This window comes from Pseudoalteromonas sp. XMcav11-Q (genome assembly GCF_040104525.1).
Taxonomy (GTDB): domain Bacteria; phylum Pseudomonadota; class Gammaproteobacteria; order Enterobacterales; family Alteromonadaceae; genus Pseudoalteromonas.
Genome location: NZ_JBECOX010000010.1, coordinates 115,344 through 173,014 on the forward strand (window position 1 = coordinate 115,344; position 57,671 = coordinate 173,014).

Consider the following 57,671-nt stretch of genomic DNA (forward strand, 5'->3'; position numbering starts at 1 on the left):
TGTGAGTGCTGATTACAACTATGCAGAAGCCTTTGCAAAGTTTAATTATGGCCAGACAAATTTAGACTTTTGGTATGCATGGGATTACTTTGGAACAGGGGCTGCTCACGGGATAGTGATGCTCACGCATAGTATCCCAATTACAGATCGGTGGTTACTGACGCTCGGGGTTGATCATTCAATGAGCTTTGATAGTGATAAATACGAATGGGAGTCGGGTGATGATGACTATACCCACTGGCATCTAACTGGAACTTACTCGATTAGTACTTGGTCTTTTTCATTGGGTTATGAAAGCAATGACATTGATTCTTATGCAGATTCTACATTTGTGGCGTCAATTTCAAAAACATTTAACTTCTAAATTTACCTTTTATTAACTTTTGTGTTGATTTTAGTTGCGAATTGTACTTTTATATAGCTATATGATTGATGCTCCATAACTTTTTATAGGAGTAAGCAATTGATGAGGTAAATAGTGATAAAAGCTATGGAGTCGCAATGATGAAGGATACGATAAAACTAACAGCACTCTCTTTGGCGGTATTTTCTCGGTTTAGCTTTTCAAGCCCGCTAGAATTTGCCGGTGGTGCAGACATGTCTAAGTTAGTCGAGGCAGAGCACATATTGCCAAATCTTAATGACTACACAACAAACCTTGTGACCGTAAAAGGGGTGGTCACTCATGTTTGCAGAAAATTAGGTTGCTGGATGACGCTACGAGTAGCAAATGGCCTAGACGTAAATATCGAAGTTGAGCAAGGCGATATGGTGTTTCCGCTTGCTGCGATTGGCCGTGAAGCCCATGTGACGGGGCGCTTCGAAGCGCTAAACCAGCGCGCATTGGTTTGCGTGAGTAAAGCAGGCGATGAAACGGCACTTATGCGCTTGGGATTTAATCCAACGGCTGTAACCATTTCGCATTTAGTACAGCAGATAAAACACAGCTAGACTCCCAAACGTGGTGACATAGAGGTTTTTAAAGCGAAACGCCAGTATTACCGCAACCGTTGCGGCGACCAAATAGGGGTTGCTTGGCGTGATGGCAAGTTGCTTGTTCTGAATGAATACAATGGGTACCCAAATGGCAGTCAGTACGCAAGGGGCGCTAAAACTTAAAAAGCGTTGTAGTTTAGGGCCGATAGTAAAAGGCAGTTGTTTTGCCAAAAATAAATACCGAGTTGCAAACGTGACGCAAGCCATGGCTAAAATAGTGGTGATCATACACGCTCCTTTTTACTTTGTAGCACATATCCTACCGACATTCCGAGCAGCGCTGAGGCGATTAAACCAAATTCAAAATGGATCAGTTTGAACACTAAGATAGTTACGGCCGACGTTAAACAGGCGCATAACACGGGTAATGCGTTAATACTCGGGACCACTAAAGCAATAAATATTGCCGCAATCGCGAAGTCTAAGCCAAGGTTGGTCAAGTCAGGTAAAAACTGACCTGCGACAATACCAATGAGCGTCCACAGATTCCATGCAACATAAAAGCTACCACCAGCGATGAGCGCATACACGAGCCGAAGTTTGCCTTGATAGGCACGGTGGTGATGGGAAAACGCAAATAATTCGTCAGTGAGAAAAAACGCAATGGGGCCACGCCATTTAAGGGGCTTATCTATCATTTTATTGCGGATAGCAAGGCCATAGAGTAAATGTCTCGCGCTAATAATAAAGGTAGTCGCAAGCAAGGTGATAAGCGCGGTGTCTTTGGCAATAAGCTCTATTGCCACTAACTGCGCCGAGCCTGCAAAAACTAATAACGACATTAACTGTGCTTCGAGCGGCGTAAAGCCATTTTGCACGGCAAGGGAGCCACACAATATTCCCCAAGGAAGCACGGCGAGATTTAATGGCAACATATCCCAAAAGCCTTTGCATACTGCGACTTTCATATTAACAAGCCTTGCTATATTGACTGGGAGTGATCCCCATATTCTTTTTAAAATGACGGTTGAAATGGCTTTGGTCATAAAAGCCTACACTTAATGCTGCATGGGAAACACTTTTGCCACTGCGCAGTAATGCCTTGGCATGATTAAGCCGGTGTTGTATTTGAAAGGCATGGGGAGTGAGGCCGGTGTGGGCCTTAAACACACGAATAAAGTAAAAGGGACTCATGCCGACAAGGCTCGCTAAGGAGTCGAGTGATACATCTTCAAATAAATTATCCAAAAGAAAATGGCGTGCAGTGGTAATTCGTTGCTTAACCGAAGGGGTTTTTGTATCGAATGTGACTTTGCCTTGCTTATTGCTTAAATAAGATAGCAGAGTAATAAGCTGAGACTGCTTTTCAAGCACGCTGGTATCACATTCTAAGACGTTAAAAGTGGTGTCCATGAGTGCCGCAAGCGCTCGGTCGTGTACCACTGCATCATGGAAAAAAGGAGCTATTGCCTTGCCATCACCAAGAAACTGATTAAATAGTTCAGGCGTTGGGTAGAGTGAACGGTACGAAGACTTATCTTTTGACGCCTTTCTGCAATCGTGCACCTGCTCTGCATTAATCAAAATGACACTATGCTGACTAGCTAAGTGTTCACCGCCACTGCGGTAGAATCGCTGTGCACCACTATCCACTAAGGCAAGCGTATAGCCGCTGTGGCTATGTCTACCAAAGTCTTCCTGCTTATCAATGTTGTGTAGTACTTCTAGGCCACCGAGTTCACGATGAAAACTAAACTTTGAGTGTTGCATAATTCTCTCCCCCATTGATGAAAAGCGTATCTGTCTTCACTCAAAAAGTCTTGTACAAAATTGCACAATGCCACAAACAATAACCGGGTTAACAACGCCTAATGCCAAGTTTCTTTTTTAAGCACGTTAACAAGGCGGTGATTGATTAAGCATTGGCCATCGATTACTTTAAGCTCGTCTTCATACACACCGTTAAATACGGTGATTGGGGTATCTGATTGAGATTTTGGCTGCTGATAAAGAACAAAGTAGCTTTTAGCACTAAACTTATTTGCCTCGATAGGTTGAATATCGGCACTGGTTATCATGTGCATACTTTTTGTTGTTTTTATGGCTTGTTGCTGCCTTATTGTTATTTCTTCAGCACCAGTAATATTGATATTGAGTGCTGGAATACTAAATGTTGCATCCTGTGTAAAAACACTTTGGTATGCTTGTGCTGAACCCGAATCTCGATATTTTATGTAATTGTGTAGTGTCGCTTCACAGAGGCGCTGGTTACTGCTTAGGTTGGTGGTCATGCAACCACTCATAACACCTGCCGCTGCAACTAAAAGGAAATATGATTTCATAACGTGCCCCTAATTTTTTGCTAATAATCTCAGTGAATTTAACCGTATTGTCAACCAAGCTAAAGCGTATGATTTATCTTGACGTAACGATTGCGTAAACATGTAAAGCCCCTTTACAGCTTTTTCTGCTGCGGTTTTATTAGATGCTACTGATCTGTTAAGTGTGTATTTATACCATGCAGATTTTCACCTTATGACAATTTAATATTGACGAATAAATTAACTTAGTTTACTTTTGTGAAAGCGCTTACATTTTGCGTGTGTTTTTTTAACTCCATTTGTAAGCGCTTACATTTGTTGCTAGGAACGCGCTGAGTAGTCTTCCAGCGTATAGCTAAATAATCTGCTCTGAGAAACGATGAGTTAATCGACGGCTTATCTAAGCCTCAGGTTAAATAATAAAGTTCTTAGCATTCAACCATTTGACAACGACGTTTTGCATCGGGGTAACTGATGAAAATTGCAGCAAGAAAATTAACAAGGCTATGTACCGCAATCTCTGTGGCTATCATAGCGGGATGTGGCGGAAGCGCCGAGACAGAAACTAATTATAAATCCGTTGATACCACAGCGCCGGTTTCAGACTGGACGCTAGTGTGGAGCGATGAATTTGATAGCGATGCGATAGACACATCTAAGTGGACGCACGAGGTAAATTGCGACGGCGGTGGCAACAATGAAAAACAGTGTTACACCGACAGTGAACAGAACGCGTTTATTGCCGATGGCATGCTGAATATTGTCGCTACCCCTGCGCAAGCAGGCGCACAACTGCCGTATACCTCGGCAAGATTGAACACCAAATATAAAGCTGACTTTAAGTATGGCAGATTCGAAATGCGGGCCAAGCTACCAAGCGGGCAAGGCAGTTGGCCCGCGTTTTGGATGTTGCCTACGGATGAGGTTTACGGTGGCTGGCCCAAGTCTGGTGAAATAGACATTATGGAAGCGGTAAATCTCAAGGTCGCTAGTGAAGATGGCTCGGTTGAATCTAACGTGCATGGCACGCTTCATTACGGCCGTGATTGGCCTAATAATGTTCACACCGGTAAAGCATACGCCATACCTGATGGTGTAAATCCAGCCGATGACTTCCATACCTATGCTGTGGAGTGGCAAGAGGGTGAGATCCGTTGGTACGTTGATGGTTATCTCTATGCCACGCAACGTCAATCGGAGGTTCGTTACAACTCAAAGCAAGAAGCGGTTGGTTTAAAACACCGTGGATGGTTTGCTGAATACTACGAGCAAGGCTCAGGCGAGCTGGTTACTCATTGGGATAGTGCGCCTTTTGATCAACAGTTTCACCTTATCTTAAACCTTGCCGTTGGCGGTGATTGGCCTGAAAACGTTAATAATAAAGGTATCGACTCGGACGCCTTTGTGAACGGACAATCGTTTGTGGTTGACTATGTCAGAGTGTATGAATGCGGCTTTAACCCTGAAACGGGCAAAGGATGTGAAACGGTGCGTTCAGGCTACGACGACCTTGAGGATGCGTTAGTCGAAGGCGAAGCACCTATTCCGTCGCCACCTTCTTCGGGTACCGCTAAAAACCTAACCATCTTTGATGATAATTTTAATGTTAATTGGCCAGCTTGGGATTGTTGTGGTGGCTCTACGCCTGCATTGGTTGCAGACGAAAGCCGTGGCAATGTTGTTGAGTTTGTGGTCGGTGAGACGCCAACCGTAAATGGTTTTACCAGCCGTGCCGAATTTATCACAGATCCAAGCGGTAAAGCCTCGCCATTTGATGCAACGAGTATGCTAGAAGCGGGCTATATTCGGTTCGATATGCAAGTGACGCAAATGCCTTCAGACCCAAGCGCAGCATGGAAATTTAAAGTTGAAAGCCAAGGTGCTTCTAGCGCTGCTGAACTCGATCTTTTTGCAAGCGTTGAAGGACAATCACCAGCCGCAGGCTCGTGGCAAACTTATACCTTCCCACTACAGCAGTTGGCTGATGCAGGACTTGATGTATCAGCTATTGATGTCGTGATGATCTTCCCAGCATGGGGTGCCGGAAACGGTGCTATCTATCGTGTTGATAAGGTTGAGATTGCACAGGATACAAACTTACCTTCGTTGACCTTATTTGAAAATGCCATTAACGCTGAGTGGCCGCTTTGGGATTGTTGTGGTGGCTCGACACCGACTGAAGTCTCTGACGATGCGACGCATGGTATTGTTGCTGAATTTACGATTGGTGACACACCAACGGTAATGGGGTTTTCGTCTCGAACAGAAGTGGGCGGAGCTGGAAAGCCGTTTGATGCAACTGCAATTTTAGCAGGTGGCGTAGTACAGTTTGAGATGAAAGTCATGAGCTTACCGTCAACGCCTGATGCCCCTTGGCTACTTAAAATTGAGTCTGACAATGCCGCGAGTGCGGTTGAGCTACCACTATCTGAATCACAAGAAGGTGCAGCGCCACAGGCCGGTGAATGGCAAACCTATACTTTCTCAATTGAAGCTTTGGCTCAGGCTGGTCTTGATCCAAGTGCAATTGATGTGGTGATGATTTTCCCAGCTTGGGGCTCAGGTAGCGGTGCGGTTTATCGTGTTGATAACGCAAAAATCTTTCATCCTGACGGTGACAAGGCGAGTGGCGGTCTAAGCTTATTCAAAGATCAAGCTGCTGAGCAGTGGTCAATTTGGGATTGCTGTGGTGGCTCTACACCCACAATAGAAGTAGACGAAGATGCAGCCCATGGTCAAGTTGCGCAATTTGTTATTGGTGCAACCCCAACCGTGATGGGGTTCTTAGCGGATGACGATGTCTATTATGATGCTTCCCATTTACTAGAAACTGGCGTAGTTAAGTTTGATATGAAGGTGACTTCAGCACCTGCAAATATTGACGCTCAATGGCTGTTTAAAATTGAGTCAAATGATGCTAGTGCGGCGGTAGAGCTTGCTCTAAACCAAAGCGCTGAAGGTCAAGCTCCAGAAGTTGGCAAATGGCAAACGTATACGTTTCCACTTCAAGCTTTGTACGATGCAGGACTCGATATTAGTGCCATTGATGTCTTGATGGTATTCCCCAGCTGGGGAATGGGTGAAGGCGCCGTTTACCGCATAGACAATGTTGAAATCATCAGTCAATAAGCCAGTGTGGATCGCCAATAGTGCTTTGAACTCGGTGATCCAGCAGCAAGAATAGAATCGCAGGGCAGTCATGAATAACAAACAATTCAATAAAAGTAAGCTTGCCGTTCAGTTGTCGCTAGCAATAGCGATGAATGCGGGTATGGTCAGCATAGCTCAAGCAGAAGAGCAACAAACAGCCGAAAAAGTCGAAGTGATCGAAGTGAAAGGGATCCGCGGAAGTTTGATCCGTTCTATGGATTTAAAGCGCTCCGCATCGGGGGTTATGGATGCCATTTCGGCAGAGGAAATGGGGAAATTTCCAGATACCAACTTAGCCGAGTCTTTACAGCGGATCACCGGTGTTTCGGTCAGCCGCGCCAACGGTGAAGGCAGCCAAATTACCGTACGTGGTTTTGGGCCTGATTTTAACTTGGTGACATTAAATGGTCGTCAAATGCCGGGCACAGGTAATACTCGTTCGTATAACTTGGAAAACCTAGCCGCAGAAGGCGTGAGTGCGCTTGAGGTATATAAAACCGGACGTGCTGATGTACCAAGTGGCGGTTTAGGGGCTTTGGTCAACATTGTCACGGGTAAGCCACTACAACGCCCAGGGCAACACTTTAGCGCAACAGCAAAGGCGATTGTTGATACCTCTAACGAAGCGGGAGATGATGTTACACCTGAGGTTTCCGCGGTTTATAGTAATACCTTTGCCGATGAAACCTTTGGTTTTGGATTTTCCTTCTCCCATCAGCAACGTGATTTTCAAAAGCAGCAAGCCAATATTCAAGGCTGGCAGGCCAATGTTGATCTACCTGATTTAGACCCATCTAAAATCATTGATGGCCGTGCTGAAGATGCCGAGGGTAATAAAGTCGGAAATTACTTTTTTCCAAAAGACATGAACTACGGCATCGAAGATCTAGAGCGAGAAAGAACGAACGGTCAAGTTACCTTTCAATATGCACCAACTAACGGTTTTGTTGCCACCTTAGATTATACGGCAAGCCTTGCCGTAACTGGCTCTAATACGGTGGGGTGGGGTATTTGGAATGAGTTTGGCGGTAATATTAACGCCTATGAGTTAGATGCAAATGGCACCGCGGTTTATGCCGATATTGGTGGTAATGATGCGTCGTTTACTGCTAATAGGAATACGACGGAAGTCGAGGCGCGTTCACTTGGCTTAAATCTGGACTGGCAAATTAACGATAATTGGCATGTAGAGCTTGATTATCACGACTCGAAAAACGAAACCGATAATGGCGCAGATAAAGGCTTGGGTAGTGATGGTCAAATCATCTTAGGCTCAGATCAGTTACTCACTAAGATTTATGACTATCGGCAGGGCGAAGTGCCACATGCAAATGTGCTTTGGAAAAATGGCACGAATGAACTCATGGCAAGTGAAATTGATTCTAACTTTAGCCAATTTATCCATTCTCCCGGAGAGGCGACAGTCGAGCAGTTACAACTTGATGCCACTTGGTTTAACGACAGTTTTGATATTGGCCTAGTCAGTGTGCAGTTTGGTGCAGCTCGCACTGAACAGTCAACTGGGGGATATGAAGCGTGGAGTGGTTTGCGAGGAGGACCGGGTTTTAACCCTTCGTTTAAAGAAATTTTCCCAGATAGCATGTTTACGCGCCATGAAACTGGCGATTTGCTAGACCAATTCGCTGGTGGTGGCAGTGACCTACAGCCGGGGTATTACTATACCTATGACTTTGATGAAGCTATTGCAAGGCAGCTTGCGTATCTTACAGAAGATGTGATCGGTGCTGACTACTACTCGGCGGATGCCTATTTTGATGGCATAGATAGCCAAAGTCGAGTTGATGAAACCACTGACAGCATCTACTTGCAATCCAAATGGGAGTTTGAATTTTCTGACTACTTTGTGCAGATCAACGCAGGCCTACGCTATGAACAAACGGATGTGACAAGTGTGGTGCGTCAGCGTGTGGAAACGCAAGTGAATTGGGACAGTCCATCTGAGTGGATTATGCAATACGCTGCAGGCGGTGATGACAATTTCTTAACGCAGGAAGGGGATTACGACATTCTATTACCGATGATCGATGTGCGTTTTGATATCACCGAAGATTTAATTGCACGAGCGTCTTGGGGCAAAACAATGTCGCGTGCGCCGCTTAGTAATCTTGCGGGTGGCAGAAGTTTGTCAGGCAGCCCAAAACCAGGAGCGAGAACTGGCTCTCGAGGCAATACAAATCTATTACCGTTTGAGTCGACAAACCTAGATTTTTCACTTGAATATTATTACAACGAAGGAAGTTACGCGTCACTTGGCTACTTCAAAAAAGAGGTCGATAACTTTATTCAAACCACAATCACGCAAACCACCATTGAAGGTCTTTACGATATTTACAATGGTCCAAGGTATAAACAAGCGATTGCAGACATTGAAGCCCGTGGAGAGCAGGCAACCAGTGATGCCATTTTTGCGCAAATGATCGCCAATGGTCACGGTAATGCCGATGGCAAAATTGAACCAAGCAGTGACGATCCATTGATGGTATGGAACATCAGTCAGCCACAAAATACCGATAGCAAATCGGTTGATGGTTTTGAAGTGGCGGTACAGCACCTATTTGGTGAAACGGGTTTTGGCCTTGGTGTTAACGCAACTTTTGTTGATGGCGATGTTGAGTTTGATAGTGAAAGCCTAGTGCAGCAAGCACCGCTGACGGGGTTGAGTGACTCGGCTAACTTCCAAGCATTTTACGAAAAAGACGGGTTATCTGTGAAGTTAACCTACGCATGGCGTGACGCTTATCTTATCGGGGTAGGTCAAGCGCAAGGCTCGGCAGATGCACCACCGCAATATGCCAAGTCTTACGGTCAATGGGACGTTAGTGTGAATTACGATATTGATGAGCAGTTTACGGTGTTCTTTGAAGGTATAAACTTAAACAATGAAACCGAGCAAGGATATGGTCGTTATGAAGAGCAATTCTTATTTGCTCGTCAATACGGTCCAAGATACTCGGTTGGTGTGAGGTATACTTTTGAGTGATCTTTTTCGCATCAGTTCACTAGGGCCTGTTGACCTTTGCTGTTTGATTTTTGTTCTCCTGAGTGTGTTTTGATCGCGACGCTCGACTTGCCGCCTAGTAATCTAAGCAAAAGTTGAGCAACAATGAACAAAGCGCACTCAGGGGAACCCAAAGGGCAGCGCTTGATTGGCATTTCTACTGTGTTATCGCCTAACTTACATAGAATAACTATGCTACGCAGGCTCTGCCTTGTATAAATACCAATCAAACTGCTGCAAAAACAAACTTGAAAGATCAACAGGCCCTAATACCAATTTCACTTAATTAAGCAAATTGGCATAAAAATGCAGACCGATGAGTCTGCATTTTTTTGGCCCTAAACTACTTACTTCAGTAGGGGCGACTTTATGTCGCGCTCATTCAAGCGCATATTGCATAGGGAAATGATAAGGCTGAGTTCGAAGATGAATATCATTGATAAACTCAGTACGTAGCTCCCACCTATCGCATATTACTTTGTAAATTCATGATTTAGTGTGATGATGCAGTGAGTGTGAATCGGACATGTTTGCGGGGTTGATGTTTTGGACAATTATTTTCTGTTTGTAGGTGTCGCTTTGGCGACAATTCTATTACCAGGGCCTGCGGTGATGCTGACTATCAATAACTCAATTCAAAGAGGCTTTGCCAAGTCTTTAGCTGGTATTTGTGGTGTCGCGCTCGGGATTTTGATTGTCGCCGCGGTATCGGCATCAAGTTTAGGTGTGATCTTAGCCAGTTCCGTGTTGGCATTTACGGTCGTTAAATTTATTGGCGCTGCATATCTTTTCTATTTAGGCTACAAAATGTGGCGAACTAAAGGTGAGAGTAAATTAGGCAAGTCTATTGCTGCAAGTACGATGAAAAAGTGCTTTTTAGAAGGCTTTTTTGTTTCGATCACCAATCCTAAGGCTGTTATTTTCTTTATGTCTATCTTTCCGCAATTTATCAATGTGGAAAATGCCTTTATGCCGCAATTTATGTTGCTGGTTTTTACCTTTAGCCTGCTGGTGTTTATGGTGCATATTTCTTATGCGGTGTTTTCTGGCCTTGCTAAGACTAAATTGTCGTCACCGAAGAGCATGACGATGATGAACAAAGTGAGCGGTGGCGTGTTTTTTGGGTTTGGCGCCGGTTTAGTTGCCGCCGGTAAGTAGTTTGAGTGGCTTAAAAATGTAAGCATACTCCCTTTTCCCGCGAGTAGTTAAAGGGAGCAAAGCTTGAATTCGGCATCGCTTAGCTCCGCACTGCAGCAGGCTTACTCGCCTTAGTGCGACTGGTTGGGCTACTTAGATTTGAATAAGCGCTTGAAGCACTCATTAAGCCAAAACAACCCAAAGTTGTTAATATGCCAATGACGACGTAAATAATAAAATCGATTACCATGATGTTGCTCATATCTAGTTCCTCTCCGTTGGTACAATGTGCATTAAATTCTGTGGGTTTCTATGTGTGATTCGACGACACGGAAACTCTGTGGGACCTCAAACTGAGGCATTAAGTTAAAAACAATCGCTGGGTACTTAAACTTTCTGTTTCTCGATGCGCTTGTAGGGCTTAAACAAGTGATATAAAGCGGCTCGCCATCCAAATTAAAATGAAAATTATTGCTGCAATCTGACGATTGAGAATGCGGCCCTCTCGGAGTGCTCTGCGAAACTAGGTTTTGCAATTCCTGCAGTTTACGCCAAACAGACTTATTAAAGTCGCTGTCATCTAAGTGTTGGCTCTGCTCAAAAACCGCCACAAACGCGGCACTTTTCATGTTGTCAAAATCTACCTTTTCGACAAAAGAATAGAGGCTCGTTATCAAACTAAAGTTGTTGTGTCTTGAGGTGAGATCGCCAAAACCTAAAACCTCAACATGGTTAAATGCTAATTCGGCTCTATTACCACCACAAATGCATGGAAATTGCTGCTTGTTCACGAAATCAATAAAACTATCTTGCAGCTCGGGTTGTGGTGTCATGTTTTATGCTCCTAATGTTGTTATTTGCGCTAGTTGGTTTTGGTGGTTTCCAATGCTGAATGGCGAAATGCATCTACATTGTTTATCTATCACTATGTAAGCAAGGCTCGAACCACAAATTTAAATGTTTAACTTATTGAATTTAATTGATTTTTAATCTTCGTGTTTTAATGGGGTAAATTTTTCACGTTTTATTCAGGTAAGAAGTACACGGTTGTAAAAATTGGTAACGGTGGGTTTTTCGCTCCGGGCAAGGTTTACCCAGATTGGTTGTTATTGTCCGAGTAAAGGTAAGTTTTTGAGGTTTTTATAGTCCATTGCAATGGCGATACAGCGGTAGAGTAGCGCGGCTGGCATGTCTTCTTCCAGTTTAAGGACTATCGCTCGGTTTCCTTCAAACTGTAACTCGTCGGAAAATAGTACTCTAAATGTATCAACTAGCTTCGTTTGACAGTGAAAATAAAGGTGATAGTTAGTAGGTGTTTTGGCTTTCCAAGCCATACGGAAAGGACTACCCGATTTAACATTAAAGCTTAACTCTCCCCACTTTATTGCCTCAATCACTGCGCCAAAGTTTTGCTCACTGGCAACCTGCATAACGAGGCTTCGCAGTGCCCTGATTTTTGCTTGTGCAGCAGGTGGATAGGTACTAATCACTTGTTCGGCTATGTTTGACACTCTGGCTCTTCCTTGGTGTTAGCTCATTTAGCTCATAAAGTAGAGTATTAAATTGAGCTGGTGAGGGCAAGTGTGCTCTTGGTGTGACTTTTTAAATCGCTTGTTTGTGCCCTGTAAAAAGAATAAACGAGCGCATCAGACAATTGGCTTACCTTAGATCTCTTAAATTCTAGTCCACATTAAAGTTGCTTCATTAGACACTAAAAAACGATGTGAACACAGCCTCGTGCCCACATCGTGTTAAGGGGACTAATTGCAGCTTAGTGTTGGTGATGCTTCTGAAGAGATCTGTATCTCAGACAGCGTTACCTCTAGTATTCCAGCGGTTGAAAGCTCGAAAGGGACAACGGTTTTAGTGAAGTCCATGCCTTGGGTTGTAAAGCAATTGAGGTCAATGCTTAGTGATTGCCATTTGGCTAAAGGCATAGCTTGAAGTTGCTTAGCAATATCGACTTTTGCGGTGCATGAGCCGTTTGCGTCCGCTTCGCCTTCACAGCTCATCGCTACCCAAACCGGTTTATCTGGCGCTGCATCAACTTGTACTTTAAAGGTAAGAGCGCTGTCGGTTGGAATACTTGGGCTTATGTCTTCTCTAAAGTAGCTTTCACTAGCGAGTCTAAAGCCGCTGCGTCGACTACCGTCAAAAAGTAGCTGAATGGCATCTTCTTGTACTTCTCTGTCCGTTGTGCGGTAGCTAATACCACCAAGCGTATGGGTGTTGGCATTTATCAGTTGATTTTCGGCACTGCTGTATAAATGGCCTTGCCAAGGTTTATTGATTGATCTTACCAGCAAGTCTACACCGCTGGCGAGATTTGCCTGAGTTTGTATTTGCTCTGGTAAATTATCTGCTAGTACACTTTGGTCTGAATAACGTAAGCCAAAACCATAAGGTAAAAGCGGGTCGTAATTTTCATCTTGGTAATTTACGATTTGTGTCGGCGTTTTTGGCCAAGAGTAACTAAGCTTGCCAGTAAAATCATACTTAACTTGGCCATTTTTGTCGGCCAATAATACATCGCTTATCCCAATTCCCTCAGATCCCGGTAACCATGCCGCCACAAATGCATCGGATGCGTTGAGTTCGGGGTTTACCCACATTGGGCGACCACTGATAAACACCGCCACTGTAGGAATTCCAGCTTGTTTAAAGCGTTTGAGTAATGCGAGATCAGATTTATCAGACGGCTTGTATTCAAGTGTTGCTCTATCACCGTGGCCTTCTGCATAGGGATCTTCGCCAAATACCACAATGGCAACGTCAGGCTTATCTTCGAAATCACCGCGAGTATTTAATGTGACGGTGCCACCAGCCGCTTCTGCTTGCTGCTTTATACCATCATAAATAGAAGTAGCGCCCGGGAAGTCGGCATTGGTGTTGTTGGTACCTTGCCAGGTAATGCTCCATCCGCCCGATTGTTTGCCGATATTGTCGGCACCATCGCCTGCTAACAAAATATGTTGGTTCGGTTTAAGTGGTAATAGTTGATCTTTGTTTTTGAGTAAAACCAGTGACTCACGTACGGCTTGGCGCGCGACTTTACGGTGCGACTCTGCGCCAATGATTTCTGAGTTGCCAGCCAATGGACGATTTGCAGGACTTGGTTTTTCAAAAAGTCCCGCACGGAGTTTAACTCTTAAAATACGACTTACTGCATCATCAATGCGAGACTGCGCGATAGCGCCGCTTTTTGCTTGCGCTAGCGTATTGTTGTACAAGGCTTTCCAGTCGTTCGGGGCCATGACAATATCAATGCCGGCATTAATGGCCTCTGCACAGCTGTCGTTCGTACAGCCTTTTATTTGGCCGTGACCATTCCAATCGCTCACCACAAAACCATCAAAATTCATTCGCTCTTTGAGCACTTGGGTAAGCAAATAATGGCTGCCATGCACTTTTTCGCCATGCCAACTGTTAAACGATGCCATCACCGATTGTGCTCCGGCTTCAAGTCCGCCTACGTAGCCTTGAGCGTGAAGTGCAATTAATGCTTTTTCAGAGGCGATGTTGTCGCCTTGGTCGTCACCATCAACTGTGCCACCATCGCCGACAAAATGCTTTACCGTGCTGATCACGCGGTTCTTACCAAGAAAGTCCGCCTTAGGATCGCCCTGTAAGCCTTTAACAATAGCGCTGGAATACGCTTTTACGATGTCGGGATGCTCCGAGTATCCTTCATAGGTGCGTCCCCAGCGATCATCACGTACCACCGCGACCGTCGGGGCAAAGATCCAATCAATCCCGGTGGCTAACACTTCTTTTGCGGTAATGTGGGCGATTTTCTCGATGAGATCTGGGTTATTTGCCGCGCCAAGGCCAATGTTATGTGGAAATAGCGTAGCGCCAATGACGTTATTGTGGCCATGAACCGCATCCGTTCCCCACATGGTAGGAATAGTGCTGCCATCTAGGCTATCGTCAATCGATGCTTGGTAAAGCGCTTCGGCAAGTTTGACCCAATCAGCAGGCGTTGCATGTTTGTTGTTGTAAGGAAATGCGCCACCACCATTGAGATATGAGCCGAATCCGTATTCTCGCATTTCTGCGACGGTAATATTTCGAATCTCAGGCTGGATCATCTGCGCAATTTTTTGCTCCAGAGTCATCTTAGCGAGTATCGACCGAACTCTTTCTTCTAGATTGTTATCGGTTTGGATAGCAGGCGTCAGCGCTGGCCAATTTTTCACTTGGCGAGCTGCATCAACACTGGTTTTATTTGGGCTTTCGCTACATCCGGTTAAGGTTGCGACAGCCATTGCAAGACTTAGCATGGTTATTTTCGTTTTCATGTCTTAATTACTCTTGAAACGCTGGGGAGTTGCGCCTGTTAATCCAAAGTAGGCGATGTAGATATAGCATAAAGCTGGCAGTAAGAATGATAGCTGCAGATTGATTCCGTCTGCTAGCATCCCTTGAAATAGCGGGATAACTGCACCGCCAACAATAGCAAGACAGAGAATACCAGAGCCTTGTGCCGTTTGTTTTCCAAGCCCATTCAACGATAAGCTAAAGATAGTCGGGAACATCACGGAGTTACAAAGCCCGACCGCCAAAATGCTCCAAAGGGCGAGCTGACCGCTGCTAAATACTGCGATAAGTACTAATGCAAATGCACAGGCTGCATTAAAAGCAAGCACGGTTCGACCCGATATTTTCTGCATGACTAACGCGCCAATAAAGCGTCCGACCATGGCTCCACCCCAATAATATGCGATGAGCTTTGCGGCTTGGGCTTCGGTCATGTTGCCAATGTCCGGTTGATGTAAGAAGCTAACGAGTGTTGAGCCAATCGCCACTTCCGCCCCAACATAAACGAAAATACCGATTGCACCAAGCACCAAATGTTTATGCTGCCATGCTTTGATTTCACCTGTGGTGACTTCCTCAGTAGTACTACTTAGCTGGGGAAGTTTGATAAAGGCAAAGATCAAAGCCAATGACGCCAGCATGGCTGCCAACATTAAGTAAGGCAGTTGGGTTGCGCTGGCATTGCCCACCTCAACTGTGCTTCCCTCACTGAAGATGAGCATGGCGCCAAAAAATGGGGCGACAGTCGTACCAAGAGAGTTAAAGGCTTGGGTCATGGTGAGTCGTGCAGGGGCAGTTTCGGGAGAGCCAAGTACACTAACAAACGGGTTAGCAGCAACTTGTAGCACTGTGATCCCTGCCGCTAGTACAAATAGCGCGAATAAAAACACGCCGTAGATACCACTTTCAGCCGCAGGGTAAAAAAGCACACAACCAACGCCTGCGGTAAGTAATCCAGTTACAATGCCTTTTTGATAGCCGATTTTTCCAACCAATTTGCCAGCTGGCACCGAAACAACAAAATAGGCACTAAAAAAGCAAAATTGGATCAGCATCGCTTGAGTGTAATTAAGCTCAAACGCGCCTTTGAGGTACGGAATTAAAATATCATTCAAGCAAGTAATGAAACCCCACATAAAAAATAGTGAGGTGAGGGCCCCCAAAGCAAATCGGTACTGACCAGTATGGCCCGTGGCGATTGCTGCTGAAACCTGTGGTTGAGACGGTACGCTCACGACAAACTCCTAGTTGATTTTTTTTGGTAAAGCGCTTACATTTATAAAAATGAAAGCGCTTACATTTTTAATGATGATTGCAGAAAGCGAACACGAATTCAAATAAAAAATGTTTTTGCCTTGCACTGTGACTAACACAACACGCTCGTACCTTGGCGTGAACACATAACTTGGAACGATTAACCATGAATAAAATTATCCTGCCAGCACACTCGGCCATGTTGAAGGCAGACTATATTTTCGGCGTTGCGACTTCGTCATTTCAAATCGAAGGTGAGCGGCGTGGGCGTTGTGAGTCAATTTGGGATAGGTTTTGTGAACATGATGGCGCGATAAAGGATAGTAGTAACGGTGATATTGCCTGTGAGCATATATCTAGGTGGCAGCAAGATGTTGAACTCATAACCAGTTTGGGGGTTGACGCTTATCGCCTTTCTATTTCTTGGCCAAGAGTAATGAATGATGATGGCACGGTTAACGATGCTGGACTTTCATTTTACCAACAATTGGTCGATGCGTTGGTTGCTAAAGGCTTAAAAGTGTTTGTCACGCTATATCACTGGGACTTACCACAAGCGCTTGAGGATAAGGGCGGGTGGCTGAATCGAGAAACGGCTGTGGCGTTTGCACGGTATACCGAGGTGGTATGTAAAGCGCTTGGCGATAAAGTGTATGCGTACACCACGTTAAATGAACCATTTTGTAGTGCACATTTGGGGTATGAATTAGGTATTCATGCACCGGGCTTGCGCTCCCAAGCGGCGGGACGACAAGCAGCTCATCACCTGCTTCTTGCCCATGGTTTAGCGATGCAAGTGTTAAGTGCGCATTGCCCAAATAGCCTCCATGGAGTCGTGTTGAATTTTGCCAATGCGGATCCTGTGTCTACAGCGCATTGTGACGTGGAAGCGGCAAAAATCGCGGATGATTACTGTAATCACTGGTATATCAAGCCAATTCTTGAAGGGCAGTACCCAGATTTACTTGCCCAGCTCCCCAAAGACGTACAACCAGATATGCTAGCTGGAGATTTAGAGATTATTGCTGCCCCCATTGATTATCTTGGCGTGAACTATTACACCCGAAATATTTATCAATCTGATGGTAATGGATGGTATGAACAAGTTGAGCCTAGTGCCGAAACGCTCACTACAATGGGCTGGGAAGTCGTGCCAGACTCATTTTGTGCATTGCTTCGGGAGTTACATGCTGAGTACCAGTTGCCACCACTTTATATCACAGAAAATGGTGCTGCCTTTGACGACAAAATGGAAAATGGCGAAGTATTAGACGTGCAAAGGCTGGCTTACTTCCAATCTCACCTGCTCGCGGTTAATCAAGCAATGGAGCAGGGCGTTGATATTCGTGGCTACTTTGCATGGAGTTTAATGGATAATTTCGAATGGGCAGAGGGGTATACGCAACGCTTTGGTATTGTGCACGTTGATTATCATACTCAGCAAAGAACTTTAAAGGCGAGTGCAAAAGCCTACCAAACGATGCTGTTTGAGCGTAAATCAAGTGTCTAAAACTATGCGCATTTTTAGCCAAAATTGGTATAGTGCGCAGATACAACTGATGGAATAAAAGTAATAGATATGGCAACGATTTACGAAGTCTCAAAAGCTGCAGGGGTATCATTAGCCACGGTGTCACGGGTGATGAATGGCAATGCAAAGGTGAGTGACAAAACCAAAGAGAAGGTGCTCGCGGCAATGTCAGAGTTAGGTTATAAACCTAACGCCATCGCGCAATCTTTGGCTTCTAACCGCAGTAACAGTGTGGGGCTTATGGTATCTGAGCTACACGGCTCTTTCTTTGGTGACATGATGAGCACCATAGAGAGTACGCTAAGAACTGCGGGTAAACATGCCATTATTGCTGCGGGCCACAGTGATGAAGAAAAGGAACAACAAGCCATCGAATTTTTATTGGATAGGCGCTGCGATGCCTTAATTGTGCATGCAGAAGCAGTCAGTGATGAATATCTCATTGAGCTTGCGGGACGAGATGTAGAACTGGTGCTAGTGAACCGCCACATTCCAGAGTTGGCAGAGCGCTGCTTTTATACTGACAACGAACTGGGTGGATACTTAGCGACTGAGGCGCTATTGCAGCGCGGACATCGAGATATAGCGTATATCAGTGGACCGTTATTTAAGCTTGACGCCAAAGCGCGTCTGGCTGGTCATCAAAAAGCCTTAGCTGAATACAATGTGTCATTTGATCCTAAGCTCTCATTTGAAGGCGGTTATCATGAAACCGATGGCATCGCGGGATTTAATCATTTAATGCAAACAGGGCAGCGCTTTAGTGCCTTGGTTTGCGCAAACGATGAGATGGCATCAGGTGCGATGACTGCGGCCAGAGAAGCTGGACTTGATGTCCCATCAGCGCTTTCCGTTGTAGGCTTTGACGATGTGTTATTTACCAAATATCTTTATCCAAAACTCACCACCATAGATAACCCCATTCGTAAAATGGGCAATGCGGCGGCGCGTTGGGTACTTAAGTATGTGTATAAAGAGAAGCACCAACCCGATGTAGAAAATCTCTACCCACCAACTTTAATCTTGCGCGATTCTATCGCCGTAAAAGCAGAGTAATAAGCGATGACCAGCTTGTCGATATCCAATGCATTAAAGTACACCTTAATTGTATCGTTAGGCGGGTTTATTTTTGGCTTTGATGCGTCGGTGATTTCGGGTGCAATTGGCTTTATCAGTGAGGCCTTTAAGCTCACCCCATGGCAGCAAGGGACAGTCGTGAGTGCACCTACCTTAGGAGGGTTGGTCGCAACACTTATTGCAGGACCGGTGGCAGACGCTATTGGCCGTAAGCAAACATTGCTGATGACCGCGTGTTTGTATTTTGTCTCCGCGATTGGCTCGGCTTTCGCAACTTCGTTTGAAGCATTGGTGATTGCGCGTTTCATTGGTGGAATGGCATTTTGTTCTTTGATGGTGGCGCCCATGTATATTGCTGAGATCAGCTTAGCGGATCAGCGCGGGCGTTTAGTATCGGTTAATCAGCTCAATATAGTCGTTGGCCTATTTATCTCCTATTTCACTAACTATTTCTTACTTCAGCTCAGTCATAGCGAAGCAATGTGGGTGTCTGGTTGGCAAATAGATACTCAAACATGGCGTTGGATGCTTGGTGTTGAGGCGCTGCCAGCACTGGCGTGGATTTTGTTGTTACTGTTATTGCCACGAAGCCCTCGGTGGTTATTGATGAAAGATCAGCAGCTAGAGGCTAAACGCACATTAACGCGATTATTTGGTAGCAACAATGCACAACAGCAACTTGATGCTATTCAAGCGGCGTTACCTAAACTGCAACTGAGTAGTTTGTCGCTTGCGCGCAAAATGGGCAGTTTGTTTAGTAAGCGACTTCGTGTCCCTCTGATGGTAGGGGTTGTGCTTGCCATCGCGCAGCAAGTCACCGGGATTAATGTGGTGTTTTTTTATGCCCCGACCATTTTTGAGCAAAGCGGTATTGGTACTGATGCTGCATTTATGCAAGCGATTTGGATTGGTCTGATCAATGTGGTTTTTACCATCGTTGCGCTATTGACCATAGATAAACTCGGACGGCGGCCATTGTTACTCATCGGGTTAACGGGCATTTGCTTTAGTATGGCGTTGTGTAGCTGGGGTTTTAAACAAGCAACTTATCAGCTAAATACAGCACATATTGCTGAAATTAAGACAGAAGTAGCCGATTTTCCTGCGCATGCATTAGCACCAATATTAGGCCAGACTTTCACCTCCGACGTTGCATTTAATGACGCGATAAAACAGCGTTTAACTGCAGATGAGTACCGGCAATACAAGTCAGTGATTTTCGCACACTGTATTAATATGCCAGCAAAACTGGTTCTGCTTGGGATTTCCCTTTTTGTCGCGTCGTTCGCGATGTCGCTGGGGCCAGTCATGTGGGTAATGTTTTCGGAGATATTTCCAAATGCAATTCGAGCCGTTGCGATTTCCGTTGTCGGTGTGATTAATAATGCCGCCAGTTTTACTGTACAACTAGTGTTTCCGTGGGAGCTTGAATATTTAGGGGCAAGCACCACCTTTTTATTGTACAGTCTGTTTTCATTGCTTTCGTTTGCGCTGGTATTTTTGTTTGTGGAAGAAACCAAAGGTAAGAGCTTGGAGCAGCTAAGCGAAAGTTTGGAAGCAAGAGCAGGTTAGCAAAACCCGCGATAAAATATTTTTTCATGTAATTTTTTTGTAAACGATTTTTCATGTTTGGGATTTATTATCTTTCTTGGACTAGTCCAGGAATTCACATTTAAAGGAAAGATAATGAAATTACCCGTGCTTAGCAGTGCATTACTTGCACTTTCATTTACCGCAAGTGCAGATGCACTTGAAAACAAAGTATTGCTTATTGGTATCGATGGCCTGCAATACGAAAAAATTGGTGCCAATAATACACCGAACTTTGATCGCCTATATCTAACTCAAGCTTACACTGGCGGGATCGCAAAAACACAAACACAGCAAAAAACCAAAAGTGGCCCAGGTTGGGCGACAATTTTAACTGGGGTTTGGGTGAATAAGCATCAAGTGCCGAGCAACGACTCAGGCCTAGCAAACAAAGCCTATCCCAGTCTTTATCGTTACATCGCAGAACATGATGCTAACGCCGATATCTCAAGTTTTAGTACTTGGGGACCTATTCATACGCAATTCTTCAGTGACGATGTTGCCTTGATGGACAGAAGATCGGAGGGAGGCAGCGACGACGATAATTTAAATAAAGCGCTGGCTACCTTAAACAGCGGCTCACCAGATTTTGTCTTTTTACATTTAGATGAACCGGACGCTGTGGGCCACAGCTTATGCTTTGGTTCTGCCTACAATAAATCGGTAGAAGATGCGGACAAGCGACTGGGTAAACTGCTCGACGCGGTTGAAGCAAGAGAGCAAAGCGGTGAGAACTGGTTGGTGATGGTCACCACTGATCATGGCCGTACACCGGTTGTTGGCTGTCATCACGGTGAGCAAACCGAGCCGGAAAAAACCATCTTTATGGCCACTAACAAAGTGTTGAATAAAGAATTTAGCTCAAAAGATGTTAATCCTGCTAATACCGACTTTTCTGGTTTATATGGCTATCCAGCACAAACAGCGATTGTACCGACGATTTTATCTTACATGGGCATTGAAACAAATGTGCAAGCGGGTTTTGAAAGCACGCCGATGTACGGTGACTTAGGGGTTCGTAAACTCAATTATGGTAATAAACTATTTACGTGGCTAAATGGTGCGAATGTACAAACGCGTGTTTATCGAAATGATCAACTGATTGAAACTTTGCCTGCGGGTGTTGCCCAGTGGCAAGACCCGCAGCCCGTATCTGGCATCAATAACTATAGCTTTGAGCAACAGGGTGTGCATGTTGGTTATCGAGTTACCGAGCTGAAACTCAGTGCGGCGCATCAGTGGCACAATACTAAAAGCTACTTTTTCTCTGAAGATGCACGCTACTGGCGTTACGATACTGTGTTAGATAAAACGGATGATGGCTATCCGGTATCGGTGACTAATGGCAACTGGCCGGGACTTGGGGATTATGCAGAACAAATTCGTGCAAGTTTTTATAAAGACAGTGGTACGGTGTACTACTTCCTATCGGATGGTCAATACCTAAGCTATGACGTACAGAGCGATAAGGTACGAGCAGGTTACCCTAAAACAATTGATAACAATACTTGGCCGGGACTTGCTGCCTACGCAAATAAAATAACCGCAACCCTTCGTTGGACGTCCGATAAGGTGTATTTCTTCCTAGATGATGGTCAATACTTACGCTATGACTTGGGAGATGACCGAGTGGACAGTGGGTATCCCAAAGCTGTCAACGATAATACTTGGCCGGGACTTGGTGCCTATGCGACAAAGATAAGTGCAGCATTAAAGTGGAACGACACGCGTGCCTATTTCTTCTTAGCTGACGGTCGCTATCTAAGATATAGCATTACTTTTGACAAAGTCGATGCGGGTTATCCTAAAGCCATTGATAACGGTACTTGGCCCGGGTTGCAGTAAACACTGCAAAAGTAACGGATCTTGAAGGGAGTGAACAACTCCCTTTTTCATCTTGCTTTTTACTTCAATCCGCGTTTTTCAGTTATACCAGTTGTATTAAGTAAATGATCTATCTTGAAGCGGGGAAATAGCTTTAGTAGCACCGCTCTCGCGTCCTGCTACCGCTAAGGTACCTATATCCATATAGGCAAGGCAAAAATTTTGATATTTAGTTGTTCTAAATGAGAAATTTTTAACGAAGCTAATATGCTATTTCACCCTTCAAATTGATTAGAGAATTAATTCAATTGGTATTATGCTGTGTGCTCCTCTTTTGACAAGGATAAGATTGATGGATTTTAGATCTGATACGGTTACGCAACCGACCCCCGCCATGAAACAAAGCATGTTTGACGCGCCGCTTGGTGACGATGTTTATGGTGATGATCCGACAGTGAATGCACTTGAACAGTTTGCGGCTGAGCGTCATGGTTTTGAAGCTGCACTGTTTACCTGCTCAGGCACGCAAGCAAACCTGCTTGCACTGATGAGCCATTGTGAAAGAGGGGATGAATATCTTTGTGGCCAACAGGCGCATAATTATAAATTTGAGGCGGGTGGAGCGGCTGTGCTTGGCTCTATTCAGCCGCAACCATTGGAAAACGAGGCCGATGGCAGTATTTGCTTAGAAAGAATTAAGCAAGCGATTAAACCTGATGATTTTCATTTTGCGAAAACTAAGCTGCTTAGTTTAGAAAACACCATTGGTGGCAAGGTGTTAAGTCTAGAATATATCGCACAAGCCAGAGCGCTGTGTGACGAACATGGCTTAAAGCTCCACCTTGACGGTGCAAGAGTCTATAACGCTGCAGTCGCGTTAAAGGTTGATATCACAGAAATCGTAAAGCATTTTGATTCATTTACTATTTGCTTATCTAAAGGACTTGGCGCGCCGATTGGCTCTTTATTGCTTGGTGATAAAGCATTGATAGAAAAGGCGAGAAGGCTTAGAAAAATGCTTGGAGGTGGTATGCGTCAGGCGGGCATGCTCGCGGCGGCTGGTCTTTATGCTTTGCAACATAATGTAGAGCGTCTCGAGGAAGATCATCAAAACGCGCAATATTTAGCTGATAAACTTGAGCAATTGCCTGGGTTTAAGCCATGCAAGCACTTAGTACAGACGAACATTATCTTCGCTGAAGTGGAAGCTGGCATTGATCTTTTTACTATAGCAAAGCAGTTAAAGGCAAAGGGCATCAATATCACTCCAGGATATCAAGGCATGCGATTTGTGACGCATATGGGAGTGAGCCGCGCCGATGTGGATGAGCTAATAACAGAACTCACCAATTTGTTGATGTGATAGGTATTATATTTCGTTACATTTAACGTATTCTATTTGGGAACGTTTACTGCTAGTTTTGTGCGAAAGTTATATAAGGAAAATTCAATGCTCTCTTCGTTGATAAAGGCGACGTTTGGTATTTCTGCTTTGCTAATCAGCACCGTAAGCATTGCCAATTCGGTCGATTTTTCTGTTGGTACTGGCTATCCATTTTTTGGTCAAATCGAACTTTCTCTTCCACAAGCCGATAGTAATAGTCGGTGGTACGGAAATTACCTTATCGGTTTAGATGATGGGTTTTCTATAGGCTATGAGAAAGCGGTGTCTGATAATAACAAACATGCAATAGGCGTGGTGTTAGGGGCTTTGGGGGCACGAGATGCTGGGCCAGCATGTGAAGATGATGATGATATTACATGTGGTATTTTTGAGCCAATTATCGATTTACTTGATGATGAAACCACCAATGGTGCAGGTTTAAGTTATAGCTATCACTTCTCGGGTATAAATCAGTCTGGATGGAGTGTGAAGCTGGTGGCTGGTTATGGCGAAAGCGGCGAGTCTCATAAAAAGCGTGCTGATGGCAGCTTTTTAGTTAGTTACCAATTTTAGCGCTCTCTTGTGATGGCTCTTATAGAATATTTCACCACGGATTTAGATTAGACAGGAGCTGACTTACCACTTTTATACCAATCAGCTACATTGAATAGTCTATTTTGGACTCAGAAAGTCTCGCTGATAATACCAATTTGCTTAATTAAAAGATTGATTAAGCGCTATGAAGAATAAAAGCCAAGTGCCTAAAGAAACTTGGCTTGTTAACGAGTAGTACAATATTTAGCACTACTGCTTAACTACTGACGATACTTTTAGCTGGCGTGTTGCTCTTGTTGGGTACAGGTGTTTTCGCGTTAGATGTTAAAGGCATTACCGCTGGGAAAGTAGCGATTTGAGCGAAGCTATAGGGATAATAAAGATTAAGGTTTTTACTTAACTTAAAGTCTATGTGCTCGATAGAACCTCTTTCGTGGCAGGTGATTGCAGCTTCAAGTCGAGAAATAGTTTTGTTCATCGTTATCTTCTTTTCTCTATTACCCTGACTATTTATCAATTCATCAATTTGCAATATATATTTTATCGGATAGTAGTTATATAACGAGTAACTTACAGGGTTGTATCGTGTGAGTTCAAATGGTTGATCGCCATTGTTATCAAATTGAATTTCAAATCGATTTTTCAGCGTGTGGTCCACGATTAACGCCACGCAACGCTCTTCATTCAAAAATAAGAGAATATAAGCAAGTAAAACATCGACCCAGCTGCCACGGTTATTTTTTCTCGCAACTTCAGTTAAACCGCTTTTGGAGCTGAGGATCCACTTTGCAAATTCTCGTAGCCAAACTTTGAAGCCATGAAGCGTTTCTAATGTCAGCTTATCTACAACCAATGCACAAGCTTCAATCGCGAGTAAAAGCCAGCGCGAGTCTATAATACCCAAGCCATATTTATTGCCCGTCCAAGGCATAATTTGCGCAAATTCCATGTGAGGCGTCATTGCTGTATTTTCATTGATAAACCAAGCCTTTATTTGTGACTCAATGAATTCGATTTTATCGTTGCTGGGCGTATCGCGGTATGAAAGAGAAACTGCATGCAGTCTTGCACAGACTTGTGCTAACTTGGGCTTATCAGAAATACTAGCTAAAAAAGGGTTGGATCTACTATCTCTATGTTGAACTGTTTCTCGACTTTTCGTCAATGGGTTAGTATTTTCATTAACATAGTAATAGGGAGCGAAAGAGAGGTAATCTCTATCACAACCACTAGGTGGTAATATGGTTTTTTCAGATATAGAAATGACACCTTGTTCCATGGCTTGTTCAGCAAGGCTGTGTAAATCGGCTTTGTTTGCTTGAAGTAATGCTTCTTGATACTTAGACTTAAGATGCACAAAGTACTTGTGTAAGTTTGCATCGCTTTCAATCTCTAAGTTTTCAACAACACCTCTGACTTTTTTTCTGTAGTTAAATATAAGTTTAGATATTGATAGGTTAGTTATAACCTTTAGATTTTCCTTCATGCAACTTCTCTAAATCATGGTTTGTTGCATATAATAACCTAATTGCCCCTATAGTAGGTAATGATTTTGAAATCATACAGTTGAGTTGATATTGAGAAAAATAAACGAGATAAGGCGGGACAAGGTCGCCTTATCTCGTAAAGGGGATTAAAACTTATACTTAACGTTAGCGCTGATAGTTCTACGTTGTCCATAGAAACAATCGCCACGGAACAAACAGCTGGTAATAACCGTTTTATCGGTGACATTATCGACTTGTAAACTGAATTGATATTGTTCAATGTCATAGCCAATCATCATATCAATAAGGTTGAAGTTATCAGTCACTAATTGCTGATGCAGTATTTGTCCATTTAGCTCAACTGTACGACTGCCATCATAGGTTTTTCCTACATGTCGAATACCCGCGCCAAATTTTAGCCCTGGAAGCCATTCATCTGCGCGGTACGTCGCCCAAATTGAAGCTAAGTGCTTAGGTGTTGCTGAGAGCTGAGTATCATCTGTGATGAGCGTAACCAAATCTTGTGCTACATAGAGCTCTGTAGGTGACAGCGGAGAAACGTCTTGTTCCGTATCTAAATAAGAATATGCTGCATAGATATCAAGGTGCTGCCACTCAAGTTGGGCCTCAAGCTCTAACCCTTTTACCGTGATTTCACCGTCTTGTACTTCAAATTCGGGGGAAACTTTCCGTATTTGATTTTTGTCTTTAATTTCAAATACAGATGCCGTGATAAGGTGTTCGGTACCCGTTGGTTGATATTTTAAGCCGAGTTCAATTTGTTCACCCTCTAGCGGTTTATATGCGCCACCTTGTGGTTTTTGTCCAAATACAGCCTTAAAAGATTCTGAATAGCTAGCATAGGGCGCTATGCCATTCTCAAATTGGTAAAGCAAACCGATCCGACCTGTTGTGGCATTCTGACTATTTTTGATTGCACCTGCCGTTTGCACCTGATTTGAAACATCATCATAGCGAAGTGCCGCATTGAGTACCCAGCTATTCACTTCAGCAGTAACTTGAGCATAAGCACCAAGCTGTTTATTGTTTAACGTGTTTTCAGGGTTATCGACAACTGCTGTTGGTAACGCTGTACTTTGTCCATACACTGGGTTATACAAGTCGAGTGGAGCTGCAACGCCACGGCCGCGATCAGAATCTGTATCCGCATTTTGGTAATCAACACCCGATACCATAGTGAGTTTAACCGCATCCAGTTCCAAATATTTATGGAATTGAAGATCCATCGTCACACTACGTGCACTTGAATCGGTGAGGCTGGCAATACGCTTAACAGTGCGTTTGTCTGCTTCAAATTTTGGTGGCCAAGAATAAATGGTACGGTACTCGGATGAACTATCGCTGTAGCGACCAGAAAACTTAACATGCGTGTCTAAATCAAAGCTGTGCTCAACAATAGCGGTGATCGCTTGTTGCTCAGTATCGTATTTATCCCAGCCAGGCTCGCTGACGAAACGCTCACTGGGAATTTGGCCATATTTTGCAGGTAGAATAGTGCCTTCATGCGGGAAGAATTGCGTTGAAGAGCCTGATTCATTTCTCTGAAGGTTGGCAAGCAAGGTAATTTTAGTTTCATCTGAAGCAAGCCAGCTAAAGCTTGGTGCAAGCATCAGGGTGTTGTCATCAACATAATCGGTCTGTGTGCCGCTGTCTCGATACATGGCAACAGCACGTGCTTGATACTCTTGCTGCTCACCAAATGTGGTGTTGTAATCAAGTGCTAGTTGCTTACGGTCGTAGTTGCCCACTTGTGCCCAGATCTCACCTTCAGTGTCTGCTTTTGGTAATTTTGATACTGCGTTGACGATACCACCTGTAGACCCCTGTCCGTAAAGCACGGATGAAGGACCTTTTAAGATCTCTACGCTTTCAAGTGCATAAGGGTTAGTACGGGTATTGTTGTAATTGCCAAACAATTTTTGCAGGCCATCAACATAGAGTAAGGGGTCGACGCCACGAATTTTAGACCAGTCGCCTCGAGTATCAACACCATATGGCCCATTATAAACACCTGCAACATACCCAATCGCATCTTGCAGCGTTTCTGCACCTAAATCAGAAATACGTTGCGCTGTTAATACCGAAACAGAGACAGGCGTTTTGACGATAGGAATTGCTGTTTTTGACGCGGTAGCACTAACGTACGAAATTAAGCCTCTTGGGCTAACTTCAATAATTTCAATGTCGTCTTTATCTTGTTTTGTTTGCTCTTGTGCAATTGCCGAGCAAGACAACGCCAATGCAACACTGGCAATAAGGCTTGGATATTTGTATTTAAATGAGCGCATGATTAATCCCTATGATCTAAGTTTGCGCAAATGATATTGTAGATGAGAGTGATTATCAATATTATTGTTCTGTAATTTGCAAATATTACAAAGCATTATTCTAGTTACAACATTCGCCACGTTTTGTTAATTGTTGTGCCCTATACTTAAGCGGCGCTCAGCAGCACAGCGCTTTGAGCAGTATTTAACGTTTTCCCAATCTCTTTGCCATTTTTTCCGCCAATAAAACGGCCGTTTGCAAATAGGGCATACTTTATAAGGTAGGTTTACTTTCTTATGAGCCATTTAGGGTTGATACCAATTAGTCTTAATACTTGCTCAATTTGAAGGAGCCAATCTGACGCTAGCTGCGTTAAAAATTTCTCATTTAGAACAACTAAATAACCTGAGCTGCGGATAATTAATGCCTTTCTAGCAGCCAGTTTTAGCGCTAACTGCGTTGAATTCACTTCCAATAGCCAGCTATTGGTGCGTAAATTCGCCTTGCCTACAGGATGTAGGTACCTTAGCGAGAGCAGGACGCGGAAGCGGTGTTTTCCCTAAAACTCTCTGGCTAGACAAGGAAAAAACTAAGTTATTCTTTAGAAACAATGAGTTGGAACATTCCTTATCCAAACCTCAGGTTAAATAGCAAAATTTTCGTCTTGCCTACACGGATGTAGGTACCTTGGCGATAGCAGGACGCGGTAGCGGGGTTATCGACAAGATTTTCTCGCCTCAAAATAGATCACTTAATTAAGCCAATTGGTATTAGTCATTTTTAGTATTCATACGGTAGTGATGAAAAGTGAGATCAAAAAAGCCCCATAGCGAGCGCTGTAGGGGCTTTAGAAAGGAAACAGTGAAGGTTATGCTGATGGGATGAGTGCATACCCTCCTTTTAAATGTCCGATATTATTAAAGCCGAGTCGTGCTAGCGCCTGTGCTGCAACTTGTGATCTACTGCCGCTGCGACACACCAACACCAACTCTTTCGTCTTGTCTTGGCTTTGTTTGCAAATAAAGTCAGTAAGGCGGGTTAGTGGCACATTTTGATCAAACGCTCTGTTGTGATTTAGAGCATATTCATGCGGTTCACGTATATCAATTAACAGCACACCTTCGTTGTTAGCGATGTGAGCATTGAGCTCTGTTGTGTTGTACTCGTGCAATTCAAATTGGTTTTTATTGCAAACCGTTGCGCCACACATGATCTCACTGCCAGCCTCATCAACAATGTTTTTGTCTATTTGCGCCTTTTTCTCAACAAATACATCAACCGCAATGTCATGTTGAAGCACACTATTTAATAGTAAATTACGACTACACTCTGCCGCTAGGGTAGTTGCAAACTCATTGTTGTAGTCGTGACTTGGGCATAACAAGGTATCTGTGTCGATGAGCTGAGCAAGTAACTGAATGCTATTCAGCATCGCTTTTGGTGAGCTGGTGGAGAAGTTGGTTCTACCTAATGCCCCCATCAGGATTAGGTCACCACAAAAAACGTATCTGATGGCGTACTTATCTTGTTGTTGCTCCAATAGCATAAAGGTGACGCTATCTTCCGTATGTCCTGGGGTGGTTAGTTTTGCAAGACGGAAATGACCAATAGCTAGCGCTTCAAGTGACTGGCCTTTATAGTCAATTTGTGTAGTTTGAGTTGGCCAGCCTAAATGGTCGCATGTTTGTTTTGGTAAATTCAGTGTGGTTCGACTCGATTCGTGATCGGCGTGCCCATGTGTATCAAGCGCAGCGAGCAGTGTTAGCTGCTGGCATTCTAATATCGTATTAAGACGTTCTACCAGCTCAGGAAGTGGATCGATAATAATCGCCGTTTTTGACTGCTTATCAGCAAACAACCAACAGCATGCACCACCCACTTTAAATTGTACTAGGCCGTCAAGCGCTTCTTTATTGTTAACGCCATTCGCCGCTTGCATGAGACAACTGTGACCGAGTGCCTGAGCACAATGGAGAATGCGCTCACACGCCGCGTCTATTTCAGTTTGGGTTGTGGCAGGACCAAAAGACAGTCGAATAGCCGATTCGCTTTGCCATGCAGGGAGTCCCATGGCATCTAGCACAAAACTGCGCGTTACCTTTGAACTGCACGCTGAGCCCGAGCTGACACGGATGTTTGCTGCGTCAAACAAATCCATGATTTCTTTTGAGCTAAATCCCGGAATTGCAAAGTTTAGTGTAGTCGGAACGCTATTACTGAAGTGATTATTAAATACAATAGTCGGGAACGCATCTTTGAGCGTTTGTGCTAGTTGATTTCGAAAATCGTGTAGTTTATCTACGCTTGCAAATTGGCTGTCATTTTCTTTTAGCAGTTCATCAAAAATCACATTCAGCGCGGCAAGGCCAGGTAAGTTTTCTGTCCCTGAGCGTAAACCGCTCTCTTGACCACCGCCAGCAATAAATGGCGTAAACGGCGCGGTTTCTCGAATATAAACAAAACCGATGCCTTTTGGTGCATAGAGCTTATGACCGCTAAAAGGTGCGTAGTCAATAGTTGTTCTCGCTAGGTTTAAATTGCGTTTACCCAGCGCCTGAACACAGTCAACCATCCAAAAAATATTTGAATTATGCTTTCTTATTACGTTTTCTAATTGGTTCAGGTCTTGATATACACCGGTTTCATTATTGACAGCCATAGTGCAAATCATTAGCGCATTAGGTACTTCATTTGCGATAAACGCTAAATCCAGATTACCTGCACCATCAACCGGAATGGCTTTGACATCGGCATTAATTTCTAAAATTTGATTCCAATGTTTAAGTGACTCTGGTACTGCTTTGTGTTCAGTTGCCCCGTAAAGTAGTGTATATTTTTTGTTTGGCTGTATCTTCTTTTTTGCTTCACAAAGGGCTGATAGTATGCCGGTTTGGATGCCCTCTGTTGCGCCACTGGTGAAAATCACTCGACCATGACCAGAACCCAGCACCGCACGTGCTTTTTGACGAGTTTGTTCCATCAGTTGCTTAGCCTGTAGGCCTGTAATGTGGCTGCTGCTCGGGTTACCAAACATGGTTTTCATGGTAACCAATGCTGCGTCTGCTGCTTGCTCTAATACAGGGGTTGTTGCATTAGCATCTAGATATATTTGAGGTAACACCGATTCTACTGTCATGATTGTGCCTTTAGGTATAAGCAAATTACCGATATAACAAAAAGTAATAAGTAATTATTTATAGTTATAATAAGGGAGATAGGCGTGCGTTTCAACTATTGAGGATGTGTTTATTGCATTCAGGTGTATTCACTTTTAATGTAAATTTAATTTGAAAAAAGTGTATTCATCATGTTTAATTGCGTTCGCTCAAATACTAGATGAGTATGGTAACGGGTATTAATAAGGAAAGGCTCTTTGAGTAATGGATGAATAATGTTGCAACGAATAACAAAACCGACGATGTGGCCCTTATTTTTTACACTGGGTGTGTACGCTACGTTGATCTGGGTACAAGGCTTTTATCAAGCACTTGGTCAAATTATCAGTGAATCCCATATTGCGCTGACCATGGCGTTGGGATCGTTTGTGGCAGGTGGAACGGCATTAGGCGGTGGCGCCGTCGCCTTTCCTGTGATGACTAAATTATTAGACATAGATCCCGCTACGGCCAAGGTATTTTCTCTCGCGATACAAAGTTTTGGTATGACAGCGGCGACCATTACTATTTTCTGTCGCCGTATTCCGGTATATAAAAACGTTATTTTAATGGCGTTGCCAATGGCTGCGCTTGGTGTAACGCTCAGTCTATTGTATATCGCGCCTCTGGCACCAAGGCTCCTAGTTAAGTCTATTTTTAGTTTTTTGTTGCTCTGCTTTGCACTAACACTGATTTTGAGATGGTGGCGTAAGGCACATCATCAACCTAGCAGTGAGTTTATCCAACCTAAAATGCTACGCTTTATGGCCGTAGCGTTAATCGGAGGTATAGCTAGTGGATTAGTAGGGTCGGGTGCAGATATTGCACTCTTTGCCTTGTTGGTGATTGCTTATAATGCAGATGTGAAAAAGGCGACTGCAACCTCCGTCGTGGTGATGACGTTTACCTCATTGATTGGAAGTAGCATTAATGCGTGGCACCTCAATACGATCAGCAGTGAAATAAATGGCTATTTGCTAGCGGCAATACCGATTGTGGTCGTTGGTGCTCCATTAGGCGCTTATGTTTGTTCAAAAGTAAAAGTGGGGCATCTGGTCAGTTTTCTTTTAGTCTTGATTGGGCTTGAAGTGAGCTTTACCTGTTATGAGTTATATCCGACGCTGCTAGGATTGTTTTAATCTAGGGCCTGTTTATCTTTCAAGTTTGTTTTTGCAGCAGTTTGATTGGTATTTATACAAGGCAGAGCCTGTGTAGCATAGTTGTTCTATGTGAGTCAGGCGATAACACAGTAGAAATGCCAATCAAGCGCTGCCCTTTGGGTTCACCTGAGTGCGTTTTGTTCATTGTTGCTCAACTTTTGCCTAGATTACTAGGCGGCAAGTCGAGCGTCGCGACCAAAATACACTCAGGAGAACAAAAATCAAACAGCAAAGGTCAACAGGCCCTAATGCGGTTTACAAAATTGGGTAAGCCGCGAAGCGAGCAAATAACGAAGTTAGATTACGCTCGCTAAATAAAAATATCCATCTGTTACACTTTATTATCATCTTTTCGTGTATTGCAAAAAATATTACATTTTTAAAATGTAAATGATAGTTGTTATCATTACTATTGTTTTGCTAAACTTCGCCCCCTCTCTGATAAATTATTTTCTGAAATAGGTATTTGGCTTATTTCACCACTATCCAATTGCGTAGTTTGGAGTTAAAAATGCAATACTCTCGCTCTTCTGTTCTTTCCGCCTCATGCGTTGCGGTTAAGTTGGCTTTACTAGGTGCAAGCACAACGGCTTTTGCTTCTGAAGACATAGAAAAAATCAGTGTTTATGGCAAACATAATAAAATTATTTTGCAATCTGGAACTGCAACTAAGTCCAATATGGATCTTATGCAGACCCCCGCCGCGGTTGTTGTTGTTGACAAAGAGCTACTAGATTCGCAAAGCGCAGCGACTTTACAAGAAGCACTACGCAACGTAAGTGGTTTGTCTCAGGCCGGTAATAACTACGGCATTGGTGATTCACTAATGGTTCGTGGCCTAGGCGTAAACTATACCTACGATGGTATGTATGGTGGTGCTGACTTAGGGAACAGCTTTAACCCAACACGCTCCTTAACCAATATCGAAAGTATTGAAGTGTTAAAAGGTCCTGCTACAGGCCTTTATGGTATTGGTGCTGCAGGTGGTGTAGTTAACTTAGTTGAGAAAAAGCCACAGTTTGAACAAGCGCTCTCAATTAACGGTAAAGTGGGCGCATGGAATACTTATGGTTTGGGCGTTGATTTTACAGATGCAATTACTGACAAGCTTGCCTACCGTGTTGTTGCAAACCATGAGCGTAGCGACGGCTATCGAGATCTAGAATCTAATAGAGACGAAATCTATGCAAGCTTACGTTTCGACCCAAGCAGCGAGCACTCATTTTTACTTTCAGCGGCCTATATTGATGATTCGCAACAAGTAGATTCAATTGGCGATCCGGTACGGATTATTAACTGGGATAGCATTACTGGGCAACCAGGGTTGGTTACAGCTGATCGCTTGCCAAATGACCCACAATATGATGCTGAGAAAGGTAAGTGGTTAGGTGTACAGCTGAATGATGAACAGCGCGCGCAACTTGCTGAGTCAATTCGTATTGGCGATGGCCTAAAGCCTTTCAATCTTGGCGATGGGAATCTGATTTCTCCTTTATCTCGTCCTAATGAAGGTGAAGAGTTACGGATAAAGCTTCGTCACGATTGGTACTTAAATCGCAACTCGAAGCTAACCCAGCAGGTATTATGGCGTAGCTATGATTCTGATTTTGTTCGCCAAACAGGTGCTTACAATTATGTTTATTGGGAGCGCAATGGTGTGATCAATGCAAACCCAAGAGCTCCGCTTGTGATTGATGATGTGCTATATCCTTATGCGGCTCGCCGTCAAGAGTATCGCCGTCAAGTTGCCAGCGAAAAAACTTGGCAGTACTTTGCTGATTTACAGTTAACTTGGGATATGGCTTCTTTGAGCGGTGAGCATTTAGTCAGCGTTAACTATGAAAATCGTGATATGCGCTTAAAAAGTTGGTCTGCATATGATGTCGATGGTAAAGGTTCAATTCCATATATCTTAGACATTCGCAGTCCAAACTGGCCAACAGGCGAATTCGAGGATTATGACCCATCGCTACGTAGTAACTACGATAAAACGCTTACGGCGTATGGCATTAGTGCACAAGAAGTGGTGTATATCACTGATGCACTAACTGCTCGTGCTGGTCTTGCATATACTAGCGTTGAACAAAAATATCAGCATTTAGGTACTGATCGTTCACCAGAAGAGAGTGAAGAGCTGGACACGGATGATGCAGGTATGACGTATAATATTGGCTTGAATTATCAAGTGACCTCTCAGCTTTCGGCTTTTGTAAATATGGCAAAAGGTCGTACTGCATACAGTGTACTGGGTAGTCTAGAAAATGAAGCTGATGCAAATCGTAAAAACAGACCTGACTCTGAATCTGAAACGTTAGATATTGGTGTGCGTTTTACTGCCTTTGATGAAGATTTATTGGGCTCATTAGTGTGGTTCGAAACTAAACGCACAAACCTAATGTATAACAATCCTGAGTATAACGAGCAGCCAGGTGACGACTACAATGTCAGCGTTCCACGCTATTTCTTCGATGATGAAGATGAGTCAAAAGGTGTAGAGCTTGACTTAAATTTAGCATTGAATGACCAAATCAGTGTGAATATGAACGCGACTTATCAAGATGCTGTTGAGATCCGTTCGAATGAACGCTCAGGTCAAATGAAAGGGGTACCGAAAAAGTTTGCCAGCACGTGGGTGAAGTATACCCAGCCAGCTAATTGGTTTGGAGGGACTCTAGAGTACAGTCTTGGAATTAACTATGAGAGTGAACGAACAATTAACTCTGTTTCTTTCGGCCTGCCTACGGCAACTATTGATGGTTATACTCGCTGGGATGCTGCAATTAAGTTCGATGCTGAGCAGTTCGATATTCAGCTAAACCTTGAAAACCTAACTGACGAGCGTTATTACAGTAAAGCATTGTTCTTAGGTGGCACGCCTGGCAACGAGCGAAATGCTAAATTGAGCTTTAACTATAGGTTCTAATTGGTTCGCAAATAAATAAGGAGGGAAGTCCCTCCTTATTCTTTCTAAGCAGTCGATGCTTAGTCGCGTTTAGATTAGTTAACCCCTGAACAGGATAAAAATCAGTTATTTAATGTAACAAGTGATACGAGTGAGAAGCTCGTGTGGTGGTGTATCTCTAACATCATTTAAGTATTCTTCGATAACAGGCACATCGGCAGGTTCGAACTCACTGTTAGGTAACCATTGTCCAAACAGGTACTCGTAAGGCGTTTCAAGAGAAGCATAGTCACCTTGGTAAAGTAGGCTAGCTGTTTTGCCCGATGGAATGGCGAATTCACAAAGCCCCTCTGGGAGAGATGCGGTTGTCTTTGGCACTAAAATTGTTGCCATTGATTTTAGTTTGCTTTCCTCGACGGTTTTTGGGTCGTCAAAATATACACCAAAGAAACGCGTATCCGCACCTAATAAGCCTTGTTGCTGCGCAAGTACGTTTAATTTTTCAAATGCTTGACCGATTTGCATGTAATCGCCATGGTGCTCAAGTCCGATTAACGTCATTTGCTCATTGCTGCCTATTTCTACATTAAACATATTCGAATCCTCTTCTACCTTAATGATATAAAACTCGGCCGCACAGCCTTTTGCCTTGGCCTGTTCATGTTGGCGAAATAGGCTAGGTGGTTGCTTATATCGTTGAGAAAATGCTCGGCTAAACGCTTCAATACTTGCATAACCGGTCTGCTCAGCCACCTTTGCAATGGAGTCTTGGGTGCGAATTAACATACCTGCAGCAACATGTAGTCGCATTCTTCTTACGGTTGCATTGATGGTTTCCCCAGCGATTGAGCGATAAACACGGTGAAAGTGATAAGTCGACATATGGCATTGATCAGCAAGCGTGATCACATCAAGTTCGCGATTAATATTGTTATAGATGTAATCAATAACAATATTTAAGCGAGTAGTGTATTGGCTCAGGGTTGTTGCTTTTCTAGTCATCATTCACTTCATTGTTGGTTTATGCGGCCACTTTTACCAATTCGCCTCAAAATAGATCACTTAATTAGGCGAATTGGTATTACAACTCCGAAACTTAAATCAGAGTTGATATGGCTTATCATGGCAGAACTCGATTTGATAATGTTTGCTGATTTGTACTTTACGCAACTTATTGGTTTTCCGTAAGTGCTTTTTCCACAGCTTTTAAAATAGATGATTTGGTAGACGGTTTGGTGATGTACCCAGTGAGCCCCAAAGACGCCCACTTTCTGATTATATCTTTGTTTTTATTGCTGGTTAGCGCAATGATAGGAAGTTTTTTACAATGTGGAATATTGCGAATATTTTTGGTTGTATTGTAGCCATCAAGCTCTGGCATAAATAAGTCCATAAATACCATGGTGAATTTATGTTTTCTCAATGTTTTTATAGCACCTAACCCGCTGGTTTCACAGTCTACTTTATACCCCTCATCACGTAGGATCTTGGCTATCATCTCTCGATAAATTTCGTTGTCTTCCACCACCATTATTTTTACTTCTTCTTGCTTGGTTTCAAGCGCTTTTGGTTCGCTAACATCAACCTCACCGGTATCACCTACTGGCAATACATTTTGCGCTAATTGCGCGCACTTAGAGTTGTCTTTTTCGCTCAGCAATGCTGTAAGCTCAGCGATAGAGAATTGTTTATCTTTCAATCTTTTTGTTAATTCATGAACGCTATCTGCCAATTGGTGTTCTAGTTCATCCAGCAGTGGCGATAAGTGTTTTTGTTTTAATTCATTTAGCAAGTCATCTTGAACTTTATTAATCCCTTTTTCATTGTTGAGATTACGTCTTACCGTTTGTAGCGTTTCATCCGCTTTTTGATGATACAAAGCTGCATCATCAATCAATTGCTTTAGCTTGTCATCTATGCGACCAAAATGCTCCTCTCTGATTTTAGCAACCTCAGACGTGCCTTCCGTACGAACCAAAGCATTATGTAAGATCATACGAAATCGGTAGTTCTCATACATAGGTTTGTAGACAAAATAATCGGTAAAAATACCTTTCATACAACATCGAAAGGCCACGCCTGACTCTTTGTTTTCACACAGTAAAATATTTTCATGAGCATAGTTAAGTAAGCCATGCTTGGCGAGCAAACTATAGATTTCGACGCTTTTTGCGACTGTCTTTCGAGCAATAACAATGACATCTGGTGGAGACTCAGTTAGCACTTCAGCTACTTCTTTATGACTAGTGAGAGTACGGTATTCATTGACTTGAGAAGCAACAATATCAACAACGCCAGTCATTTCTGCAGGATCGTCGCAAATAATAATCACTTTTGGATGTCGTTGTGCGTGTTCAACGTCTTTTTTATGCATAGATTCCCTCTAACTATGAGAGTATATCAAAGCCTATTAAATTTAATTATTTACTAGAATGAGACTTTTGCAATGCGGATTCAGAGACAGTTTGCAAAAACTCCGACGGGGTACAAGGTGGGTAGTAATAATAGCCTTGAACCGATTCTACTTCGTAGCTTTGTACAACGACTAGGTCCTCAATCTCTTCGACACCCTCAGCGACGACCTCTAGTCCAAGTTGGTGAGCCATCTCACAGGTGCTCGCGATAATGACGCGTTTGTTCGGTTGCGTTGAACAGCCATCAACAAAGCATCTATCGATTTTGAGTTCATCAAACGGTAACTCGTTGAGCTGCTTAATAGAAGAATACCCTGTACCAAAGTCGTCAATAGACAGCTTAAAGCCTTTAAGTTTTAAACGCAGCAACACATCAAGCGCGCGCTTGATGTTATCTAACAAGTGACTCTCAGTTAACTCTAGAGTGATTTGAGAGGTGGGGGTGCAATACTCTTCGCATATAGACTCGAGTTTTTCTGGGAGTTTTATGTCTTCTAGCTCTTTCACGCTCAAATTAATGCTGAATTGAAGCGCTTTAAGAATATCTCGATTATAGCTAAGCAAGGACAAGGTTTGTTTCAACAGGCTATAGGATAGCAGGTGAATTAATTCGTTCTCTTCCATTGTCGCGATAAACTGTGAAGGAGGCACAGTGCCATCGGTACTATGATGCCATCTTGCAAGCACTTCTGCGCCAATGATTGCACCGGATGAACTTGCGACTTTAGGTTGAAAATACGCACAAAACTCTTCTCGCAATAATCCCTCATAGATCTCATCTTTACTATAGTTTTGTAGAGCGTGTTGGGACTTTGTGGATGTATTTTGAGACTGAAGCTGACTGTAAAGTTCTTTTAGCTTAGTTGCAGAAAGTGGCTTTTCTAAACTAGATATAATGGTGAGGCCATGAAGCTCTGCCAGTGCAGCGGTATTTTTGATAAATAGACCTTTTTCACCACTTAGCAAAGCGATAGGTGCTTGGATACTTAGTTCGGCAAATTTCCGCAATATCTCTACGCCATCCATTTGCGGCATGTTGATATCAAGTAAAATAAGGGAAGCTTGATGGAGTTCTTGACTTTCTAATGCAGACAGCCCGCTGTTAAACCCTTTAAAGGCGCACGGTGTCTGGTTAGAAATCAACAATTGCAATTGTGTGAGAATAAGCTCGCTATCATCAATCGCAATAATAAGGTGCTTTTCATTTATCATACATACTAGACCTGAATTTTTAGCACGTGTTACGTGAGATCTTCCACAATAAGTATAGAAGCGATTTCAGCTTGTGCATTATCAAAAAGCATCAAACATTGATTCAATAAATTTTCAATTTTTATCTGCTTACCCTCACCTGCTGCATGTTCAAGTTCTGCCATTTTTTCAGAGAGTTGTGTTGCGCCGACAGCCTTCGCCGAGGTTTTCCCTTGATGTGCAATATTCTTGACACTTTCAGGACGTTCTAAGTCTACCCCTTGTAACAGTTTTTTCGTGTCGTCGACAAAGCTTCTTAAGAAAATACTCTGTAACTCTTTATCTGTACCTACATATTCACTGAGTATCACCAAGTCGATATGTCTGGTTGGCACATCTAGTTCCTCAATCAATGAAGAGGCATGCTCTGCTTCTTGGCTGTTTGTTGGAATGTTGCTCGAAAACCATTTTTTTAGCTTTTTGTTTAATTTCTGCAAGACAATGGGCTTTGCAACGTAATCGTCCATCCCGGCGTTAAAGCAAATATCTTTCTCACCGTCTAACGCATTAGCCGTTGCAGCAATGATAGGAATGTGCTCTAGATTGCGTTCACGTTCATGCTCGCGACGTTGTTTTGCGAATTCATAGCCATCCATCACAGGCATATGGCAGTCTGAAATAATAAGCGAAAAGTGATACTGTTCGAGTAGCTGCAAGGCAACTTTACCATTGTCGGCAATAATGCATTGATAGCCTAGCAGAGCTAGCTGTCTTTTGAATAAATCCTGATTATAAACATTGTCCTCGACGACTAAGATAAGCTTGTTTAGTGCTTGGGCATCATTAATTGTGGGTAGTGCCTTAGATTTAGTCTCGCTGTCGTCACTTGTTGATTCACTGTCAATTAGCCCTTCTAAGGTGGCGATGTGTGAAACGACTTTATAAGCGTAATAAGGATATAGCGCGAGGTTTGAGACGTTGATATTGTTTGCATGCGGAAGCTTGTCCTGATTATTGTCTAGTAAAATATACTTGCACTCGCTTTCCGCGATGAAAACTTCTTTTCCTTCTGTAGTGAGTTGTTGGAAGGCTTCTGCAGTGATAACGAGATAATCAAATTGTTGACTATCAATCAGTTGCGCGTTAAACAGTTCTCGAGGGAATATTTCACATTGGGCTTCATAGATGTGCAGTTGATTTTGCAGGTCTTTTTCAAATTTGTCCTCGTCGCCCACCACAGCAATTTTTAGTCTGTCTAAGGTTAAGCTAATATCGCGGGTTTGTTTTGGCACTTCACAGTATGGCAGAGTAACAATAAAGTTACTGCCAAAACCCTCGAGGCTTCTACAGTCAATTTCCCCTTCCATCATGGCTACAAGTTTGTGAGTAATGGAAAGGCCCAGTCCGGTGCCGCCATATTGGCGTTGAATACTGCTATCTGCTTGAACAAATGGTTTAAAAAGGTTTTCTACTTGTTCTTCGGACATACCTTTACCATTGTCTTTCACGCTAATTTCCATATAACCATCATCGGGAGAGCGCCCAATAGTCACTTCTACAAAGCCAGCGGCGGTTGCAGTAGTTTTGGTGAATTTTAACGCGTTACCGATTAGGTTTAATAAAATTTGGCGCAGTCTAACTGGATCTCCTAATTGCCAATTAGGTAACTGTGGCGAAAGATAAAAGGCAAGCTTGAGCTTTTTAGAGTCCGCTTGATATGCAAGGAGCTCCGCGAGTTCTCTAATAATTTCTTGCCAGCTAAATGGCGTAGATTCAAGTTGCATTTTCCCCGCTTCGATTTTTGAAAAGTCTAATATGTCGTTAATTATTCGAAGTAGTACTAATGCTGAGCTTTTTGCGACTTTGGTGAGGTGAGATTGCTCGTGATCAAGGTTAGACTGGGCGAGAATGTCCAGCATGCCCACCACGCCATTCATCGGCGTTCTTATCTCGTGACTCATTGTTGCGAGGAAGCGAGACTTTGCTTCACTTGCTTGCTCTGCTTTTATGCGAGCTTGCTCAAGCTCTGCAGAAAAGTTGATGCTTTTAGTAATATCATTCTGATAGATGAGGGTGTATTTCCCAGAATCTGTGGTGATATTTTTCACTAACACGTTGAACCAGTACAGGGTATCTTCACTGACATACTGGCACGTCGTTAGTGCTTGATACTGTTCTTTGTCTTTTGCCTCTTCTAACATGGACAGTAATTCGCTGTTGTCTGTCATTGGTAGTTGGGTAATAAATGCTATAACGTCAGAACCTTTGTTGAGAGAGCTTCCCATGAATTGGTATTCGTTGTGATTAGTTCTTTTAATGTGTTCGTTAAACTGATTTAGCATAGCTATATGCTGGTTTTCATCAATTAGCAGGATAAATGCTGGAAATGAATCAATGGCTTCTTGAAGCAGCTTTTCTGTAGATTTTTGGACTTTGAGTAAATGCTGAGCTGACATTCTTTCCACATCCGCTTCATGCATTTTTTCTAGGGCCTCTTTTCTCGCGGCGACGAGTTCCTTTTGTATTCTCTTTTGGCGATTGCTTTCATTAACTTGATTTGTTACATCTTTTACAACCCCGACAACAAACTGCGAATTTTCACTTGAGTAGTATTTTAAATTGAGAATGACATTTAGGTATCTAGTTGAAGATTCGTCTCTTATTGTCAATTGAAGTTCACTAGATTGATCGTGAGTTATGGAACGTAAGTTTGATTGCAACTTCTTCCTATTGTCACTATCGAGTAATTTTATAATTGGTTTTAAATTATGGTACTCAAGTTCGGGAGTTAAGTTAAACAGCGTCCTAAAGCCTTCAGAGGTATGTGCTACGTGTTGTCCAACAGGCACCTCAAAACTACCGATAGCGGCAAGCTTCTCAGATGAGTTCAATAAAGTTTGACGCTTTTGAATCGCGTCTTTTGCAGCTTGCTTGTCTAATTTTGCTTTTTGTTGGGCGCGATAGCTAATTGCTAAACCAAATAAGCAAAATGCAACTAATGACAACACCTGCCAGATAAACTTAATTTCTATGGTGTAGAAGAGATCTTGATTAAACGCTTCACGTGAATAAGCATAAGCACCCACTTGAAGTTCTTGATCCCAGATTTTTGCACTTAGAAAGTCGGTTTGGTCAATATTATTAGTAAGCAGTAATTGACTTAGTGGAGTATGCGTGCCGCTAATTTTAATCGCCTCGACTTCCTGCATAGTGTAGTAACCCGATGCGTTTTCTAGGCGGGTATCAAGGCTGAGTTCTAGGCTGCCAAGTAAGACATCCAGCTGAACTTCGTACCAATACAGTGTTTCCGTCAGCCCCTTATCGGACAGCCCAAGACCCGCCATAATCAATATTCGATGGCCATCATTACCCTTTATAATTTGTGTAACTACCCCTCCACGGTGCAAACTTTCTTGATATTGAGAATAAAACGACGCGATCTGGCTTTTGTCTACATACTGAGTGTTATTAAGGTTATTAGCGGCTAGCGTTTGCAACTGAGACGGTTTAGCGAGATCGGCATTGGTGCTAATACTGGCATACCTAAGGCTTTCAACATGTGGCTTGTACCATAGCGTTTTAAGGTGGTTTATACGCTCCAATGAGTGGTTGTTCAGCTGCCTAAGAGTTTGTACTTCAGAGAGGTATAATAGCTGCTTTTGACTTGCAAAATGTTCCACAAATAGCACGGCAAGTACTGACGAAAATATCACAATGAGCTGTGCGGTTTGTGTTCTAAGTGGTGCCGTTTTATATATTTTTAATTCGGTAAACGCTCTAATCAATAGGCAAATTAAAATGATATAAAGCAGCGCAATGATCAAAGAGATAATGAGTGAGGTTTGAGCTCGCTCTTGTGAATTTTGCATAGATGCGGCAGCAGAGTCCTTCATATATTCAAGTAAATTCAGGCTGCCACTAGCGAGCAAGTTCAAATAGGCAGTACTGTTATCCCACCACACATAGTGTGGTAAGTTGCTTTCAGCTCCACGGCTAAAGCGGTTTAGGGCTGAGGTGACATAGTCATACTCTCTAGACGCCGTAGCGGCATTGTATAGCTGTACGGTATTTTGATTATCTTTGAGGCTGTCCATCAGTGTGACATGAGTGGCGTAGTATTGTAGCGCGCTTCTCATTGCACTTAATCTAGTGGGCTCTTCATCTGCCGTTAGGTATCGGCTGATCTTAGCTCTGAGTCTGCCCCCTAATTCAATTGCTCTGATAAGTGTGTGAATATTCTGGTACTGTGTTCTATCCTCATTGCTACCAAAATTATGGATGAAGGACTGCTCAGTTTGTATGGTTCGGACTGTATCGATTAAGTGATTAATCAAAATTGTGTAGCGAAGAAATAGTTGCTCGTGGTTGATATTTGCCTGTTTATTGAGCTTTCTCAGTGTTTGTATATCGTCTTTTATGGTCAATTGAAACTGATCGAAGTTATTAATGCTCGTGAGTTTTTCAGCAGTGAGTCTTATTCTTTTTTCGTCCGTTTCCTGATAATATACAAGTAGTCGCGCGTCGTGTTCTTCTTCGGACTTAAATCCCGTGGACATGCCGCGTTCACGTTGCAGACTAAAGATCACTTCAATCGCTTTATCTAGGGCGGAAAGGTTGTTGTAGTATAAAGTCAGACTCTGGTGAACCACACGATTTTTATTAAACTCGTTAATTTCGAGGTAAAAACCACTTAAGCAGACTAGGGAAAAAAGGGTTAGGGAGATTATTTTAAAATACTTGCTCACATTTGCCACCTGCGTTATCTCACAAAACAAACTATAGTAGAAATGTAAACACTGTCTAATTAAGTAGATTATGAAAATCCCTGAGTTACCTAAAAACGAACCAGCTAGGTTACATGCGCTTAGGGAGCTTGCGATACTCGATACAAAACCAACACTTGAATTGGACCGAATTACTCAATTTACTGCCCATGTTTTTGATGCTCCAATTGCATTGGTAAGTCTTGTTGACAAGGACAGACAATGGTTTAAATCTCGCTTTGGATTGGATGCTGAGCAAACGTCTCGCGATGTTTCATTTTGTGGTCATGCAATATTAGAAGACACGGTATTTGTGGTTCATGATACGCTCGAAGATCCTCGCTTTATGGATAACCCTTTGGTGTTAAATGCCCCTCATATTCGATTTTATGCTGGTGCGCCTATCATATTGTCCAGCGGTTTTCGCGTTGGGACCGTATGTGTTATCGATATAGAACCCCGAGAGTTGAGTGAAGCTGATTGTGAAATATTAAAGCAAATCGCAACCGACGTTGTAACTCAGTTAGAAAAAATCTAATTGTACTTTACCGCAAGTAAAGGCGATGGGTGTCAAAATTTTCTATAAAGTCGGCCGTTACAGCCGCAAATGTTAGTGCATTTAGCTCGTGGAAACGTTACAATTGAGACTGTATATCATTGCCATTTAGGGCAATGTTTAAACGATAACTAACCTGAGGTTTGGATAAGGAATGAGGTAACTCATTGTTTCTAAAGTAACATTAAATTACTACCTTATCTAGCCAGAGAGTTTTGATGATAACTAGGCGAATTTGCGCACCAATAGCTGGCTATTGGAAGTGAATTCAACGTAGTTAGCGCTAAAATTGGCTGCTAGAAAGGCATTAATTATCCTAAGCTCAGGTTAACTACGTATATTTCTAAATTTATTTCTGTATTTTTGAATCACGGCTTTTTCCTACACGGTATAAAAGATAAGGTGAGGTGCATTTAGTCAAATGGCTCCATCTTATGCAGTGGTTGTACGTAGCATCTTATATTAAATTAGGTACACGACTCATTTCATGACAGATATCACTACGCATCAAGCTTCTCGCCGAAGATTACTGATTGCGCTTGCAATCACTTGCTCTTTTATGATCATTCAAGTTATTGGTGCTTATTACGCTAATTCTCTCGCTGTGTTAGCTGATGCTGGACACTTGTTTGTGCACAATAGTTCTTTATTTATCGCGTTGATAGCGTCAAGTGTGGCAGTTTATCTTGCTAAAACATATAACGATGGTTACAAGCGTGCTGAATATACCGGTGGACTTATCAATGGCATTCTCTACCTTTCAATTGCGGTAATTATCTTGCTCGAAGGGAGTGAGCGATTGTCTCATCATGCGGGCGGTCATGACCTAGAGGTGAATAGCTATTTAATGTCTATGATTGCTGCAATTGGGTTTTTGTTTCATGGGGCCTCCGCTTGGGTGCTGTACAAAGGCCGTAAAGACAGTATTAACGTCTATGCTGTTTTCTTGCACTCATTTTTTGATTTACTGTCCACCATATCGACATTTATCGCAGGTGTGATTATACACCTCACAGGCTGGGAGGTGGTTGATATTCTCTCGAGCATGCTGATTTCTGTCTTTGTATTGTTCACAGGAATTAAGGTGATAATTGCTTGTCTTAAAGGACTTGCTACACCCCCAGAAGTTTTACCTACGGTTCAAGAAGTTGAGAGAACCATTGTGTCTACGGAGCATGTTGAAAGCGCCCATAATATTACGGTTAGCAAAATTGATGGGGCGGTTGTCGTTGGTGCACATGTGGTATTAAAGCATCACTGTACTATCGAATCTCATGATTCAGCGTGTCGCGTGGAAGTGGAAGAAGCGTTGAAAAAGTCCTTTAATGTGCTGAGTAGTGTGCTACAAATAGAGAGCCATGACTGCCCTCATCATTAGGGAAAATAAACCCAATGTGTGATATATTTTTTAGTTATTTGTTGCACTACCTTGGCAGGTTTTAAAATATTTTTTATTGTTATACATAGGCAGTATCAAAAACCGGTGGTGTAACATTTGAATCAAAAGCAAGCGCTCATCATAACTTTAGTCTTAGGTGTACTTGGCGGGCTGGCCAATCTGTTGCCAATTGGGTTTTTGGATAGTTCTGAGTTTCTTTTTGGCCAGCTGTTTGTACTATTTATCTTGCTACTATGCGGGTGGCGCTATGCCATTATTGCTGTGATTATTGGTGCCGGTTTTATTTGGTATCGATGGGAGCATGCTTGGCCTTCTGTGGTTTTTTTCTTCGAAGTGTTGTGGCTTCACTTTGTCTGCGTCCGTTTCGCCAAGCCATTTTTTGTTCGGGGTATCGTTTATTGGATTTTGTTGGGGTTACCTGCATTATTTATTTTTGGCTATTTTGCCCTCGAACTGCCGTTACTCGTTATATTCACTGCACTGGCTAAATACCTAATCAATGCCGGTATTTGTCTCGCTGTGGTCGATTTGCTGAGCTTTTTCTTTACTCGCAGCAAGTGGCAAGGGATGCCGCTCAATCAAATTCTGAATTCTACCGTCAACCTTGTTATCGTTTTGGTTGTATTGATGACAACCGTCGTGCTGACAAACAATTACTATAAAAGAATTGAAGCAGAGATAAAAACACAGCTTGAAGAAGCCTCCGGCTCTATAGTCGCTAAAATTGATGACTACCTTGATGCATATCGTCGCGCGATGGTGATATCCGCAACGGATGTATCCTTAGGGATTGATGCTGATTACGTTATTGAGCGCTTACTAAAGACACATGCTAATTTTAGAACGGCGATTGTTGCTGATGAGCAGGCTAATGTGACCCACCTTTATCCGCAGCATTTTGCTGAGACGATGAAGGGAACAAACGCCAATGTGTCAGATAGAGACTATTTTATTAAAGCACCTGAACACCCTGAAGGATTTGTGTCGGGCATATTCCAAGGGCGTGGCTTTGATGAAGCGCCAATCGTGGCAATTTCAGCGCCAATCTTTATCGCTGAAGAGTTTAAAGGAATAGTGGAAGGGTCTTTAATATTTGGTTCATTTGAACGCTTTATTCCAAAAATTCTTGCTGAAGATGCTAATTTGATTGTGTTGGATAAACACAAAAGGGTTGTCTATAGCTCGTTAAAGACCGAATTTAAAACCCTAGATATGCCAAGTGATGTGGTGTTGCAAGCCTTATTTGATAAGGAATCCTCAACTTTCGAAGACTCGACTGAGCAGATTTTATTTAAACAAACTGCGGTATCTAAGCAATATGAATGGTCAGTTATCACTATGCTCGATCGTAAATATCTTAACCTAGTTGCTGCAGAAGCTTGGTCAGATGCATTGGGACTTGCGCTTGCGATTATTATATTGAGTTCTATTTTTGTCCGTCAGCTCACTCGATTGTTGGTGCGTCCAATTGTGGCGCTCAGTCATGATATTCGTGCTTACGAACCTTCAACTTTAATCGAAAATTCGGCGAATGCAGATAGCAGCTTTTTAGAAATAATTGAGTTGCAGCAGCAGTTCAATCAGCTGGCTTTTAAGCTAACACTGAGTTTTACAAAACAAAACCAAGCCAGCCTAGAAAACGAAAGACTTAACCGTAAGCTTACCGACTTCAATCGTGAGTTAGAGCAACAAGTTGCTGAGAAAACGGAAGAGCTAACCAAAGCCGTAGAAGCCGCTAACGCTGCTAATCATTCCAAGAGCCGGTTCCTCGCCAATATGAGTCATGAAATTAGAACGCCGTTAAATGGAATTATCGGTATGTCGGATAGCTTGATCAGAGAGCAAAGTCTTAGCAATGAGATGGCAGACCAAATAACAATTATACGGCAGTCGGCAAAGAACCTGATGCTTATCCTCAATGATATTTTGGATTATTCTAAAATTGAGGCGGGGGCTTTGAAAATAGAACGCCGGGCAGTGAATTTACAAGAAATGCTCGACAGTCTGGTCAGCATTTTCAAAATTTCTAACGTCAGATATGGTGTTGAGTTTAAGTACGAGAAGGGGGCTGAACTCCCTACATACCTTGAGTTAGATGAACTACGCGTGTCACAAGTGGTAAATAATTTACTCAGCAATGCTGGAAAGTTTACCAACAAAGGCCACATAACACTTTCCGTCCATTATGAGAGTGGGATGTTAAAGTTTACTGTTGCTGACACTGGAATTGGCATTTCAAAAGCGCAACAGGAAACGTTGTTCCATGAGTTTACTCAGGCAGACCTTTCAACCACAAGAAAGTTTGGTGGTACCGGACTTGGCTTAGCTATTTCTAAAAAACTAGTCGAAGCGATGCATGGCGAGATAAGCATTCACAGTGAACTTGGGCTCGGTAGTAAATTCTATGTAGATATTCCAGCTTCAAAAGGGCAGGGGGTTAAGAGAGAGCAACAAGAAGTAGGGGCTCCTGATTTTAATGGCCTCGATGTTCTATTGGTAGAAGACAATAAAATTAACCAAGTGGTTGTTGGTAAGTTGCTAGAGAAAACGCACTGCTTGTTAGATAAAGTGGACGACGGAGTCGAAGCTTTAGTTGCGATGAAGGCGAAAAACTATGCCTTGGTTTTAATGGATTGCCAAATGCCGAATATGGACGGCTTTGCTTGTACCAAAGCAATCAGAAACGAGCCAAATATATACGGCAATCCACATATTATTGCGATAACAGCGAACGCCTACGAAGAAGATAAACAAAAATGTATCCAGGCAGGCATGGATGATTTTATTGCTAAACCCATTGATATTAACGAACTTTATCAAAAGCTTAGTGAATGGCAGCGCTCAGAACTGCCTGATAGTGAAACGCAAGATAAGGGCTAACGCTTAGGCTAGCCCACTCAACCCGCGATCAAGCTCGTGAGCGTTCATGCTGTTCGTAAAATGCGAGCAAATCGTCAATCGCCATAGGCTTTGCGAAGTGGTAGCCTTGCATATATTCACAGCCTACGTCTCTTAGATAATTAAGCTGAGGTTCTGTCTCGACACCTTCTGCAATACACTTCATGTTTAAGCTTTGCGCCAATAAATAAATGGTTCTAATGATAGATTTATTCGCGGGTTTTGCGCTCATATTGCGTACAAACCCTTGGTCAATCTTTATAATATCAAGAGGGAACTCATTCAGATACGTGAGTGAAGAAAAGCCAGTGCCGAAGTCGTCGAGTAGCAATATAAAATCAGCCCGCTTCATTTCGTTGATAGTTGCTCGTGCCTTAACCATATCAGACATAAAAATTGACTCGGTGATTTCAAGTCTTAAGCAACGATTAGTAAGACCATGCGCTTTTAAAATCTCAGTGAACTGGTGTGCGATATCTGAGCGTAAAATATGTACCGCGCTTAAATTAAGAGATAAATAAAAGTCTGGTTCTTGTGTAAACAATGGACGCAATTCTATTAAGGCTCTGATAAGCGCTTGCTCAGTCAAGGTTTCGATCAAGCCGCTTTCTTCAGCGATTGGAATAAAATCGCATGGAGGAATTAGCATGTCATTATTGCGCCAACGCATGAGTAACTCAACGCCTGCAAGCTGCCCCGTTGTGGTATTGATGATAGGCTGATAGTGATTGAAAAACTCACCGTCTTTAACTGCCGTTTTCATTGCGGTTTCTAACCGAAGCTTTTTACTGATCTCTTCATTCATTGTCTCAGTAAAGAACTTGAATGCATTTCTTCCCGATTGCTTTGCATGGATCATGGCGATATCCGCGTTACGGATTAAGGATTCTGAGTCCGGTGCATCAAACGGGTAAACTGCAACGCCAATACTGGCAGATACACTCATGGTGATCCCATCAATTTCGATACGTTCGGGTATGTGCTTCACTAAGCGGGAGACTACCTCGCTCACATATTCGATGCTAGGGAAGGACTTAATTAGCACAAGAAACTCATCGCCACTCTGCCTTGCTAAGATACAATTATTGTTAATTTGCTCTTTGATCCGCTTAGTTATCGCGACCAGTAGTTTATCGCCAATATGATGTCCATAGGCATCATTAATTGGTTTAAATTTATCTAAGTCAATAAAGAGTAGGGCACAGCTTTGCTGTGTGTTGTTTGCGTTAAACAGCGCAAATTCAATGTGCTGTAGCATTAAGCTGCGATTCGGCAGCTCCGTCAAAGCGTCGAAATTGGCGAGATATCTAAGTTCATTCTCGGCTTTTTTCTGCTCAGTCAAATCGGTAACAACGACCACGAAGTATTGGAGATTCACATTGTCCTTGGAAACCGCGCTAATGCTTAGTTGAACTGGATGCACTTTATCCCAGCCGTCTGTAACTTGAACTTCCTGTCTTAGATATTGATTTGGTCCAAGAGATTTTAAATTTGCAATTAAACCGTGGAACTTCTTTTGCCCGATGGCATTAACAAAACGCTCAGTCGTTAAGTCGTTTAACGCTTCGTTTTCCTGTAGTTGAAATGCTCTACAGAAGCTACTATTGACCGAAATGGGCTGTAAGTTAGGGTCTAAGATCACAATCCAATCGTTCACTTGGCTGAAGGCCTCACCCAGCATATTTGCGCGCATCTGGTTCGCTTTTTGCGTGGTTACATTGGTATAAATACCGTGTAGTTCAGTGGCTTTGCCTTGTGCGTCAAACTCTGCGACTTGGCCAAAGTCGTGAAACCAGTGCCAATTATTATCAGTGCAGCGCAGTCGATAAGATAGAGAAAGCTGCTCTTTGGTCGGGTTAGAAATAAATTTCTTCCAAGCACGCTCGACAACTTCTCTATCATCCGGATGAATGGCGTTATAGTGTTCTTGCAACGTCATAGTATCACTCTCAAAGCCAAGCGCTTCGGCGCGCTGCTGTGTGATTTGGCGTGCAACGACATCTGCTGACCAAACGCCGCTTTTGGTTGATTTCAACGCCAGCTTCGTTTGCCTTCCTGCATGCGTAACGGCTTTAAGTGCAGTTTCAAGCTGACGTTGTTTCTGTTTGTGCTTAATAACGACGAGCGATATTAGCGCGAATGCACTTAGACTGTATAAGATTAATGCAACAGGCGAGCGCCATGGAGAGTGAGCAACATGAAAGCGCAAGTTGAGTGCGTTGCTCAGGTCATCACCGTCAAGCGAACGCGGTGCAACGATTAACTGATAATCACCAGGGAGTAATTGATTTAGAAATACTTTGTTTCGTTTTAAGCTTGAAAACATAAGTGCACTTGGACCATGCAAAGAAGCTTGGTATTGAATATGATGATTGGCATTGAAGTCAAAATCAGAAAACTGTAGCTCAATGCCCATGTCATCAAACTTAAAATCAAGTGCTTGCAAAATTGCATCAGGTGCTAAGTAGGTTTGATCCCTGCTTAAAATATCCATTTGAGTGACCAGTAGTGGGCGGCGCTTAACCGCGCCATCTGAAAACTGTTCCGGATCGAAAGTGATAGAGCCGTTGACTGTACCGAACATCAGCTTGCCAGATTCAAGTGCTGCTGCTGCCCCTCCGTTAAACTCAAGCGTCGGCAGGCCTTGATTCGTTCCAAAGGTTTCCAATACTTTATTTATTGGATCAAATTTAAACATGCCGCGTTGACTGCTGGCCCAAATCATTCCATCTCTATCTAACTGGAGATTGTAGATAGCATTACTCATCAAACCTTGTTCAGTGGTTAGCTTGTATTCTTCGGCGTAAGTATCTTTATTGATCCCGACTAGACCTTCGGTTGAGGTTGCCAACCATAGTGTTCCAGCTCTATCTACTACCCAACTATTAACGGCGGAGACCAAGTGCTTATCCGATTTGTTGTAAATTGTTGTTAGGGTATCTGTTGACTCATTATATTTGACCAAACTGATGTCCGTACTTATCCAATATTCATCGTTAGTCGTATCCAAAGGCGGTAGGATCAAAAAGCTCTGTGCCGCTGCCAGCTGCTTTGACAGTCCTTCTAATGCCCGCACTGTACTAGTGGCAGCATCATATTCATAAAACCCGTTGCTATTGATAAATGGAAACTTACTTTCTGAGTACTTAGCGATACCCCAGCTATATGGTTCAAGTTTGTCACCATTTTCAAGCGTAATTGGGTTTAGCTGTTTGGTGTCGGTGTTAAATAGTGCGGTCTCTTGAGTTGTTTGTATAAGAAATGTATTTTTGTCGAAATATGAAGAATTAAAAATAGAGAATACAGCATCTGCTCCGTACAGCGCTTTTGGGTCTCTATTTTGCAGGTAACTGGATTTCAATTGCTGGGTGCTCAAATCAAACTCATTAATGCCGTTATCCGTACCAAGGAGTACCGTGTTATTGTTGGTAGGGTGAATCGACCAGATATTGTTATTGGCAAATCTGTCTTGGGTGTTTATAAATGTTGTAAAGCGCAGCGAGCTTGAAGGCCATAAATATGCACCATCATTATACGTGCCCATCCATAGGTTATTGTTTCTATCTGCGTAAAGGTTAGTGATACTGGGATTGGTGAGACGATATTGCCCCTCGGTTAAGGAAAGCACCTTTGAACTGGTTTTTTTTCTTCTATCAATAAGCAACAATCCATGTTCGGTAGCAATAAACTCGCCATAGGGAGTGATTTGATGTCCCCAAATATTTTTCTCAGGCACAAGCTCATAGCTTTTTGAAGCAACAAGTGTTTGATTACTGACTGGAATTACAAATAAGCCTTCTACAGTACCAACGAGTAACCCCAACGATGGGTCGCGTTTGAGTAATTTAACATCATGACTGAGTTCTGACTTTGAATCTGTGTAATTTATTTGCTCTACATTGCCGGTCGCAAGAGAATAGGTGAATAGACCTTCCGTTGTACCAATAATCACAAAATTACCGATAACGTTTATGGCGCGAATGTAGCTACTTGGTGCGAAGTGAGTGAGTAATTCTGACTTTAACGTATCGCGATCTAATGTGTAGAGGTCACTTTCAATGGAGAAGATGATATTTTCTCGATGAGCAATGGCTGTAGCGATGGGTTTTGGAGCTGCGTTGTTGTCTTGACGTTTACCGTCGTAGATTTGTTGAACTGTGTAGTCATCAACATTCAGTAAATACGCACCGCTGATACCAGTAGAGATCAGTAACTCGTCATTCGAGATATTGAATAACCCAACTATTTCTTGCTCATCAAGACCCTGAGAGGCTGCAATACTAACGATTTGATTGCCGTCATAGCGGTTTAAGCCTTGAAGAGTACCGATCCAAATAAAGCCATGTTTATCTTGTGTGATGGCGGTGATTGCTGATTGACTTAACCCCTCCTCAACAGAGAAACGAGAAGTATATTGACCGAAGTTATGGGCGTGGCTAGGCGCGACTATGCAACACAAAGATAATAATATAAAAAAACACAATAGCGCTTGCTTCATTAAAAGACCTTTCTCTATCCAATCTCATTTAGTCCTTTAACAACATGTTACCAATCAAACTAAGCTGATCCGCGCTAATAAAACTGTTAGCGGTGACGCGAAGTCTAGCGGAAATGCTAGATTGAAATCAACTTAAACCTTGGTTTTTATGCAATATATTTAACAATTTATACATGTTTAAGGTTTGTCATTTGTAGCAAACAAAACAATCTTCTTGGGTGAAAGTGCACCCAAACTCTCATGTTTAAAGTGAAACTCATCTGGTTAAGTTAAGCGTAGCAGTTTTACTGGATTTTTCTTAATTTTATAGAAATAAACGTCGGCTTGAGTACGACGTTTTACGAAGTGTGAATAACGAAGTCTTTGCTGCAGCTTACAAAGAAAAATAATTCGCATTTATAGCTAAGGTATGTGTTGATAATTGTTATCGTTTAGATTAGACTTGTTGTCAGTTAATGAGTTTGAGATTGGTTTTCATTTATGTACGTGTGCATTTGCCATGGTGTTACAGATAAAAAGATTGCAGAGACGATAGACGATGGTGCTCGTTCAATGCGTGATCTTAGCCAGACATTATCTGTTGGTAAGCAGTGTGGAAAGTGCTGTAACTGTGCGAAGAAAATTCTAAATGAAAAGCTGATTGCGATTGTTGATGTCACTGATCAGGTTGCGTAACAGTACATTATCACGCAACCTCGATTAAATACTTATAGTTGAGACTGTAAGTAGTTTTCTATTCCCATCACCTTAATTAGATGTTGCTGAGTTTCAAGCCAGTCAATTTGCTCTTCTTGCTCGTTTTGGATTTTATCTAACGCTTCACGGCTGATGTAATCTTGCTTTTCTTCACACAATTTAATTGCTGCTTGGAGGTCGACCAAAGACGCTTGCTCAAATGCCATATTGCAATCAATCATCTCAGCGCTGTTTTCACCAATTTTTAAACGACCTAAATCTTGTAAGTTAGGAAGGCCTTCCAAGAACAAAATTCGCTCGATAAGGCGGTCAGCGTTTTTCATTTTTTGTATTGAGACTTTATAATCCGCTTTGTCTAACTGGCTAAAACCGAAGTCTTTAAACATACGTGCGTGCAAAAAGTATTGGTTGATACCTACCAACTCATTGGCCAAAACTTTATTAAGCGCTCCGATTACTTCTCTATCACCTTTCATTTGTCGAGTCCTTAATATTAAAGCTGAGATTGGATATAATTCGGAGCACCGATAAGATCAATCAGGCGAATTTGCTGCTCTAGCCAGTAAACATGATCTTCTTCTGTATCAAACAACAGCTTTTCAAGCGTTTCTCGAGATTGGTAATCTTGCTCTTCTTCACAGATTTTGATTGCTTCTTTAACGCATTCGACAACTTCAAGCTCTAGTTTTAGGTCGTTTTCCATCATGGACTTAACATCTTGGCCGATGAGTAGATCACGACGTTTTGTCATGTTAGGTACCCCTTCCAAGAAAAGAATGCGTTTGATCAACCAATCTGCATGCGTGGTTTCTTCTTCACGTTCGTGCTCAAGGCGTTGGTATAGTTTGCTCAACCCCCAATCTTCGTACATACGTGAATGGATGAAATATTGATCGATAGCTGCAAGCTCATTGGCTAATAGCTTATTGAATGCGTCGATGACTTTTTGTTTACCTTGCATGCTGTTACCTCAAACTGTGAATATGCGGCTAGTCTAACGGATTTATGTGATGTGTCAATGAAAAATCTTTATAAAACATGGTGTTATATATTGATTATAATTCGCATTTAAGTTGATGTTTTGGCCTAACAATGCAAATTATTGTTATTTCATTTTGAGTAGGATCAGTAATGACAGCAAAAAATAAGACTTAAAGCTTAGCGCTACTATTGACAGAACAAGTGCAGGTGGTAAATTGACAACGATCTTTTGTTTTAAAGAGAAATGTAGATTTGAATAAGCTAGTTTTGATTTTTGTGATGCTCTTACTTTCGGTGCAAGCTGTGAGTGTGTTCGCGTCTGAATCTAGCTTCCATCAAATCGAAGTGTCTCACCTCCAACATACTCACGACCATGCTGAAGATGCGCAAGCAGACTCCAGCGACCATCACACAAAAGATTGCCACCACTGTGGCCATTGCAGTGGGACGCATTTGAATTTAGTGATTTTAAAATCTTTTATCCCCTTTGAAATGCGACCAAATAGCGAAATTTATCCTCAATCAGATACTAAAGTGCGTGCTTTTGTAGAGCAAGCACATCGTCCACCGATCGCTTAAGTCGCGGTTATCATTGAAGGCGTGAACTCAATTTAACTTGTTTAGGTTAATGCGTAAATTGATAAACCCAACTTAGCGCAAATTCGTGTTAGTGAGCAAACAACTAGACCTGTTTTCTATGCTTATGTGTTTTGCTTTCAGTGATATTGCCCACTCCGTTTATACCAATTGTATTAAGTAAATGAGCTACTTTAACCCTGATTGGTATTACTCCTTCTTAGCTGATGACGTTGATTACAGATAAATCTCGTCTGCTTGAGAAGCGCATTCTTGTTTACGAATTGGCACTGTAAAAGCAATGCTTGGTGCAATTCGCTACACAAGCTAACGGTTTTGAACGTCAACTTACGTTCTTGAGTAAAAGAGTATCGAATGACAAACTTTAAAATTTTCTCCATCTATTTCGCGGTGAACGCGCTTTTTAGCTCGCTAGCATATGCTGGCGATGGTCATGAAGAACATGAAGAGGAAGAAAATGCCATCGTACTAACGCAGCAACAAATGCGTTTTGCCGGAATTCAGACCAAAGAAGTCAAGTTGGAAAGCCATGAGCGCTTTTATTTTGCACCTGGAGAAGTAAAAGCCAATGGTTATACCAGCTATTTAGTATCGCCAAGAGCCGATTCAATCGTGTTAAAGCGACACACTACACTTGGCTCTATGGTTAATGTTAACGACCCACTTATCACTTTATTCTCAGAGGCAATGGCGCAGGCCCAAGCGCAATATTTGGTCGCTTCAACAGAGTGGGATAGAGTTAAACGCTTAAGCAAAGAAACCATCAGTGAGCGTGAACGCGTTCAAGCAAGTGCCGATTTTAGTTCGGCTTATTCAAAGTTGTTGGCACTTGGAGTAACAGAAAAGGAGATCAAAGAAATAGCCACTAAGCCCGCCAGTGAACTTGGCCAATATACGCTCGTTGCTGAGCGCGAGGGGGTGGTGACTCAAGATGCCTTTACTCAGGGCCAGCATGTTGCTTCTGGCACAACTTTAATGGCAATCACTGATGAAAGCGAGCTATGGGTGGAAGCCCGTTTACAACCGAACTCTCAACTTTCGTTAGCGGTTAACTCTAAAGCATTGATTGGCATAGAAGATCAGCAATATGCGGCTCGCGTTATCCAAGAAGCGCATACTATCGATCCCATTACTCGAACTAGGCAGATCCGCCTATTGGTTGAAAATAGTGACGACAAGCTGCACGCAGGGATGTTTGTAAACGTCAACTTTATCATACCGTCAAAAGAGCCAACCATTGCGTTACCTGCAGACGCGTTAAGTCGTGGTCCTGACGGTGATTGGGTGGTGTACATCGAAGAAGCGCCCGGCGAGTTCCATCCCAAAGAAGTGACTTTAGGTGAAGATTTTGGCGCTCAGGTTGAAGTTATCGGTTTGGCTGTGGGTGAGCGCGTGGCCGTAACCGGGGCGTTCTTTATTGCGTCAGAGCAAGCCAAATCAGGCTTCGATCCGCATAACCATTAAGGGGAGCCTCATCATGTTTAATCGAATTATCGATTGGTCTGTAAACAATCGGCTTCTAATTATTCTTTTTTTACTCGTTATCACGGCAACTGCTAGCGTGACTATTCCAAAACTCAACTTAGATGCGTTTCCCGATGTAACGAATGTGCAGGTTGCGGTGAATACTGAAGCGCCGGGACTGGCAGCGGAAGAGGTTGAGCAGTTAATCACTTATCCAATTGAGGCTGTGATGTATGCCTTGCCTGATGTGCAGCAAGTGCGTTCAATTTCTAAAACAGGTCTATCTGGCGTTACGGTGGTATTTAAGGAAGGCACCGATATCTATTTTGCCAGACAGTTGGTATTTGAGCGCCTCCAAGCTGCAAAGGAGTTGATCCCAAGTGGTGTGGGTACGCCGGAAATGGGGCCAAATACCTCAGGGCTTGGTCAAGTATTTCAATATATGCTGATGAGCGAGCCGAACTCTGAATATGATGCAATGGCCTTGCGTAGTCTCAATGACTGGGTGGTCAAGCTGTTAATTATGCCAATTGACGGAGTAACTGATGTATTGGCCTTTGGCGGCGATGTGCGCCAGTATCAAGTCAATATCGACCCAAATAAGCTATTGGCTTATGCGCTCACTCAGCAAGATGTGGTGAGTGCCATCGAGCGTAATAACCAAAATGTCGGCGGCTGGTATTTAGAGCGCGGTCAAGAGCAATTGGTGATCCGCGGAACTGGCTGGTTTCAAAGTGGGGAGAAGGGGATCCAGGAGATTGCCAACGTGCCCGTCAAAACCATTGATGGCACGGTCGTGACTGTGGCTCAGGTTGCTACTGTATCGATTGGTGGAGAAATCCGTCAAGGCGCTGTCACGATGTCTAGAAAAAGCGCCTCTGGTGGAGTGGAACAGCTCGGTGAAGTCGTAACAGGCATAGTGCTAAAGCGAATGGGAGCAAACACCAAAGCAACCATTGATAGCATTAACAACCGCGTGGAACTTATTAATAAAGCGCTACCCGAAGGGGTAAGGTTTGAGCCGTTTTACGATCAGTCTGATTTGATCAGCAAAGCAGTACAAACTGTCGTTGAAGCCTTGGCACTGGCATTTATTTTTATCGTTGTGGTGCTCGCGCTGTTT

General features: G+C 42.9%; 40 protein-coding genes (2 of these 40 cut by a window edge). 20 read left to right on the plus strand and 20 right to left on the minus strand.

Translation table 11 applies throughout. The features are described from left to right. Positions 1-364 carry the 3' portion of a TorF family putative porin gene (locus ABMY45_RS16325; RefSeq protein WP_206471134.1) on the plus strand. Its footprint begins 311 nt before the window's first position, so 364 of the gene's 675 nt are visible here — the last part of the coding sequence; the start codon falls outside the window, past its left edge; it ends in the stop codon at positions 362-364. A 137-nt stretch (positions 365-501) separates the two neighbouring features. Then, on the plus strand, positions 502-951 hold the full coding sequence (locus ABMY45_RS16330; RefSeq protein ID WP_206471133.1) for a DUF4920 domain-containing protein: 450 nt from the start codon (positions 502-504) through the stop codon (positions 949-951). On the opposite strand, the gene ABMY45_RS16335 is transcribed toward ABMY45_RS16330, so the two are convergent. From ABMY45_RS16335 to ABMY45_RS16350, 4 genes are all read right to left on the minus strand, one after another. Continuing rightward, a complete protein-coding gene (locus tag ABMY45_RS16335; RefSeq protein WP_010607476.1) occupies positions 925-1,224 on the minus strand; it encodes an AzlD domain-containing protein in 300 nt (99 codons plus the stop codon). The two genes, ABMY45_RS16330 and ABMY45_RS16335, sit on opposite strands and share 27 nt — an antisense overlap. Next, complete coding sequence (locus ABMY45_RS16340; protein WP_010607477.1) at positions 1,221-1,904, minus strand: AzlC family ABC transporter permease; 684 nt, start codon at positions 1,902-1,904, stop codon at positions 1,221-1,223. Before ABMY45_RS16340 ends, ABMY45_RS16335 begins: the two co-directional genes overlap by 4 nt. A 1-nt stretch (position 1,905) precedes the next feature. After that, the gene (locus ABMY45_RS16345) at positions 1,906-2,706 is read right to left on the minus strand and encodes an AraC family transcriptional regulator (protein ID WP_010607478.1); all 801 of its coding nucleotides are present in this window, start codon (positions 2,704-2,706) and stop codon (positions 1,906-1,908) included. A 98-nt stretch (positions 2,707-2,804) separates the two neighbouring features. Beyond that, positions 2,805-3,278, minus strand: a complete 474-nt coding sequence (locus ABMY45_RS16350; RefSeq protein ID WP_174170685.1) for a nuclear transport factor 2 family protein — start codon at positions 3,276-3,278, stop codon at positions 2,805-2,807. Positions 3,279-3,731: 453 nt separating this feature from the next. Between ABMY45_RS16350 and ABMY45_RS16355 the strand changes: the two genes are divergently transcribed. The 3 genes from ABMY45_RS16355 (at position 3,732) to ABMY45_RS16365 (ending at position 10,584) form a co-directional block, all read left to right on the plus strand. Beyond that, positions 3,732-6,386 (plus strand): family 16 glycosylhydrolase, encoded by a 2,655-nt coding sequence (locus tag ABMY45_RS16355; protein ID WP_349289173.1) that lies wholly within the window; start codon positions 3,732-3,734, stop codon positions 6,384-6,386. A gap of 70 nt (positions 6,387-6,456) precedes the next feature. Then, positions 6,457-9,408, plus strand: a complete 2,952-nt coding sequence (locus tag ABMY45_RS16360) for a TonB-dependent receptor (protein WP_227387816.1) — start codon at positions 6,457-6,459, stop codon at positions 9,406-9,408. Positions 9,409-10,005: 597 nt separating this feature from the next. Then, on the plus strand, positions 10,006-10,584 hold the full coding sequence (locus ABMY45_RS16365; protein WP_249122666.1) for a LysE family translocator: 579 nt from the start codon (positions 10,006-10,008) through the stop codon (positions 10,582-10,584). A gap of 79 nt (positions 10,585-10,663) precedes the next feature. Here the strand turns inward: ABMY45_RS16365 and ABMY45_RS16370 are convergent, their stop codons facing one another. The 5 genes from ABMY45_RS16370 to ABMY45_RS16390 all read right to left on the minus strand — a co-directional run bounded on the left by ABMY45_RS16370 (position 10,664) and on the right by ABMY45_RS16390 (position 16,118). Continuing rightward, positions 10,664-10,825 (minus strand): hypothetical protein, encoded by a 162-nt coding sequence (locus tag ABMY45_RS16370; protein ID WP_162836402.1) that lies wholly within the window; start codon positions 10,823-10,825, stop codon positions 10,664-10,666. Between the two features lie 31 nt (positions 10,826-10,856). After that, a complete protein-coding gene (locus ABMY45_RS16375; protein WP_206471129.1) occupies positions 10,857-11,396 on the minus strand; it encodes a YqcI/YcgG family protein in 540 nt (179 codons plus the stop codon). Between the two features lie 273 nt (positions 11,397-11,669). Further along, a complete protein-coding gene (locus tag ABMY45_RS16380) occupies positions 11,670-12,074 on the minus strand; it encodes a DUF1801 domain-containing protein (protein ID WP_130165296.1) in 405 nt (134 codons plus the stop codon). Positions 12,075-12,323: 249 nt separating this feature from the next. Beyond that, a complete protein-coding gene (locus tag ABMY45_RS16385; protein WP_206471128.1) occupies positions 12,324-14,864 on the minus strand; it encodes an exo 1,3/1,4-beta-D-glucan glucohydrolase in 2,541 nt (846 codons plus the stop codon). 3 nt (positions 14,865-14,867) lie between these two features. Next, positions 14,868-16,118 (minus strand): sugar MFS transporter, encoded by a 1,251-nt coding sequence (locus ABMY45_RS16390; RefSeq protein ID WP_349289174.1) that lies wholly within the window; start codon positions 16,116-16,118, stop codon positions 14,868-14,870. A 185-nt stretch (positions 16,119-16,303) separates the two neighbouring features. Between ABMY45_RS16390 and ABMY45_RS16395 the strand changes: the two genes are divergently transcribed. The 6 genes from ABMY45_RS16395 to ABMY45_RS16420 all read left to right on the plus strand — a co-directional run bounded on the left by ABMY45_RS16395 (position 16,304) and on the right by ABMY45_RS16420 (position 24,116). Next, complete coding sequence (locus tag ABMY45_RS16395) at positions 16,304-17,647, plus strand: GH1 family beta-glucosidase (protein ID WP_349289175.1); 1,344 nt, start codon at positions 16,304-16,306, stop codon at positions 17,645-17,647. A 69-nt stretch (positions 17,648-17,716) separates the two neighbouring features. Next, positions 17,717-18,724 carry a LacI family DNA-binding transcriptional regulator gene (locus ABMY45_RS16400; protein ID WP_010607488.1) on the plus strand — a complete coding sequence of 336 codons (1,008 nt, stop codon included), beginning with the start codon at positions 17,717-17,719 and terminating at the stop codon, positions 18,722-18,724. Positions 18,725-18,730: 6 nt separating this feature from the next. Then, positions 18,731-20,317, plus strand: a complete 1,587-nt coding sequence (locus ABMY45_RS16405; RefSeq protein WP_349289176.1) for a sugar porter family MFS transporter — start codon at positions 18,731-18,733, stop codon at positions 20,315-20,317. 114 nt (positions 20,318-20,431) lie between these two features. Next, the gene (locus ABMY45_RS16410) at positions 20,432-22,180 is read left to right on the plus strand and encodes a hemopexin repeat-containing protein (protein WP_206471125.1); all 1,749 of its coding nucleotides are present in this window, start codon (positions 20,432-20,434) and stop codon (positions 22,178-22,180) included. Positions 22,181-22,511: 331 nt separating this feature from the next. Beyond that, positions 22,512-23,522 (plus strand): low-specificity L-threonine aldolase, encoded by a 1,011-nt coding sequence (gene ltaE / locus ABMY45_RS16415; RefSeq protein ID WP_206471124.1) that lies wholly within the window; start codon positions 22,512-22,514, stop codon positions 23,520-23,522. An 87-nt stretch (positions 23,523-23,609) separates the two neighbouring features. After that, a complete protein-coding gene (locus ABMY45_RS16420; protein WP_206471123.1) occupies positions 23,610-24,116 on the plus strand; it encodes a hypothetical protein in 507 nt (168 codons plus the stop codon). Positions 24,117-24,354: 238 nt separating this feature from the next. Here the strand turns inward: ABMY45_RS16420 and ABMY45_RS16425 are convergent, their stop codons facing one another. From ABMY45_RS16425 to ABMY45_RS16440, 4 genes are all read right to left on the minus strand, one after another. Beyond that, on the minus strand, positions 24,355-25,584 hold the full coding sequence (locus ABMY45_RS16425) for an alginate lyase family protein (RefSeq protein ID WP_349289177.1): 1,230 nt from the start codon (positions 25,582-25,584) through the stop codon (positions 24,355-24,357). Positions 25,585-25,731: 147 nt separating this feature from the next. Beyond that, complete coding sequence (locus ABMY45_RS16430) at positions 25,732-27,894, minus strand: TonB-dependent siderophore receptor (RefSeq protein ID WP_349289178.1); 2,163 nt, start codon at positions 27,892-27,894, stop codon at positions 25,732-25,734. 126 nt (positions 27,895-28,020) lie between these two features. Beyond that, a complete protein-coding gene (locus ABMY45_RS16435; protein WP_102058576.1) occupies positions 28,021-28,179 on the minus strand; it encodes a DUF2256 domain-containing protein in 159 nt (52 codons plus the stop codon). Positions 28,180-28,742: 563 nt separating this feature from the next. Further along, positions 28,743-31,010 (minus strand): aminotransferase class V-fold PLP-dependent enzyme, encoded by a 2,268-nt coding sequence (locus ABMY45_RS16440; protein WP_010607496.1) that lies wholly within the window; start codon positions 31,008-31,010, stop codon positions 28,743-28,745. Positions 31,011-31,265: 255 nt separating this feature from the next. Between ABMY45_RS16440 and ABMY45_RS16445 the strand changes: the two genes are divergently transcribed. Both ABMY45_RS16445 and ABMY45_RS16450 read left to right on the plus strand, forming a co-directional pair. After that, positions 31,266-32,168: a sulfite exporter TauE/SafE family protein gene (locus ABMY45_RS16445; RefSeq protein WP_102058578.1), complete on the plus strand. Its 903-nt coding sequence runs from the start codon at positions 31,266-31,268 to the stop codon at positions 32,166-32,168. 532 nt (positions 32,169-32,700) lie between these two features. Next, positions 32,701-35,112 (plus strand): TonB-dependent receptor, encoded by a 2,412-nt coding sequence (locus ABMY45_RS16450; RefSeq protein ID WP_349289179.1) that lies wholly within the window; start codon positions 32,701-32,703, stop codon positions 35,110-35,112. A 105-nt stretch (positions 35,113-35,217) separates the two neighbouring features. Here ABMY45_RS16450 and ABMY45_RS16455 read toward each other — a convergent pair whose 3' ends face one another. From ABMY45_RS16455 to ABMY45_RS16470, 4 genes are all read right to left on the minus strand, one after another. Then, entirely contained in the window at positions 35,218-36,096 is an 879-nt protein-coding gene (locus ABMY45_RS16455) for an AraC family transcriptional regulator (RefSeq protein WP_233525275.1), read from the minus strand. A 166-nt stretch (positions 36,097-36,262) separates the two neighbouring features. Next, the gene (locus tag ABMY45_RS16460) at positions 36,263-37,465 is read right to left on the minus strand and encodes a response regulator (RefSeq protein WP_349289180.1); all 1,203 of its coding nucleotides are present in this window, start codon (positions 37,463-37,465) and stop codon (positions 36,263-36,265) included. Between the two features lie 46 nt (positions 37,466-37,511). Beyond that, positions 37,512-38,717 (minus strand): EAL domain-containing response regulator, encoded by a 1,206-nt coding sequence (locus ABMY45_RS16465; RefSeq protein WP_010607501.1) that lies wholly within the window; start codon positions 38,715-38,717, stop codon positions 37,512-37,514. 29 nt (positions 38,718-38,746) lie between these two features. Further along, positions 38,747-43,441: an ATP-binding protein gene (locus ABMY45_RS16470; protein WP_349289181.1), complete on the minus strand. Its 4,695-nt coding sequence runs from the start codon at positions 43,439-43,441 to the stop codon at positions 38,747-38,749. Between the two features lie 70 nt (positions 43,442-43,511). Between ABMY45_RS16470 and ABMY45_RS16475 the strand changes: the two genes are divergently transcribed. From ABMY45_RS16475 to ABMY45_RS16485, 3 genes are all read left to right on the plus strand, one after another. Further along, on the plus strand, positions 43,512-43,997 hold the full coding sequence (locus ABMY45_RS16475) for a GAF domain-containing protein (RefSeq protein ID WP_349289182.1): 486 nt from the start codon (positions 43,512-43,514) through the stop codon (positions 43,995-43,997). 505 nt (positions 43,998-44,502) lie between these two features. Then, positions 44,503-45,393 (plus strand): cation diffusion facilitator family transporter, encoded by an 891-nt coding sequence (locus ABMY45_RS16480; protein WP_010375246.1) that lies wholly within the window; start codon positions 44,503-44,505, stop codon positions 45,391-45,393. Between the two features lie 117 nt (positions 45,394-45,510). After that, a complete protein-coding gene (locus ABMY45_RS16485; protein WP_349289183.1) occupies positions 45,511-48,294 on the plus strand; it encodes an ATP-binding protein in 2,784 nt (927 codons plus the stop codon). Positions 48,295-48,322: 28 nt separating this feature from the next. On the opposite strand, the gene ABMY45_RS16490 is transcribed toward ABMY45_RS16485, so the two are convergent. Beyond that, a complete protein-coding gene (locus ABMY45_RS16490; RefSeq protein WP_349289184.1) occupies positions 48,323-52,810 on the minus strand; it encodes an EAL domain-containing protein in 4,488 nt (1,495 codons plus the stop codon). A 480-nt stretch (positions 52,811-53,290) separates the two neighbouring features. On the opposite strand from ABMY45_RS16490, the gene ABMY45_RS16495 reads away from it, so the two are divergent. After that, positions 53,291-53,485: a (2Fe-2S)-binding protein gene (locus tag ABMY45_RS16495; protein WP_010607506.1), complete on the plus strand. Its 195-nt coding sequence runs from the start codon at positions 53,291-53,293 to the stop codon at positions 53,483-53,485. A gap of 32 nt (positions 53,486-53,517) precedes the next feature. Here the strand turns inward: ABMY45_RS16495 and bfr (ABMY45_RS16500) are convergent, their stop codons facing one another. Together bfr (ABMY45_RS16500) and bfr (ABMY45_RS16505) are read right to left on the minus strand one after the other, a co-directional pair. Beyond that, a complete protein-coding gene (gene bfr / locus ABMY45_RS16500; protein ID WP_102058584.1) occupies positions 53,518-53,982 on the minus strand; it encodes a bacterioferritin in 465 nt (154 codons plus the stop codon). A gap of 17 nt (positions 53,983-53,999) precedes the next feature. After that, on the minus strand, positions 54,000-54,467 hold the full coding sequence (gene bfr, locus ABMY45_RS16505) for a bacterioferritin (RefSeq protein WP_010607507.1): 468 nt from the start codon (positions 54,465-54,467) through the stop codon (positions 54,000-54,002). Between the two features lie 272 nt (positions 54,468-54,739). On the opposite strand from bfr (ABMY45_RS16505), the gene ABMY45_RS16510 reads away from it, so the two are divergent. The 3 genes from ABMY45_RS16510 to ABMY45_RS16520 form a co-directional block, all read left to right on the plus strand. Further along, a complete protein-coding gene (locus tag ABMY45_RS16510) occupies positions 54,740-55,066 on the plus strand; it encodes a DUF2946 family protein (protein ID WP_174170702.1) in 327 nt (108 codons plus the stop codon). A gap of 372 nt (positions 55,067-55,438) precedes the next feature. Next, positions 55,439-56,548: an efflux RND transporter periplasmic adaptor subunit gene (locus tag ABMY45_RS16515; RefSeq protein WP_010607509.1), complete on the plus strand. Its 1,110-nt coding sequence runs from the start codon at positions 55,439-55,441 to the stop codon at positions 56,546-56,548. A 13-nt stretch (positions 56,549-56,561) separates the two neighbouring features. Then, positions 56,562-57,671: the 5' portion of a CusA/CzcA family heavy metal efflux RND transporter gene (locus tag ABMY45_RS16520; RefSeq protein ID WP_349289185.1), read on the plus strand. The gene runs 2,019 nt beyond the window's last position; 1,110 of the gene's 3,129 nt are visible here — the first part of the coding sequence; the start codon lies at positions 56,562-56,564; its stop codon lies off the right edge, out of view.

Bases quoted from the DNA above. Each gene is read 5' to 3' on its own strand.
- bfr (WP_010607507.1), bottom strand. From the start codon at position 54,467: ATGCAAGGTAAACAAAAAGTCATCGACGCATTCAATAAGCTATTAGCC.
- ABMY45_RS16515 (WP_010607509.1), top strand. From the start codon at position 55,439: ATGACAAACTTTAAAATTTTCTCCATCTATTTCGCGGTGAACGCGCTT.
- ABMY45_RS16385 (WP_206471128.1), bottom strand. From the start codon at position 14,864: ATGAAAACGAAAATAACCATGCTAAGTCTTGCAATGGCTGTCGCAACC.
- ABMY45_RS16420 (WP_206471123.1), top strand. From the start codon at position 23,610: ATGCTCTCTTCGTTGATAAAGGCGACGTTTGGTATTTCTGCTTTGCTA.
- ABMY45_RS16445 (WP_102058578.1), top strand. From the start codon at position 31,266: ATGTTGCAACGAATAACAAAACCGACGATGTGGCCCTTATTTTTTACA.
- ABMY45_RS16340 (WP_010607477.1), bottom strand. From the start codon at position 1,904: ATGAAAGTCGCAGTATGCAAAGGCTTTTGGGATATGTTGCCATTAAAT.
- ABMY45_RS16335 (WP_010607476.1), bottom strand. From the start codon at position 1,224: ATGATCACCACTATTTTAGCCATGGCTTGCGTCACGTTTGCAACTCGG.
- ABMY45_RS16440 (WP_010607496.1), bottom strand. From the start codon at position 31,010: ATGACAGTAGAATCGGTGTTACCTCAAATATATCTAGATGCTAATGCA.
- ABMY45_RS16465 (WP_010607501.1), bottom strand. From the start codon at position 38,717: ATGATAAATGAAAAGCACCTTATTATTGCGATTGATGATAGCGAGCTT.
- ABMY45_RS16435 (WP_102058576.1), bottom strand. From the start codon at position 28,179: ATGGCTCATAAGAAAGTAAACCTACCTTATAAAGTATGCCCTATTTGC.
- ABMY45_RS16480 (WP_010375246.1), top strand. From the start codon at position 44,503: ATGACAGATATCACTACGCATCAAGCTTCTCGCCGAAGATTACTGATT.
- ABMY45_RS16450 (WP_349289179.1), top strand. From the start codon at position 32,701: ATGCAATACTCTCGCTCTTCTGTTCTTTCCGCCTCATGCGTTGCGGTT.
- ABMY45_RS16330 (WP_206471133.1), top strand. From the start codon at position 502: ATGATGAAGGATACGATAAAACTAACAGCACTCTCTTTGGCGGTATTT.
- ABMY45_RS16360 (WP_227387816.1), top strand. From the start codon at position 6,457: ATGAATAACAAACAATTCAATAAAAGTAAGCTTGCCGTTCAGTTGTCG.
- ABMY45_RS16400 (WP_010607488.1), top strand. From the start codon at position 17,717: ATGGCAACGATTTACGAAGTCTCAAAAGCTGCAGGGGTATCATTAGCC.
- ABMY45_RS16355 (WP_349289173.1), top strand. From the start codon at position 3,732: ATGAAAATTGCAGCAAGAAAATTAACAAGGCTATGTACCGCAATCTCT.
- ABMY45_RS16410 (WP_206471125.1), top strand. From the start codon at position 20,432: ATGAAATTACCCGTGCTTAGCAGTGCATTACTTGCACTTTCATTTACC.
- bfr (WP_102058584.1), bottom strand. From the start codon at position 53,982: ATGAAAGGTGATAGAGAAGTAATCGGAGCGCTTAATAAAGTTTTGGCC.
- ABMY45_RS16460 (WP_349289180.1), bottom strand. From the start codon at position 37,465: ATGCATAAAAAAGACGTTGAACACGCACAACGACATCCAAAAGTGATT.
- ABMY45_RS16430 (WP_349289178.1), bottom strand. From the start codon at position 27,894: ATGCGCTCATTTAAATACAAATATCCAAGCCTTATTGCCAGTGTTGCA.
- ABMY45_RS16370 (WP_162836402.1), bottom strand. From the start codon at position 10,825: ATGAGCAACATCATGGTAATCGATTTTATTATTTACGTCGTCATTGGC.
- ltaE (WP_206471124.1), top strand. From the start codon at position 22,512: ATGGATTTTAGATCTGATACGGTTACGCAACCGACCCCCGCCATGAAA.
- ABMY45_RS16475 (WP_349289182.1), top strand. From the start codon at position 43,512: ATGAAAATCCCTGAGTTACCTAAAAACGAACCAGCTAGGTTACATGCG.
- ABMY45_RS16395 (WP_349289175.1), top strand. From the start codon at position 16,304: ATGAATAAAATTATCCTGCCAGCACACTCGGCCATGTTGAAGGCAGAC.
- ABMY45_RS16350 (WP_174170685.1), bottom strand. From the start codon at position 3,278: ATGAAATCATATTTCCTTTTAGTTGCAGCGGCAGGTGTTATGAGTGGT.
- ABMY45_RS16490 (WP_349289184.1), bottom strand. From the start codon at position 52,810: ATGAAGCAAGCGCTATTGTGTTTTTTTATATTATTATCTTTGTGTTGC.
- ABMY45_RS16345 (WP_010607478.1), bottom strand. From the start codon at position 2,706: ATGCAACACTCAAAGTTTAGTTTTCATCGTGAACTCGGTGGCCTAGAA.
- ABMY45_RS16495 (WP_010607506.1), top strand. From the start codon at position 53,291: ATGTACGTGTGCATTTGCCATGGTGTTACAGATAAAAAGATTGCAGAG.
- ABMY45_RS16375 (WP_206471129.1), bottom strand. From the start codon at position 11,396: ATGACACCACAACCCGAGCTGCAAGATAGTTTTATTGATTTCGTGAAC.
- ABMY45_RS16405 (WP_349289176.1), top strand. From the start codon at position 18,731: ATGACCAGCTTGTCGATATCCAATGCATTAAAGTACACCTTAATTGTA.
- ABMY45_RS16455 (WP_233525275.1), bottom strand. From the start codon at position 36,096: ATGATGACTAGAAAAGCAACAACCCTGAGCCAATACACTACTCGCTTA.
- ABMY45_RS16425 (WP_349289177.1), bottom strand. From the start codon at position 25,584: ATGAAGGAAAATCTAAAGGTTATAACTAACCTATCAATATCTAAACTT.